Origin of the sequence: Pseudomonas sp. CROZ-RG-20F-R04-15 (genome assembly GCF_022662375.1) — a bacterium.
Taxonomy (GTDB): Bacteria; Pseudomonadota; Gammaproteobacteria; order Pseudomonadales; family Pseudomonadaceae; genus Aquipseudomonas.
Map to the genome: position 1 here is coordinate 1 of NZ_JAKNQL010000012.1, position 57671 is coordinate 57671.

Sequence of the window (57671 nt, forward strand, 5' to 3'; positions counted from 1 at the left end):
GACTCGCTGCCGAAACCTACATAACTCATTGAATCTCAAGGAGTTTTCCGTTTCGACTGCGCCGGAAGTGGGGCGAATTATAGACATCCTGAATCTGCCGTCAACCGTTAATTTCGCTTTTCTATCGAAAACACCCTAAACCCCTTCTTTCTATATAGAAGGCGTCACCGCAGAGAGGGAAAACACCTATGCAGGTAGCCGGAAACCTATAGATGACGTAAGCCCGCCTACACAACGGATTATCAGGCAGCACAAAAGGATAGCGTTATGGAGTAGCTGGAGGACGGCGGAATCTGGCAACAGAAGGGAGTTCAAACAATAGATGGTGTCCCAGGGCAGGTTCGAACTGCCAACCTTCCCCTTAGGAGGGGGATGCTCTATCCAATTGAGCTACTGAGACACAGAATTGTCACGAGCAGACGCTGCGTGACGGGCGGCCTGCATGTTAACGGCCAAGTCCTGATTTGTCATGTCATCCGTAGCCATATTAAGTGTAGGCATGTGCACCGCAATGCTGCGGGAAGTTTTACCGTGCATTTTGCACGCCCGTAAAACGCCGCCAATGCAGATTGCAAGCCCGGCATACCGCCAAAACCTCTCAAATCCTTGTTTTTAAAGGACTAAACAGCGGTTAGACTGTTGGCACGACGGCTGCTTCGCCTGTTCCATAGAAGAACAATCGGAGCGCCGACTCATGAATACGACCCTCTTGCTTGCAAACGCCGCCGCATTGGCGATTGTGGCCAGCTTTCACTTTATCCCTGAAAGCACCACGCCGAAATCGATAGCCCAACGTATGCCGCATTATCTGCAGGTGCAGAGGAAACCCCAATTGGCAGTTCTCAGCGACAAGGAAAGTCTTGCCCCAAGGGTTGTCAGCGCGCAAGAGCAAGCCCTGCCATCCCAAATGATCGATCGTCTGGTTTTTTGAAATATCTTCAGGAGTACAGCATGTCAAAGTCAGCCGCGGGATTTCTGATTCTTGCCGCTATGAGTGGCGTTATGCATTTTTCGCTGTTCGAGGAAACCGTTGTCACCCTGCCACTGATTGCTTGCGGCGTGTTTTCGGTATTGTTTGTCCTGGCACTGATCGCCGGTCGCAAAATCAAGTTCGATCCGGTACTGCGTTAAACCGGATCACATCCAGCAACTGACTCACCGCGTCCGTCAGGTCGCCCGAATTGTCGATTAAATGTACCACCTCATCGCTTGATCTTCTGTCCTTGAACAAGGCATTACGGCTAAGTCGAGCCTCTATCTGTTCAGGTGCCTCTCGACCCCGCCGAAGAAGGCGCTCTCGCAAAACCTCGTCATTTACCGTCAACAGAACAGGCAGAAGCGTCGGGTATCGCTCCAACGCTTGCCGCAGGTTGGCGCGAGAGCCATTTACCAACACATGCCGCCCCACCGCCAAAAAATGGTCCATCTCAATCGGTATTCCATAAGCAAGACCGTTAGCGTGCCAAGCCAGCGAAAATTCGCGAGCGCGCTGACGATTCTCGAATTCTTCGGGCGTCACCCCCACCGCATCCTCGCCCACCGACTCGGCTGATCGAGTAATAACCCGCCGCATGACTTCGCAGTTCATTGCCTGCAGTGGTTCACGCGCAGCCTCGATCAAACTGTCCTTGCCCGAACCGGACGGCCCCATCAAATAAATAAGCTTGCCATCCATCCTGAAAACGCCCTCCGGCAGGTGTCCGCCACTAGTAAATCGGCAATTTGCCACTATCCTGTACAGGTAAGGAACAAGGATGCAGAACCCGCATAGCATGCACGTTCTGATGCCTTCGGACATCAATTGATGTACAGCAGGAAGCGGCAAAGGATGCGGACAGAGGCGAAGATTTCCAACCAGTCCGCATTTCTGATAATTGGTGCTGGCATTACGCCTTTACCCAGCTCAATATTTGTCACAGAATTGACGCCAATGATCTGGCAATTTTGAGGCATGATGCGGGCCTCTTAACAATTCAGGTTGAACCATTTGGCGCGGATGCTTGTCCTACCACACATCCTGCGGCCAATCCCGAGAACCGCTCCCCTGAACTAACCGGTTAAATATATGCGCCCATTGAAACAGGCAATTTATTCCAGCCGTACGGCTGACAAGTTCGTCGTACGTCTGCCAGACGGAATGCGTGAACGCATTGCCGAGGTGGCTCGCAATCATCATCGCAGCATGAACTCCGAGATCATTGCGCGCCTTGAGCAGAGTCTTATTCAGGAAGGTGCACTGGGCGAAGAGCTGAGCATGCGCCTGGACAGCCCGGAACTGTCGCTGCATGAGCGTGAGCTCTTGCAACGTTTCCGTCAGCTTTCTCACCGTCAGCAGAACGCTCTGGTTTCCTTGATCGCCCATGACGCTGAAATGGCAGCAGACGCGTCCTGAGCCACACCGAACACCTCAAGCCAGCTTAACCGCTGGCTTTTTTTTGCGTGGATTTTGAGTTTTCGCAGACAAGAAAAAGCCCGCCATATAGACGGGCTGTTTCGATGCAGCAGATCAGAGCAGGAAGATCGTCGCCAGCCCGAGGAAGATGAAGAAGCCGCCACTGTCGGTCATCGCGGTAATCATCACACTCGCCCCCATGGCCGGATCGCGCCCCATTTTCGCCAGGGTCATCGGGATCAATACACCCATTAATGCCGCCAGCAGCAAATTGAGCGTCATAGCCGCTGTCATTACCACGCCCAACGACCAACTGCCGTAGAGCAGATAAGCAACCACACCAATCACACCACCCCAGACCAGGCCATTGATCAGGCCTACCGCCAGCTCTTTGCGCATCAGGCGCGAAGTATTGCCGGTGCTGACCTGGTCGAGCGCCATGGCGCGAACGATCATGGTGATGGTCTGGTTACCGGAGTTGCCACCAATACCGGCCACGATCGGCATCAGCGCTGCGAGCGCTACCAGTTTCTCGATCGAGCCTTCGAACAGACCGATCACTCGAGAGGCGACAAACGCAGTGATCAAGTTGACCGCCAGCCAGGCCCAACGGTTACGCAAAGACTTCCAGACCGAGGCGAAGATGTCTTCCTCTTCACGCAGACCGGCCATGTTGAGAACTTCGCTCTCACTCTCTTCACGAATCAGGTCAACCATTTCATCAATGGTCAGACGACCAATCAGCTTGCCGTTCTTGTCGACCACCGGAGCCGAGATCAGGTCGTAACGTTCGAACGCCTGAGCAGCGTCGTAGGCATCTTCGTCCGGATGGAAACTTACCGGATCACTGGCCATCACCTCGGCAACTTGCTTGTCCGGATCATTGACCAGCAGGCGTTTGATCGGCAGCACACCCTTGAGCACACCGTCGTAGTCGACAACAAACAGCTTGTCGGTATGGCCCGGCAGCTCTTTGAGGCGGCGCAGATAACGCAGAACCACTTCGAGGCTGACATCCTCACGGATGGTCACCATCTCGAAGTCCATCAACGCACCGACCTGCTCCTCGTCGTAAGACAGGGCCGAGCGAACGCGTTCACGCTGCTGGTTATCCAGACTCTCCATCAGTTCATGGACGACGTCTCGCGGCAGCTCGGAAGCCAGGTCAGCAAGTTCGTCGGCATCCATATCCTTGGCAGCCGCCAGGAGTTCGTGATCGTCCATGTCGGCGATCAGCGTTTCACGAACGGAGTCGGATACTTCGAGAAGAATGTCGCCGTCGCGGTCAGCCTTGACCAATTGCCAGAGCGTCAGACGATCGTCCAGCGGCAAGGCTTCAAGAATGTAGGCGACGTCGGCGGAGTGCAGATCATCGAGTTTGCGCTGCAGCTCGACGAGATTTTGCCGGTGAACCAGATTTTCGACGCGGTCGTGATGCGCGCCTTCCTGACGATGAGTCAGGTCTTCGACGACCCTTTGACGCTGCAGCAGCTCGACGACTTGAGCCAGACGATCCTGCAGGCTTTCTTGTGTTTTCTTTACTTCGATTTCAGACATAGGCGAACTCCACTCCCAGCAGCGGGGCACGCCGGAAGGATCAATCAGTCAATTCATGATTGGTAAAGCGGTTTACTGAGTAACTACTGGGTAAGTCCATGGAGGTTTTCCATAAGCCCCGGCGGGGCTGACGGGCGCAATGATACACCGCCTGACGGTTTAAAACGTTAAAAAATCACGGTCGAAACAAGCGCTTGCGAAACAAACCTGAGCACTGTCCTGATCCCTGCACATGCGACGACTCATCCTGAAAAGAAAACACACCGGCACTCGAAAATGTAGCGACTACCCTTGAGCGTAGATCGTCATGGAGGACATCGAATGCCATTGAAACCATCCCACTTTGTACTCACCAGCCTGCTCTGCCTGCCGCCGACCGGGGCCGCCGTTACCCTCCATCGTTGCGAAGCCGCCGATGGCAGCATCACCTTCACTTCGATGAGCTGTGCGCAAGGTGAACGGCGCTCTGCACAGGAAGTCCACCCCTACTCGCCTGGATCTGTTGTGGCCGTAATGCCAGAGCACAACCATGAAGAAACCTCCGGCATGACAACCACAGGCCGAGAACCGGGCATCGTTGGCCAAACTAAAGACAAATGCGGAAATCTGATCGACGCCAGGCAACGCCGCGCCGCGATCATCAATCGACGCGTGATTGCCGGCATGAGCCAGCAAGACGTCGAAAGCGCGCTAGGCAAACCGGACAAGGTGAATATTCGAACATCGACGACGAGCTATCGATACGACCTCAAGCGAGGCCGTAGTGCTCAAATAGATTTTGACGAGAGGGGATGCGTGAAGGCAAAAGCCAAATCCCGGACAGCAAAAAGCCCGCGATAAACGCGGGCTTTTCGGTATATGGTGCACTCGACAGGATTCGAACCTGTGACCGCTCGGTTCGTAGCCGAGTACTCTATCCAGCTGAGCTACGAGTGCATTTTGTGTTTTTAGCCCAGACCACAACTGGATGAAGCCAAGTTATCTGCATCGCTGCAACTAACTCTTAAATGGTGCACTCGACAGGATTCGAACCTGTGACCGCTCGGTTCGTAGCCGAGTACTCTATCCAGCTGAGCTACGAGTGCATTTGTGTTTTTAGACCAGATCACATCTGGTTGAAGCCAAGTTATTTACATCGCTGTAACTAACTCTTAAATGGTGCACTCGACAGGATTCGAACCTGTGACCGCTCGGTTCGTAGCCGAGTACTCTATCCAGCTGAGCTACGAGTGCATTTGTTGCGCCGCATTATAGCCCGTCTAATCTCTATTCCAACCACTTTTTCTATTAATTTCAACAACTTACAGAAAAAGCCAGATTACGACGTACTAAGCAAATAATGGCGGAGAACGGGGGATTCGAACCCCCGACACCCTTTTGAGGTGTACTCCCTTAGCAGGGGAGCGCCTTCGGCCACTCGGCCAGCTCTCCGCAACACGGGGCGTATCTTAACCAACCTTTTCCCCGTTTGCAAACATAAAAATCGATAAAAATTAATGGCTTGGTTCTTCGTCCTTCTCTTTCTTTATACGCAGGTAAATTTCCTCACGGTGCACGGCAACCTCTTTCGGGGCGTTGACGCCGATACGCACTTGATTTCCTTTAACGCCGAGCACGGTCACGGTGATTTCGCCATCACCGATAATCAGGCTTTCTGCGCACCGACGAGTCAGAATCAGCATACCTTTCTCCTTACGCAATTCAGTTCAGGGACAACAGTCTGCAAAAAAAAGGCACCCGACCTACAACCGGAGCGATCGTAGCCCTACATGCCTGAGTATTGACCAGCGCGAGCAAAAGAACAGTTCAGGGCTCGCGCCATTCAAAAAATAAAGGGCGCGGTCAGACCGCGCCCTTCAAGAATTGGAATTACTCGCCTTGACGGGCAGGAGCATCCAGTTCGAAAGCCGTGTGCAGGGCGCGCACGGCCAGTTCCAGGTACTTCTCTTCGATCACCACGGAAACCTTGATTTCCGAGGTCGAGATCATCTGGATGTTGATGCTTTCTTTGGCCAGGGATTCGAACATGCGGCTGGCGACGCCTGCGTGGGAACGCATGCCGACGCCGACGATCGAGACCTTGGCAATCTTGGTGTCGCCAACCACTTCACGGGCACCGATCTCGCGAGCGGTGTTTTCCAGCACGGTCTGTGCGGCCTGGTAGTCGTTGCGGTGCACGGTGAAGGTGAAGTCGGTGGTGTTATCGTGCGCGACGTTCTGCACGATCATGTCGACTTCGATGTTCGCGGCACTGATCGGGCCGAGAATCTTGAACGCCACGCCCGGGGTGTCTGGCACGCCACGGATGGTCAGCTTGGCTTCATCGCGGTTGAAAGCGATGCCGGAAATGATCGGCTGTTCCATGGTTTCCTCTTCATCAATAGTAATGAGGGTGCCCGGACCCTCCTTGAAGCTGTGCAGTACGCGCAGCGGAACGTTGTACTTGCCGGCGAATTCCACCGCACGGATCTGCAACACCTTGGAACCGAGGCTGGCCATTTCCAGCATCTCTTCGAAGGTGATCTTGTCCAGACGCTGGGCGACTGGCACAACGCGCGGGTCGGTGGTGTAGACACCATCAACGTCGGTGTAGATCTGGCACTCGTCAGCCTTCAACGCAGCAGCCAGTGCCACACCGGTGGTATCTGAACCGCCACGACCGAGGGTGGTGATGTTGCCGTGCTCGTCGACGCCCTGGAAACCGGCGACAACTACCACGCGACCTGCCTTCAGATCACCACGAATCTTCTGGTCATCAATCTGCAAGATACGCGCTTTATTGTGCGCACTGTCGGTGAGGATCCGCACCTGATTACCGGTGTACGACACCGCCGGCACACCGCGCTTGATCAGCGCCATGGCCAACAGGGCAATCGTCACCTGCTCACCGGTGGAAACGATCACGTCCAGCTCGCGCGGAACCGGTTGGCCGTCGCCACTGATTTGCTTGGCCAGATCGATCAGACGGTTGGTTTCGCCGCTCATTGCAGACAGCACAACCACCAGGTCATCGCCGGCATCGCGGAATTTCTTAACCTTGTCGGCGACCTGCTCGATTCTCTCGACAGTACCGACCGAGGTGCCTCCAAATTTCTGTACGATCAAAGCCATTTCAAAGCCGCCTCTGCCCATGAAGGGCGCCCAATAATCACTCGAACAGCCGCCGGGTCCACCACTAGACTGCGAACCCGGCGGACCGTCTTATAAACCCTGCTCGACGAATGGAACGGTCAGCGCCAATGCGCCATCCAGCGCGCCGGCATCAACACCGCCGCCCTGCGCCATGTCCGGACGACCACCGCCCTTCCCGCCCACTGCCGCAGCAGCCTGTTTCATCAAATCACCGGCTTTGAGTTGGCCAGTCAGGTCTTTGGTTACGCCTGCAACCAGAACGACCTTTTCCTCATGGACACTGCCGAGCAGGATCACTGCGCGGCCGAGTTTGTTCTTCAACTGATCAACCAGCGCCAGCAGCGCCTTGGCGTCCTGACCATCCAGACGTGCGGCCAGAACCTTCACGCCTTTGACATCCAGTGCCGAGGACGACAGATCGTCGCCCGCAGCGCTGGCCGCCTTGGCTTGCAACTGCTCGAGCTGCTTCTCCAGTTGGCGATTGCGCTCCAGCACAGCCGACAGCTTGTCGATCAGGTTGTCACGGCTGCCCTTGACCAGGCTGGCCGCTTCCTTGAGTTGTTCCTCTGCGGCATTCAAGTAGGCCAGTGCCGCAGCACCGGTCACTGCTTCGATACGACGTACGCCCGAGGCTACACCGCCTTCGCTGATGATTTTCAGCAGGCCGATGTCGCCGGTACGATTGGCGTGGATACCACCGCACAGTTCGACGGAGAAATCGCCGCCCATGCTCAGCACGCGCACGTTGTCGCCGTATTTCTCGCCGAACAGCGCCATCGCGCCTTTGTTCTTGGCGGTTTCAATGTCGGTTTCTTCGGTTTCAACGGCGGAGTTCTTGCGAATCTCGGCGTTGACGATGTCTTCCAGCGCTTTGATCTGCTCAGGCTTGATCGCTTCAAAGTGACTGAAGTCGAAACGCAGACGCTGACTATCCACCAACGAACCTTTCTGCTGAACGTGCTCGCCGAGTACCTGGCGAAGTGCCGCGTGCAGCAAGTGCGTGGCCGAGTGGTTCAGCGAAGTCGCGTGACGCACTTCGGCATCCACATGGGTTTCCACTGGCGCGCCGATGGTCAGGCTGCCCGAATCCAGCACACCGTGGTGCAGGAATGCGCCGCCGGTCTTGGTGGTGTCACGTACGTCGAAACGTGCGCTGCCCGCCTGAAGGAAGCCGCAGTCGCCGATCTGGCCGCCGGATTCAGCGTAGAACGGCGTCTGATTCAGAACGATCACCGCCTCTTCGCCTTCATTCAAGACGTCGACCGACTGGCCATCTTTATAGATAGCGACGATTTTTGCCGAACCGCTGGTGTCTTTGTAACCGGTGAACTCAGTGGCCACATCAACCTTGACCAAAGTGTTGTAGTCCAGACCGAACGAGCTGGCCGAACGCGCACGCACACGCTGAGCTTCCATCTCACGTTCGAAGCCGACTTCATCGACAGTCAGGCTGCGCTCACGCGCGATGTCGGCGGTCAGGTCCATCGGGAAACCGTAGGTGTCGTAGAGTTTGAACACCACGTCGCCCGGCACCACGGTGCCTTTGAGCTCCAGCAGATCCTGCTCAAGGATCTTCAGGCCGTGCTCCAGAGTCTTGGAGAACTGCTCTTCTTCAGCCTTGAGCACGCGCTCGATGTTGCTCTGCTGCTTCTTCAGTTCCGGGAAGGCTTCACCCATCTCGGCAACCAGTGCAGCAACGATCTTGTAGAAGAAGCTGCCAGTGGCGCCCAGCTTGTTACCGTGACGGCAAGCGCGACGGATGATCCGGCGCAGTACATAACCGCGACCTTCGTTGGACGGCAGCACGCCGTCGGCGATCAGGAAACCGCACGAACGGATGTGGTCGGACACCACTTTGAGCGACGACTGATCGCCATTTTCGCAACCGATGGCTTCAGCCGAGGCCTTCAGCAGGTTCTTGAACAGGTCGATGTCGTAGTTGGAATTGACGTGCTGCATCACCGCACTGATCCGCTCCAGGCCCATACCGGTGTCGACCGACGGCGCTGGCAACGGATGCAACACGCCATCGGCGGTGCGATTGAACTGCATGAACACGTTGTTCCAGATCTCGATGTAACGGTCGCCGTCTTCTTCCGGCGAGCCCGGTGGGCCGCCCCAGATGTGGTCGCCGTGATCGTAGAAAATCTCGGTGCACGGGCCGCACGGGCCGGTATCGCCCATGGTCCAGAAGTTGTCGGAGGCGTATGGCGCGCCTTTGTTGTCGCCGATGCGAATCATGCGCTCGACCGGCACACCGATTTCTTTGGTCCAGATGTCATACGCTTCGTCGTCGGAGGCGTAGACGGTGACCCAGAGTTTTTCCTTCGGCAGTTGCAGAACGCCGGTCAGGAAGGTCCACGCGAAGGTGATCGCGTCCTTCTTGAAATAGTCACCGAAGCTGAAGTTACCGAGCATTTCGAAGAACGTGTGGTGACGAGCGGTATAACCGACGTTTTCCAGGTCGCTGTTCTTGCCACCGGCACGCACGCATTTCTGGCTGCTGGTCGCACGGGTGTACGCACGTTTTTCCTGGCCCAGGAAGCAGTCCTTGAACTGGTTCATCCCCGCGTTAGTGAACAGCAGGGTTGGGTCGTTGCCCGGAATCAAAGAGCTGGAGGCTACACGGGTGTGGCCTTGCTCTTCGAAGAAGCGAAGGAAGGCTTCACGGATTTCTGCGCTTTTCATTAGGTTCTTCCACGGAGGCTGCGGCCAAAGGCCTGTTCGAAACGTCAACAGACGAAGCGACGGCAAAGGGCCGCATTATATCGGCCCTGCGCGCGGGGTACAGCGTGTTTATACGATAGAAACGGTCAATTGGACGGCTAACGCTGTCACTTGCGCGAAAACTCGACGAATGTCGCGATCACTTGCTCGATTTGCGAGCGATTGACGTTCATGTGCGTGACCATGCGCAGACGCGCGGCGGCGCTCAATTTGATCCCGCGTTCGGCGGCAAACGCCTTGATCGCTTCGGCTTTGTCGCCCATTTGCACATAAACCATGTTGGTTTGCACGGGTTCGACGATGAAACCTGCTTCACGCAGACCCTCGGCGAGCAATTGCGCATTGGCGTGATCGTCTGCCAGACGCTCAACGTTGTGATCCAGCGCATACAGCCCCGCCGCCGCCAATACCCCGGCCTGACGCATGCCGCCGCCGACCATTTTGCGCAGACGGCGAGCCTTGCCGATCAGTTGCTCAGAACCACACAACACCGAGCCAACCGGCGCGCCAAGACCTTTGGACAGGCACACCGATACCGAATCAAAGTACTGAGTGATTTCCCGCGCATCGACACCCAGCTTGACCGCCGCGTTGTACAGGCGCGCGCCGTCGAGGTGCAGTTGCAAGCCATTGTCTTGAGTGAAACGGCGCGCCCGGGCCAGATATTCCAGCGGCAGCACTTTGCCCTGCATGGTGTTTTCCAGCGCCAGCAGTCGAGTGCGGGCGAAGTGGAAGTCGTCCGGTTTGATCGCTGCCGCGACCTGATCCAGATCCAGCGAGCCGTCGACCTGCACTTCCAGCGGCTGCGGCTGGATCGAACCGAGCACCGCCGCGCCGCCGCCCTCGTACTTGTAGGTATGCGCCTGCTGACCCACGACGTATTCGTCGCCGCGCTCGCAGTGCGCCATCAAACCCAGCAGATTGCTCATGGTGCCAGTCGGCACGAACAGCGCGGCGGCAAAGCCCAGACGTTTGGCCAGTTCGGCTTCCAGGCGATTGACCGTGGGATCTTCGCCGTACACATCGTCACCGGTGTCCGCAGCGGTCATCGCGTCGAGCATGGCGGGTGTCGGTTGGGTGACGGTGTCGCTGCGAAGATCGATAACGCTCATGAACCTGGCCTCTAATCAGCAGGGGAAATCCCTTTACGAAGTGGGATTACTGCGGGCATCGCGTGGATTAATCAAGCCTTGCGCAAGGAAAAGTCATTTCGAGCCGTCGAAAAATTCGATGGCAATCATCAGAAAGGCGCAATGCACAGACACACAATCTGTGTTAAAAACGCTGCGCCGCCCGAGAAAGGGCGGCAAAAACGTTCTCAGGGCGGGGTGCAACTCCCCACCGGCGGTAATTGCGCGCAATGCGCATAGCCCGCGAGCGCTTGGCGACGGACACGGCTTTGGTTGTGAACGGCGGCAAGGTCAGCAGACCCGGTGTGATCCCGGGGCCGACGGTCATAGTCCGGATGAAGAGAGAACGGGATTAACGCCAAAGGGCCGTCCGCGCGATGTTGTGCGTGTGCGCACCCTTGAATCCCTTTCGATTCATAACGCCCTGTTTTTCACACAAACAGGAGTCAGAACATGCAACCCACCGCTATCGACAGCAAAAGCAAACACCCTCATGGCGAGCGCGTCGCGTTCATCCAGGCCTGCTGGCACAAGGAAATCGTCGACCAGAGCCGTAAAGGCTTCGTCGCTGAAATGATTGCCTTGGGTTATCAGGAATCGGACATCGATATCTTTGAAGTCGGCGGCGCCTTTGAAATGCCCCTGCACGCCAAGTTGCTGGCCAAGACCGGCCGTTATGCCGGCATCGTCGCGGCAGCCCTGGTGGTGGATGGCGGCATCTACCGTCACGAGTTCGTTGCCCAATCGGTGGTCAGCGGCTTGATGCAAGTGCAACTGGAAACCGAAGTGCCGGTGTTCTCGGTGTCGCTGACCCCGCATCACTTCCATGCCGGTGACGAGCATCAGAAGTTCTTCTTCGAGCACTTTGTGCACAAGGGTCAGGAAGCGGCGCGCACTTGCGCGGATACGCTGCGCAAGGTTCGCGCACTGCGCCGCACCGAGCCGCATGCTGTAGCGGTGTAAGCCTCCAACGATCGTTCCCACGCTCTGCGTGGGAATGCCTCAATGGACGCTCTGCGTCCGCTTTGGGACGCGGAGCGTCCCGGGCTGCATTCCCACGCGGAGCGTGGGAACGATCATCACATCAGGCAAGGTTTTCGTCGCTGGTCGGGACGATCAGGATGCCTGCGCGCAGGCCGTTCTTGACTTTGGGATTAGGGAAGATGATCCGTGCGCCCTCTTCCTCGATAATCCAGCGGGTATTGGCCAGATCTTCGGCCAGCACGTAACCCACTTCCAGCTCGGAAAAGTTTTCGATGTCCTGCGGCAGGTTCAGGCGGAACGCGTCGCTGTGCTTGATGATTTCCCGCGCAACACTGAACAACTGCAAACCATCCAGCTTCGCTTCAGCCATTTCTGGTTCAGTGCCTTCAATGATCTGCTGCAGACGGGTTTCCAGCAGCGAGACGTTAACCCCGTCGTTCTGCCCGAACGGCCGCGCCTTGCCCAATTCCAACGTGAAAGCCTCGGCACCGAGCTTGTCGTAAGTATACGAGCTGAAGACGATCGACGGCTTGTTCTGCAGCAGCACCGCTTCCATCCCGGCAGCGCGCAGGCGCGCCAGCTCAAGGCGCGAATGCTGACGACCTTCCTTCCACGGATACAGCGCGAACTGTTCGATCTTCGAACCGCGAATGGCGGTGTGCAGGTCATAGTGCAGTCGCTGGCGATCCGGCAGGCTGAAGAAACTTGCCGCCAGACGCTCCAGCTCACAGGCACGCAGCGCTTCCGAGCCACTGCTTTGTTCATGACGTCCGTTGAACAGCCGATTGACGTCCTGCTCGACGAAACGCTCGCCTTTGCGAATTGCCTCGGGGTTGCCGAACAGGAACAGAATGCGTGCGCGCGGCTTCAGATCGCCGCGTGCGATGTCGTGCAGCAGCCGATCAAGCAACTCGATCGGCGCTGTTTCGTTGCCGTGGATGCCCGCCGATAGCAGCAGGTCCAGGCCATTGTCGCGTGCTTCCGGTGGCCGGACTTCCAGCGCACCTTCGCTCAACCAGCGCATACGCACGCCTTCGACAGTCAGTTGAGTCTTCTCCGCCGGTTCGCGGCCGGCGAGGGTCAGTTCAAGCAGTTTGCCGAGGGCGAGCATAGAGCGATTTCCTTAGTGGTCGTGGTTGCAATCCGGGCCGTGCACGTGGTCTTCGTCGTCACCGACGTCAGCCGGTTCCATTTCCAGTTGCAGACTTACCAGATTAGTCGCCAATGGGCGCAGCAGCAGGTTGGCGTACTCGGCGTCACCTTCTTCAACGTCCACGCCGATCAGCAACTGGCCACGGCCGTCCTGCTGGATCCACAGCTCTTTGCCTTGCCACATGACCGCGACGCGGGTGCAGGAAGTCTCCAGTTGCGTGCCGTCGGTGTCTTCAAGGATCAGCTGCAGGGAATCGCTCATGTTTTTACTCTCTTGGGGAGACAAGCCGCGCGCCGCGATCAGGCGACGCGCCGGCCATCAATTGATCTGGAATGGATAAACCGCGCCCAGTTTAAGGATTTGCGTCAGTTCATCCAGTGCCGTCCGGCATTCAAGCAGCAATTGCGGATCCGCCAGATCGGTTTCGCTCAGGCGGTCGCGGTAGTGCTTTTCAACCCATGCGGTCAACGAACCGTACAACGGTGGCGTCATGATAACCCCTGGGTTGACGGCCGCCAGTTCGGTTTCGTTAAGCGCGACACGAAGACGCAGACACGCTGGGCCACCGCCGTTCTGCATGCTTTGCTTGAGGTCGAAGACTTTCACCTCGCGGATCAGACCGCCGGAGCTGGTCAGGCTTTGCAGGTAAGCCCAGACGCGTTCGTTGGCCTGGCACTCTTGCGGCACGATCAACAGCATCGAACCGTCAGGACGCGACAGCAACTGGCTGTTGAACAGGTAGGAGCGCACCGCGTCATCAACGGTCACCGCCGAACGCGGCACACACACCGACTGGAAGTTGCCGCCCACCTTGGCCAGTTTGCTTTGCAGTTCGGCCAGCATCGACTCGGTGTCGAGGAATGCATCCTCGTGATAGAACAGCACCTCGCCGTTACCTACAGCGATCACGTCGTTGTGGAACACGCCCTGGTCGATCACGTTCGGGTTCTGCTGAGCGTAAACCACGCCTTCATCACGCAGACCGTGCAGACGTGCAACGGCTTGCGAGGCTTCGAGGGTCTGGCGCGCCGGGTATTTCTGCGGCGCCGGGAAACGATTGTCGAAAGCACTGCGACCGAACACAAAGAACTCGACGCCCGCCTCGCCATATTCACGACAGAACCGCGTGTGGTTGGCCGCGCCTTCGTCGCCGAATTGCGCCACGGCCGGCAACGCGGCGTGATGGGCGAAGTGTTGCTGATTAGCGAACATCGCGCCGAGCACGCGACTGGTGGTCGGGTGCTCGATGCTGCGGTGATATTTGCAGTTGAGGTTGGCAGCGGTGAAATGCACGCGACCGTCAGCGGTGTCGGCACTCGGGCTGACCGTGGCGGCGTTGGCCACCCACATGCTCGACGCCGAGCAACTGGCGACCAGCAGCGGCATGGCTTCTTTGGCGGCGCGCTCGATCACCTGAGCGTCGGTGCCACTGAAACCCAGACGGCGCAGAGCGGCCACGTCCGGACGTTCCTGCGGCGCCAGCACACCTTGCTGAAAGCCCATTTCCATCAGCGCTTTCATTTTCGCCAGACCTTGCAGCGCCGCTTCCTTCGGGTTCGAGGATTGCTGGCTGTTGCTCTGGGAGGCAACGTTGCCGTAGGACAGACCACCGTAGTTATGGGTCGGCCCCACTAGACCGTCAAAATTGACTTCATAGGATTTCATCAGCGAGGCTCCACGAGAATCTGTTGTTATAGGCTTCAGTAACTATTCTTTGCGACCGGGGCGCGGCCTTCGCGAGCAGGCTCGCTCCCACAGGGATCTTCATCGTACTTGTGGGAGCGAGCCTGCTCGCGAATGGGCATCACGCCATTTTCACGCCGGGTGTCAGAGAGGCTGGCAACACCAGGCTCGGTGTTTCCAGCGACGCCACCGGGTACGCGCAGTAATCCGCTGCGTAATAGGCACTGGCGCGATGGTTGCCCGAGGCACCCACACCACCAAACGGCGCGCTGCTCGCAGCACCGGTCAGCTGTTTGTTCCAGTTGACGATGCCGGCACGGCTTTCCAGCCAGAACTGCTGATAACGCGCTTCGGAATCCGACAGCAAACCAGCAGCAAGCCCGTAAGCGGTGTTGTTGGCTTCAACGATCGCTGCTTCAAAATCAACGTAGCGGATCACTTGCAGCAACGGGCCGAACAGTTCTTCGTCCGGACGCTCAGCGACCGCAGTGACATCAACGATGCCCGGCGTCAGCAACGCCGCTTGCGCCTGCGGCTGAGTCATCGCCAGTAGCGAAACCGCGCCGTTAGCCAATAGATGTGCTTGAGCGTCCATCAGCGCTTTCGCCGCGCCGAGGGAAATCACCGAGCCCATGAACGGCGCCGGTTGCTGATCGAACGCGCCGACCTCAATAGTCGCGCTGACTTCAACCAGACGCTTCAACAGGCTGTCGCCCCATGCGCCTTGCGGCACCAGCAGACGGCGTGCACAAGTGCAGCGCTGACCGGCCGAGATGAACGCCGACTGAATAATCGTGTAAACCGCTGCATCCAGATCCGCCACCTGATCAACCACCAGCGGATTGTTGCCGCCCATTTCCAGCGCGAGAATCTTGTCCGGACGACCGGCGAACTGCTGGTGCAGGTGATTGCCGGTGCGGCTCGAACCGGTGAAGAACAGACCATCGATGCCCGGGTTCGCTGCCAGTGCGATGCCGGTTTCGCGAGCGCCTTGCAGCAGGTTCAAAACGCCTGCCGGCAGACCGGCTTCGATCCAGCACTTGACCGTCAGCTCGGCGACTTTCGGGGTCAGTTCGCTTGGCTTGAACAGCACACTGTTACCGGCCAGCAACGCCGGCACGATATGGCCGTTCGGCAAGTGGCCGGGGAAGTTGTAAGGGCCGAACACCGCAACCACGCCGTGTGGCTTGTGGCGCAATACGGCGGTGGCGTCGCCCAGCGGGCCGCTCTTCTCGCCGGTACGCTCGCGGTAGCTCTGCACCGAGATCGCGATCTTGTTGACCATGCTGGTCACTTCGGTCGCCGATTCCCACAGCGGCTTGCCGGTCTCTTCACCGATGGTGCGAGCCAGTTCGTCAGCGTGGCTTTTCAGCGCGGTGGCGAACGCTTCAAGCACCGTGATGCGCTCGTCCAGCGTACGACGCGCCCAACCTGGAAACGCCTGACGCGCAGCCTGCACAGCCGACTCGACCTGAGCAGCCGTGGCGCCCTCCCCCGACCACAGCACTTGCTGGGTCACCGGGTTCAGCGATTGAAACGCCTCGCCCTGACCGGCCAGCCACTCACCTGCGATGTATAGCGAATTCATTATTTCGACTCCCGTGCAGCGGACAACGCTACGGCGCGCACTTGGTCGCCAGCGTTGAGTTGAAGACGTTTGGCGGTCTGCGGATCAACCACCAGCGTGCCGGCAGCGAGACGCGCCGGTGCAGCGGTGATGCGGCAGTCTTCGCGCTTGCGGTTATGGATGATGAACGGCGTGGCGTCATCGCCCGGTGTGCCGATGGCCAGCACCAGCGCTTCGCTGTCACGCACCGCGCGGATCTTGCCGGTTTCGCATTCGATCGCAGGGCCGGCGTCGAAGATGTCGACGTAACCCTGATAGCTGAAACCTTCGCCCTTGAGCATCGCCAGAGCCGGCTCGGTGTCCGGGTGAACCTGGCCGATGACCTGGCGCGCGCCTTCGGAGAGGAAGCAGGTGTACAGCGGGAATTTCGGCATCAGTTCAGCGATGAACGCCTTGTTGCCGACACCGGTGAGGTAATCGGCCTGACTGAATTCCATTTTGAAGAAGTGCCGACCGAGGCTTTCCCAGAACGGCGAACGTCCGGCGTCATCGGAGACACCGCGCATCTCGGCAATGATCTTGTTGCCGAACAGTTCAGGGAATTCAGCAATGAACAGCATCCGCGCCTTTGACAGCATGCGACCGTTCAGTCCGCTGCGGTAATCGGCGTGCAGGAACAGCGAGCACAACTCGGAATTACCGGTCAGGTCGTTGGCCAGAAACAGCGTCGGAATCTCGCGATAGATGTTCAGCTCTTGCGAAGCGCTGACAGTCAGGCCGACACGGAAGTTGTACCAAGGCTCACGCATGCCGACGGCGCCAGCAATGGCGGAAATCCCCACCACGCGACCGTCGTCATCTTCGAGCACGAACAGGTAGTCCGCATCGCCACGGCCGGCTTCACCGCGAAAGGTCTTCTCGGCCCAGCCGACCCGGTGGGCCAGACGTTCTTCGTTGGCCGGCAACGTGGTCAGGCCGGTGCCGGTGCTGCGGGCCAGGTCGATCAGAGCGGCTAAATCGCTGCTGCGTACGGGACGAACAATCATGCTATCTCCTCAAACGGGCCGCCTTCGCCACCCGTGAAACTCGCTAAGGCGTTAAACCGCCACCAGGCGCACGCTGGCACCTTCACCGACGCCCAGGGCTTCGGCTGCTTCCAGATCCAGAGTCACCGGTTTGCCCGGCGCGTAATCCAGCTCCAGCAGTACCGCGCGGTAATCCTGCAACTGCGCATTGGCAACCAGATACTGGCGCCCGGCACCTTTCACCGGCTCGCCGATCTTCACCGGCACCACGCGGCTCTGGGCGATCGAACGGATCCCCGAAACGCGCGCATGCAGGGTCGGGCCGCCGTCGAAAATGTCGATGTAATGATCGGTCTCGAAGCCTTCGCGCATCAGGATGTCGAAGGTGATCTGCGCACGCGGGTGCACCTGGCCCATCGCCTCTTGGGCGGAATCCGGCAGCAGCGGCACGTAGATCGGGTAATGCGGCATCAACTCGGCAAGGAACGTGCGGCTTTTCAGCCCGCACAGGCGTTCGGCTTCGGCGTAGTTGAGGTCGAAGAAGTTGCGCCCGATCGCGTCCCAGAATGGCGAGTCGCCGTTCTCGTCGCTGTAACCGACGATCTCGGTGACCACCGAATCAGCGAAGCGCTCCGGGTGGCTGGCAACGAACAACAAACGGCCACGGGAGTTGAGTTCGGACCACGGCGAACCGACCAGCTCGCGTTGCACATAGAAACTGGTCAGCAAGCTGTTGCCGGTCAGGTCGTGGCACTGCGAAAGCACGTGGATCTTGTTGTGAATCTTCAGCTCGCGCGAAGCGTGCACGAAGGTCTCATTGCGGAAGCTGTAGAACGGCTCCGAGTAACCGGCCGAGGCGACAATCGCCGAGCAGCCGACCAGTTTGCCGGTGGTGGAATCTTCGAGGACGAAGAAATAGCTTTCTTCACCGTTGAAGCTCACTTCGGCGGCAAACGAAGCTTCGCTCGCCGCGATCTTGTCGCTCAGACGTTCCACGTCATCCGGCAAGGAGGTGACACCAATCGGGCTGTCCGCAGCCAGACGCTGTACCTCGCCCAGATCAGCCATTTGCGCGGGGCGCATCACCAGCATGGTGTCACTCCTTTCTCTTATCAATTCACAGAAAAAAACACCGGACACTGTGGGAGCGAGCTTGCTCGCGAAAGCGGTGTATCAGTCACCATAGATGGCGACTGAAACTCCCTCTTCGCGAGCAAGCTCGCTCCCACAATGAATCTCACCGGCATCAAAAATTGGGTTCGACGCCTGAAAAACTCCAGGCGCCGAAGGGTCTATCAGGCTTGCGTCAGTGCTGCGGCAGCGCGCTCGAAACGATCCAGACCGGCATCGATATCGGCGTCTTCCACCACCAGGCTCGGGGCGAAGCGGATCACGTCCGGGCCGGCTTGCAGAATCATCAGGCCTTCTTTTTCCGCGGCGTTGAAGATGTCCTTGGCCTTGCCTTTCCAGGCATCGTTCAGTACGCAACCGATCAGCAGACCGAGGCCACGCACCTGAGTGAACAGGCCGTATTTCTCGCCGATCTGCTCGAGGCGCGCCTTGAACTTGTCGTGCTTGGCGTTCACGCCGTTCAACACTTCCGGGGTGTTGATCACATCGATCACCGCTTCCGCGACCGCACACGCCAGCGGGTTACCGCCGTACGTGGTGCCGTGAGTGCCGACGACCAGATGTTTGGCCAGCGCTTCGGTGGTCAGCATCGCCGCGATCGGGAAACCGCCGCCCAGGCTCTTGGCGCTGGTGAGGATGTCCGGGGTCACGCCGTAATGCTGGTAGGCGAACAGCTTGCCGCTGCGGCCCATGCCGGTCTGCACTTCGTCGAACACCAGCAGCGCGTTGTTCGCGTCGCACAGTTCGCGGGCACCTTGCAGGTAAGCCAGCTCGGCCGGCAGTACGCCGCCCTCGCCCTGGATCGGTTCCAGCACGACCGCGCAGGTCTTGTCGGAAACAGCGGCTTTCAGCGCGGCCAGGTCGTTGTAAGGCACGTGGGTGATGCCGGTGATTTTCGGGCCGAAACCGTCGGAGTACTTCGACTGGCCACCGACGTTGACGGTGAACAGGGTTCGGCCGTGGAAGCTGTTCAGCGCGGCAATGATTTCGTACTTCTCGTTGCCGAAACGGTCGAACGCAACGCGACGGGCCAGCTTGAACGCGGCCTCGTTGGCTTCAGCGCCGGAGTTGCAGAAGAACACGCGCTCGGCGAACGTGGCGTCGATCAGCTTGTGCGCCAGGCGCAGAGCCGGTTCGTTGGTGAACACGTTGGACACGTGCCACAGCTTGTTCGCTTGCTCGGTCAGTGCACCGACCAGCGCCGGGTGCGCGTGGCCCAATACGTTAACGGCAATCCCGCCGGCGAAGTCGATCAGCTCGCGGCCGGCCTGATCCCAGACACGGGAACCGGCGCCACGCACCGGTATAAAAGCGGCAGGCGCGTAGTTGGGAACCATTACCTGGTCGAAATCGGCGCGTTGTACCGCAGCGTGCTCAACGGACATCGGAGTCTCCTGATGAGGGCCACCCGCCTGAAACTGGCGAGCGATGGGGGGATTGTAAGGACAGTTTTCTGCCCGGCCTTGTCGCCAAGCGACAACTTCTTATAGCGCAAACCCCGGATTTTCACGGGTTTACGGCAATGCGACAAATAGCGTCGCAAAGGCGCAGTTTAACTGCCGCCGCCGATTTGCGGCAGGCACCAGAGGATATCAACTGAAGCTCGCTGCACAGGTATATATATGTACCGCACCTCGATCGCCCTTTGCTGATTTGCTGGGCATTCCTTTCAACGCCCAAGGAATGGCCAATGAACTTGCCCGAAGGACAACAACCGGCAGCACCGCCCGACACCAACGGTGCCCAACACCCTGACGATCATTACCTGCCACTGAAGAACGCAATCCCCGATTGGCTGGGCAATGCTTCAGTCGCCCGCCGCGAGGCGCTCAAGCGTATTTCGCCGCAGCTCTCGGCCCCCGTGCAATCTGCGCCCGCCACGCAACACGCAGAGATGAAAAACCTCAATGCCGCCCACATGGCCGCACAAAGCGAGGTCGATAAAGGCCTTGAAGACCTGCAAGACGCCAGCGCCTTCGCCGAGCCGCTGCTCCAGGCGGAACTGAAACAATGTTTCGATCTGGATCTGGATGTCAGAAACACTTTTGTCCGCCTGTACATTCCCGTCACCACGCCGGGGTTTGCGATAAGCACAGGCGCGCGCGTCTGGTCCGTTTCGCTGCTGGATGCCGCGCTGCATAACTTCGAGGAAAAGGAAACCTACGCGGCAGCCTTCGAAACCACATCGACCTACACCGCCCGCCCGTCCTCCACAGGCCAGTTCGAAACGCTGCCCTCGATCAAAGCCAAACTGAGCATTCCGGCTTTTGCCCAGTTGTGCCGACGGCTGGATATCGGCGCGCAGTACAAGAAAAAACTCGAAGACACGCTGGGTTTTACCGACTCGACAGTGAAGTCAGCACTGCGAAAAAAAATAGACGCCAGTGCCAAAGCCGCCATGAAAGCCGCTCTACAATGGGCGCGAATGAACCGGGACATATCGGAAAACTACTTTCGTCTGGTTGAAGCGATGCTCGACGGGATGGGCGGCCTCTATGTCCAGGGCGCGCCGATACGCAACCACGACATGACCATGCTCGGCGCGTCGCTCACCGGTATTATCGTGTTTGCCCCGGATCTGTATGTGTCTCGCAGCGCCGCCCGCGTGGTGGCCTACGTTCCGGATGATCCCGAGCACCCTTTCAAGGAATATGCCTCATCGGCCGACATGGTGGTTGAGCTGACACGGCAACTGCGTTCGAAGGATTACCAGCAATTCTTCAGTCGATTCGTCAATCACGATCAACGCGGGGCTTTCTTCAGCACGCTGAACAGTCGACTCACGCGGATCAAGTGGCACCCCCACGAGCCGGGCAACGCGCTGCCCGCATGGCGTGAAGCGCCGGTCGAGCGCCCCGATCTGCAGTCGGGGCTCGAGCCGTTCGCTGACGATCTGTGGCAGCACCTCTACCAGACCCGACTGAACAAGATCATCAATGACGCCCAGGTCATTGCCGTTCCCACCGCGTCGGTGGACCAGAAAGCGCGCTGGGCCTTCTGGGATTCGGTGGTCAACATCATCAGCACGATTGCGCAAACTGCCGCACTGGTCGTCGCGCCATTCGTTCCGGTTCTGGGCGAAGCGATGATGGCGTACATGGCCTATCAGTTTCTCGACGAAGCGTTCGAAGGCATCATCGAATGGGCGCAGGGGCGCAAAACCGAAGCGTTCGAACACCTGATGGGCACCGTCGAATCACTGGTCCAGCTCGGCACGTTCGCCGTCGGCGGGGCGATTGGCGCTGCCGAGTTTCGCAAGCTATTGCCCAAGGAGATTGTCGCGTTCATCGACCGTTTCAAACCCGTGCAACTGGCCAACGAGCAAACCCGCTATTGGGACCCGAACCTCGCCCGTTACCAACACACGAGCCTTCCTGAAACCGGCTCAAAAGCCAATGCACTTGGCCTGCATCAATATCAGGGCAAGCAGCTGTTGCCTCTCGACGATGCACACTTCGCCGTCAACGAAAGCCCGATCCCCGGCCAATACCGTATCGAACACCCGACGCGCGCCGACGCCTATCAACCCGTTGTGCGACACAACGGTGACGGCGCCTGGCACACCGAATTCGAGCAACCACTGGAGTGGGACGGCGCCACCGCACTGCAACGCATCGGGCCTTCCGTAGAGTCGTTTTCCCCCGCCGAGCGCGAGACGATTCTGCAAGTCAGTGGCGTCAACGAAGATGCCTTGCGCAAAATGCATGCGGATCAGCAAACCCTGCCCCCGCTGCTGGCCGACAGCATCCAGCGCTTCAAGATCGATCAGGAACTGCAACGCCTGAGCGACCAACTCGATAGCCGTGAAGCGCAAGAATACCTGCGCGCCGATCCCGTCACGCAGCTGCAACTGCTGACGGATCATGGTCGCTGGCCACGCAGCCAGCGTCTGCGTTTCATCGATCAACAGGGCGAGCTGATCTGGCAGTCCTCCACTGACGAAACCCTGCCGCTGACCGAGCTTCGCCAAGAGCCCGACGGCGATGTGCTGAAGACACTGCTGGGCGCCCTGGACGAGCAGCAAACCAAAAACCTGCTCGCAGAGCCGTTCGGCGGGCCGACGCCTTCGGTGCAACTGCGCAGCCAGACGCTGCGCCAACAATTGGCCCACCTCAGCAGACGCCATCGCAGCACGCTGTTCGAGTCGCGTTATCAGGCACTGCAGCGCATCGACGATCCACTCGCACAACAACTGGCACAACATCAACCCGGCTTGCCGGCCAGCGTCACCCGCGAACTGCTCGACACCGCCACCGGCAGTGAACTGCATCAGATCAATGACGGACAACTGCCAGCGCGCCAGCACGAACTCATGCAACTGGCCAGCCAGGAAGTGCGCGTCAACCGGGCGTACGAAGGGCTGCAACTGAAGGCCATCAACAATCCCGATTCCGATTCCCTGGCGATGCACAGCCTCAAGCTATTGCCTGGCTGGAGCGGCGATGTGCGTATCGAGATCCGCGACGCACGTTACGAAGGAGCGGTGCTCGACCGCATCGGACGCGACGATGCGCCCGCACACAAAGTGCTGGTTCGTCAGCACGACGGCCGCTATCAACCCTACGACGATCGCGGTCAGGAACTGCATTCGGCCACTGACTTCTACTCCAGCCTGTTATATGCATTGCCGGACGGTGAGCGCCAAAGCCTGAACCTGCAGATCGGCGCGGCTGACGCACTGAAAGCGGCGATCCGCGAGCGCACACTGGAGCGCAATGAGCTGCGCACCGTGCTGTTCGATGCACCGATTCGCCAGTCTGGTGTGGACACGTTGCGTCTGGCCGGCTTCGCGGATGAACGACCGACACCGGCACGGCAGCGTGAAAACCCCGACTTTTTTGAAGCGGGCGAACTCAGTGCGATCGGCATCGTAAACCAGGACAACCTGGCCACGATGGGCCACCGAATCATCAGCCCCGAGGAGCGGGTGCAGGCACTCTATCGAGGCCTCTCCAGCGAAGAAGCGCGGAACTTCGTCGCGACCTTTCAAAATGACACGGCGGCACTCAACGCTGATCTGGCCCGGCGCCACATCGAGTACACCAAACTCAGTGACGACCTGCGCCGATGGGAAATCGACGTCCCCGCCAACCATCCGCAAAATGGTCAGCCGCTGACCTACATCGAGCGCCGGGCTGCCCTGCAGAATCGCGCCTTGTTCAGAGATGCGCTGCTGCGTTGCTGGCGCCGACAAAACCGTGGCCCTGCCGGATACATGTTGCAGATTGCGCAACCGATACTGGGCGACTTGCCTGCACTGGAGGCGGATTTCAGCCACGTCGCCATGCTGTCGATCAATGGCAGCGTAGAAACCAGAGCAGTGGATGCGTTCATGCAACGCTTCCCGTCGCTGCTGTACCTGGATGCGCAAAACCTTAGCCTGCCGAGCCTGCCCCAGTCTTTCGCGGCCATGCCGCAATTACGCCAGTTGATCTTGCGCAATTGTGGCATCAACCACTCGGCGGCCAACCAGGCAGTGCTTGCCTCACTGGCAAAACTTTCATTGCTGGATCTGCGGGGCAATGCATTGGGTACGCCTCCCGAGATCAGCGCCTTACCTTCGCTGCGTTACCTCAATCTATCGAAAACGGGTATCGCTAGCGTGCCGGCCAATCTGCTTGATCACCCGCGATTGATCAGTAGCAATTTCGATGGCAACCGGATCACGGAAATACCGGATGCCTTTTTCGACCTGGCCAGCTCGCTCAGCGATGGTTACGGTTTTGCTGACAACCCGCTGTCGGCCGCCACGCGGGAGAAAGTAAAAACGTTCTATAACCACACGGGCAAGCAGTTCGGGGTACGCCCGGAGACTGCGGATGTTTCGCGCGCCACGACGTTGTTTCCTGAACTGAATACCGACCAGGCCAGTGAGATGCTGTATCGACTCCCCGGGAGCTGGGTTGAAGGTCGGGCCCAGCTCGCTCGCTGGGAAACCGAGCTCACCACACTGCAGACTCAACTCGGTGAATGGGTCACTCAAGTTCCTGCGCTCGACCCCGTGTTCAAACGGCCATTGACGCTGGAAGAACAGGTACTGCAGCGCAATGCCAGGGACGCGTTCCGGCAAAAACTGGAACAGTTCTGGCGCTCCAGATCGGTGACCGCCAGAGACAGCGAGCTGACAGCAACGCTGGAGTTCATCGGCGATCTGCCGGTACTCAGCGCCAACTTCGACCACGCCACCCGACTGACACTGGTGGGCAATAAAAACATCACGGCGACACTGCCGTTCATCCAGCGTTTTCAGAATCTGACCACGCTGGAACTGCACGCCTTCGACCTGGAACCGGTCGCGCTTGCACAGATCACGATGCCCAACCTCAGCACATTGGAGCTCAACGATTGCGGCGTGGTATTGACCCCGGAAAATCAGGCAACCCTGGTTTCACTCAATCATTTGCGTACGCTGGATTTAAGCAACAACCCATTGGGCACCTTCCCCAACCTCAACCTCCTGCCGGATCTGACCTACCTCGATCTGTCCAACTGCGGCATCAATGCGGTGCCCGACGGGACGACCAGCCATCTGAATCTGACCACAGCAATTTTCAGCGATAACCGCATTACTGAAATTCCCGATGCATTGTTTGCGTATCCGGCCCATCGAAGTGACGGCTTCGATTTTTCCGACAACCCCCTGTCGCCCGCCACACGCAACAAGGTCAAGAGCTACTACCGACACACGGGCCAAGACTTCAACGTACGAGCCGAGGATGCCGATATTGCCCTGATGCGCCAACTGTTCCCGTCCCTCGACGAGCAAGCGGCCAGTGACGGGATCTACGATTTGCCCGGCACCCTGGCCGACAGCCGCACTAAACTGGTCACATGGCGGACTGAACTCAATCAGTTGAGGTCGGACCTGACTTTGTGGGCGCCACAGGTGCCAAGCGTTCACCCTGTCACAGGACAACCCCTTTCGGCGATCGAGCTGTTCGACCAGTACGCCACCCGATCCGAGTTCGGGCAACGCCTGGAACGGTTCTGGCGCCACAGGTCAGGCGATTCAAACATGCGCGCGGACCTTTTCGAGTCAGACCTGCGATTCTTCGGTGACTTTCCCCAACTGACCGCTGACTTCACTCACGTTTCAAATTTGAAGCTCAAAGGCAACGCCGCCATTGCTGCACCGGACGGGTTCATCAGGTTGTTCGTCAACATCCGCGATCTGGACTTGCAAGCGTTCCCGCTGGGTGAAATCCCCCAGGTCGTAACCCAACTGCCAGAGCTGGCAGAACTCACGCTGAGGGACTGCGGGGTGACACTTACTCCTGCTGATCAGAACATCCTCGACACGTTGAGCGACCTCGAACTTCTTGATCTGAGTGATAACCCGCTAACAGTGATACCCGACCTTGAGAGATTCCCGGCCCTGCATGACATTTTGCTGACCAATACCGGTATCACGGCAGTGCCCAATGGCGTCGCCAATCACCCGAAGCTAAAAAACGCCTTGTTCAACGGCAACCGCATCACCGATCTGCCCGAAGCGTTTTTCAACCTCGACCTGGATCTTGCCGACGGCCTCAACCTGACGGACAACCCACTGTCCATGGCAACCCGCGACGGTATCAAAACCTACTATGTCGAGAATGGGCGCAGCTTTGACGTCATGCCCGACGCCAGCGATCTGGACAGCGCGCAGAGGTTGTTTCCGCAGTTGGACAGGGACGATGCCTGCCACATGATCTATCACCTGCCGGGCACACTGCAGGCGGGCACAGCACAATTGCTGCACTGGGAAACGGAGATCAACCAGATGATCAGCGATTTGAGTGCCTGGTCCGAACGCGCACTGATGCGCAACCCCGCGACCGGCGAATACTGGGACGCCTCTGCGCGAGCGACAGAACAGACAAGGAAGAGACAGTTCAGCCAGCAACTGGAGATATTCTGGCGCAGCAGGAATGTCGACAAGACTGAGTTGAGGCTGAACACGTTTGATATCGACGCACCTTTTGCCGATAACCTGCCAGCGCTAACGGCCGATTTCAGTCACGTTGTGCGCGTGTCCATCCGGGGCGGTCAGGCCTTGAATGCCCCTGACGCTTTTCTCTCGTGCTTCAGCGGCCTGCAGGCGCTGGACATGAGCAATTTCGCGCTGGGCCGCCTGCCTCGTGCACTGACACTCATGCCGACCCTCGAAACACTGACGCTGAGCAGTTGCGCGATTGTATTCGACGCGGCAGGGCAAGCCACACTGACGGCGATCAGCCAACTGAAACAGCTGGATCTTTACAACAACCCTTTGGGCACAACGCCGGACGTCAGCTCATTGCTCGCGTTGACGGAACTGGAACTCAGTCGCACCGGCATCACCGAGGTGCCGGCCGGCGTTGGCCGGTTGCCTCAGCTGCGCGGCGCTTTCCTCAACGAAAACGCCATTGTGGAGTTGCCGCAAGACATGAGCGGGTTTGCCGCAAACGGCGTTGTCCTGAGGGCCAATCCGCTATCCACTGCCGCCAGAGAGCGGATCAAAACCTACTACCAGTCCAGCTATCAGACCCTCGGGGTTGCGCCTGACCGGGCGGACATCGACCTGACACAGGCGCTGTATCCCGACATCAGCGAAACCGATGCCGGTCATCTGATCTATGGTCTGCCGGGCACACTGGTCGAGGGGCGGGTTGAATTGCTGCGGCGCCAGAGCGATCTCACCACGCTGCTCGACACGCTCGACGTGTGGACGAAGGAGGTGCCACGTGACCCGGTGACCGGTGCGAACCTTGAAGGCGAAGCGCTACGCCAGGAACATACCCGGCGCACGGATTTCAGCAATCAACTGGAACAACGCTTGCGCCTGGCGCCGACACGCCTGGCCCCGATTGACGTCACACTGGATATAGCGTTTACCGGCGAGCTGCCGGCATTGAGCGGTCGCTTCGAACAGGTCAGCCAACTGAAATTGACCAGCACCGCCCAGGTGCACCCACGGGTCGAGCGTCTGCTTGAGCTGTTTCCAGACCTGAGCGAACTGGACATCGGCGCCTATCAACTCAACGAAATCCCCCCGCCGGTGTTCAGCATGAACAACCTGACCAGCCTGAAATTGCGCCGTTGCCGTATCGTTCTGACGGAGCAAAGCGCGAATGCGCTGGCTGCCATGACCAACCTTCGCGTGCTGGATTTAAAGCACAACCCGCTGGGGCGTGCGCCGGATCTGCGAAACCTGCAGGCGTGTCATTCACTGCATCTTGGCGACACCGGACTGACTGAACTGCCCACCGGCCTGTTTGATCTGCCGCAGTTGACGTACGCCGATCTTTCCGCAAATGCCATTACCGAGCTGCCCTTCCCGCTGCCCTTTTCCGCAGAGGGCAGAGCCGTCACCTATGACTTCAGTGACAATCCGTTAAGCCCGAACAGTCAGCAGAGCCTGGCCACTTACAATGAGGCCAATGAACTACGACTGCTCAAGGCGCGAGAAGCCCAGAGCGGAATCCACCAGGAACTCGACGACTTCGAGGATTCAAACTTTTCCGATGGCGAAGAACAACCCTAAGCACGTGACCACTGGTTAGCGTCAGCTAACCGGTACTCAGCCGCGCTCGGGCGGCACTGACGACAATTCGAACGGACTGCTGCTGCGCCGCTGGTTGCGATCTTCCCGCGGCGTGGCACCGAAGAAGTTGCGATAGGCGCTGGAGAAATGCGGCCCCGAGGAGAAGCCACACGACAAGCCGATCTGGATGATCGACTTGCTGGTTTGCATCAACATCTGCCGGGCCTTGTTCAGGCGCAGTTCCAGGTAGTACTGGCTCGGCACACGGTTGAGGTATTGCTTGAAGATCCGTTCCAACTGACGACGCGACACGCAGACGTGCTGGGCGATTTCGTCAGTGGTCAGCGGCTCTTCGATGTTGGCTTCCATCAGCAACACCGCTTGGGTGAGCTTCGGATGGCTGGAGCCGAGACGGTTCTGCAACGGGATGCGTTGACGCTCGCCGCCTTCGCGGATGCGTTCGACCACCAGCTCTTCCGAAACTGCACCGGCCAGTTCCGCACCGTGATCGCGAGCCAGTACCGCCAGCAACAGATCAAGAACGGACATGCCGCCACACGCGGTCAAGCGATCGCGATCCCAATCGAACAGATGACTGGTGGCGATGACTTTCGGGAAGCGTTCAGCGAAATCGTCCTGCCAGCGCCAGTGCACCGCCGCGCGATAACCGTCGAGCAAACCGAGTTGCGCCAACGGATAAACACCTGCGGACAAACCGCCGATGACCGTACCGGCACGCACCAGTTGCTTGAGCCCGCTGCTGAGGGCCGGGGCCAACGTGGTCGGCGGCTCGTCAGCGAGCAGGAACAGTTTCTGGAAGTTTTCGAGCTTGCCGGTCCAGGCCTCACCGGGCAATTGCCAGGCGCCTTCGGCCCCGGTTCCTGTAACGGCTTCGGCCTGCAGGAACGACAATTCGTAAACCACGTCCGGGTGCACACGCTGAGCAACACGCAAGGCTTCCTCCGCCAGCGCCAGCGTCAACGCTTTAGTGCTGGGCCAAATCAGGAAACCAATTCGATGGGCAGTCATGGGCGGGCAATCCGAAACGAAGAACAGTGATGAAGGCAAGGGCCAATGCTAGCCCGAAAATGAACACAAATCTTGAAACTGCAAGAGATCCATTGTGGGAGCGAGCCTGCTCGCGAAAGCGGTGTATCAGTCAACATCGTTGCTATCTGAACAACCGCTTTCGCGAGCAGGCTCGCTCCCACAGGGATTTCGGTCAGTCTCTAGGTCGCGAAGCATGACCTAATCTGGTGCATAACGGCAGCGATTACTTGAGGCTGCCCGAGAGGAATTGTTGCAAACGTTCAGATTGCGGATTAACCAGCACTTCACGCGGGTTGCCGCTTTCTTCAACAACGCCTTTGTGCAGGAACACCAACTGGTTCGACACTTCACGGGCGAAACCCATTTCGTGTGTCACCACAACCATGGTGCGACCTTCCTGAGCCAGCGCTTGCATCACCTTCAGCACGTCGCCCACCAGTTCCGGGTCGAGCGCCGACGTCGGTTCGTCGAACAGCATCACTTCAGGCTCCATCGCCAGCGCACGGGCGATCGCCACACGCTGCTGCTCGCCACCGGACATGTGCCCCGGGAACGCATCTTTACGATGGGCCACGCCGACCTTGTTCAGGTAGTGCTCGGCTTTCTCGCGGGCTTCAGCCTTGGACACGCCGAGTACATGCACCGGCGCTTCCATGATGTTTTCCAGCGCAGTCATGTGCGACCACAGGTTGAAATGCTGGAACACCATCGACAGGCGCGAACGCATGCGTTGCAGCTGTTTCGGATCAGCGGCTTTCAGCGCGCCGTCCTTGTTCGCCACCAGTTTCAGCTCTTCGTTGTTGAGCAGAATCTTGCCCGCGTGCGGCTGCTCGAGCAGGTTGATGCAGCGCAGGAAAGTACTTTTGCCGGAGCCACTGGAGCCGATGATGCTGATCACATCGCCGGCTGCCGCTTTCAGGGACACGCCCTTGAGCACTTCGTGACTGCCATAGCGTTTATGCAGGTCTTGGACTTCAAGTTTGTACATGCGGTCGGTTCTCACAAAAACAGTCAGTCAGTCGTTGAGCAAGCGCCCGTGACGCAGCGCTTCGCGCCCCGCCACCTTGGCCAGCCAGAAACCGGGTTGGGCATAACGCAGCCGTTCAATGGCAAACAGCACCCCGGAGGTACCAGCACACACCGTGCTGACCCGATCGGACAGAGGATCAATCACTTCAAAAATCTCGTCGCCCGCCTCGACCCATTCGCCGGGTTTGCGCAGAAAACTCACCACGCCCGGATGCGGCGCGAACAGCAACTCGGTGCCTTCGAACGGCATGCCTTCGCACGCGTCATGCGCCGGGTTCGGCCACTCGCCGGTGAGCAAACCTTGCTCGGCGAGGAACGCGAGAATGCCTTCAGCATACGCTTCAGCTTCAGCGCGACCGGTGTCGGCCTGACCGCCCAATTCGATTGTCGTCGCCAGACACGCCAGCGGAATCTGCGCATCGGGGAACTGCCGCGACAGACGCAACCACGGCAGCGAACAGGCTTCATCAAACGAGCTGCCACCGGAATCTTCCGCCAGCAATCCGACCTTCACATTCAGGTGCGCTGCCAGCGAACGCCACTGCGGCCAGTGCTGCGGCAACGCATACATGTGCAGCGCAGCTTCGGCATCGCAGTGCAGATCGAGCACCACATCAGCGGTGCAGGCGTGGCCGAGCAACACACGCTGCATGCCTTGCAACTGGCTGCTCGCCTCCGGCAATGCCGCCAGGTGATCGGCCATGGCCTGACGGATCAGGCGCACATTGGCGTGCGGATCATCACCGAGACTGTCAGCCAAAGCGGCCGCAACCGGCGCGCTCAGCTCAACGAAATCACGGTTGAAATTCTTGCCGCTGCCCGCCTCGAAACGGCCCTGGTGATTGCCTTGCAGCAATTGCCCGAGGCCCAACGGGTTAGCGACCGGTACCAGCTCGATGACACCGTTGAGCAAACCTTTGGCTTCGAGTTCGCCGAGGCGCTTTTTCAGCTCCCAAGCGGTGCGCATGCCCGGCAATTCATCAGCGTGCAGGCTGGCCTGAATGTAGGCCTTGCGCTCGCCGTGGCCGAAGCGGAACACGGCAATCTTGCGCTCGCTGCCCAGGTGGCTCCACGGCAATACGTGGTCGATGCGTTCCATATCAGTGCTTCCGCGGGGCCAGGTAGCTCAACCAGCGACGCTCGGCCAGTTTGAACAGTTTGACCAGAATGAACGTCAGGCACAGGTAGAACACGCCAGCGGTGATGTACGCCTCGAACGGCAGATAGAACTGCGCGTTGACCGTACGCGCCGCGCCAGTGATATCGATCAAAGTCACGATGGAGGCCAGACTGGTGGTCTGTAGCATCATGATCACTTCGTTGCTGTACTGCGGCAGTGCCCGGCGCAGGGCCGATGGCAGCAGAATGCGTTTGTACAGTTTGAAGCGCGACATGCCCATGGCCTTGGCCGCTTCGATCTCACCGTTCGGCGTGGCCTTGAGGCTGCCGGCGATGATTTCAGCGGTATAGGCGCTGGTGTTGACCGCAAAGGCCAGGCACGCACAGAACGTTGCACTGGACAGCCACGGCCACAAGAAGCTTTCGCGAACCGCTTCGAACTGCGCCAGACCGTAGTAGATCAGGAACAGCTGAACCAGCATCGGCGTGCCACGGATCACGTAGGTGTAAAGCCACGCGGCGCCGTTGACGACCGGGTTCTTCGAAACGCGCATCAGCCCCAGCGGCAGGGCCGCGAGCAGACCGAAAAACAGCGACAGCGCGAGCAGTTTGAGGGTGGTCAGCAGGCCGCCGAGGTACAGCGGCATGGCCTCCCAAATGACGTTGTAGTCGAAGATCATAGATCAGCCGCCCTTACGCCTACCGAGTAGCGCTTCTCAAGTTGACGCAGGATCAGCAACGAAACACTGGTGATGACCAGGTACATCGCCGCCACTGCGAGGAAGAAGGTGAAAGGCTCGCGAGTGGCATCTGCCGCCTGCTTGGCCTTGAACATCATGTCTTGCAGACCGACCACGGAAATCAGTGCGGTCGCCTTGGTGAGTACCAGCCAGTTGTTGGTGAAGCCCGGAATCGCCAGACGAATCATCTGCGGCACCATCACCCGGAAGAACACCTGAAAACTGCTCATGCCGTACGCCATGCCGGCTTCGGCCTGACCTTTTGGGATCGCCATGAACGCGCCACGGAAGGTTTCCGACAGGTACGCACCGAAGATGAAACCGAGGGTGCCGATACCGGCGGCCAATGGATTCAGATCGATGTAGTCGTCATAGCCGAGCATCGGTGCGACGCGGTTGAGCAAGTCCTGACCGCCGTAAAAGATCAGCAGGATCAGCACCAGATCGGGAATCCCGCGGATCACCGTGGAATACAGATCGCCCAGCCAGGCCAGCCAGCGCACCGGCGACAGGCGCAACGCGACACCGATCAGCCCGAGAACGATGGCCAGAGCCATGGACGACAAGGCGAGCTGAAGCGTCAGCCATGCGCCATCGAGGATGACAGCCCCGTAGCCTTTCAACATGATTCAGGTCCTCGAAAGTTGGGATGAAAAAATGGCGCAAACCGCAGAGATCCTGTTGCTTGCGCCATTTCGGACTTGTCGCAGAGACGTGTTACTTGCCGTAGATATCGAAGGCGAAGTACTTGTCCTGGATTGCCTTGTATTTGCCATTTTCGCGGATGGCCGCGATGGCTGCGTTGATCTTGTCTTTCAGGGCATCGCCCTTACGGACTGCGATACCTACGCCGTCGCCGAAGTATTTGACGTCGGTGAACGCCGGGCCTGCGAAGGCGAAGCCCTTGCCTGCGTCGGTGTTGAGGAAGCCATCTTGCAGCAGGGTGGCGTCAGCCACGGTACCGTCGAGACGACCAGCGGCCACGTCGAGGTAGATTTCGTTCTGCGAGCCGTACGGCTTGATCTCGGCACCCAGTGGCGCGAGAACTTCGCGGGCGAAACGCTCGTGGATCGAACCACGTTGTACGCCGATGTTTTTGCCCTTCAGCTCAGCCAGGTTTTCGCTGACCTGAGTGCCGGCCTTCATCACCAGACGGGCCGGGGTGTTGTAGTACTTGTTGGTGAAGTCGACCGACTTCTTGCGATCTTCAGTGATCGACATCGACGACAGGATCGCGTCGATCTTGCGCACTTTCAGTGCCGGGATCAGACCGTCGAACTCTTGCTCGACCCACACGCACTTGACCTGCATCTGCTCGCACAGAGCGTTGCCGATGTCGTAGTCGAAACCAACGATGCTGCCATCCGGCGCTTTCGAAGCGAACGGAGGGTAAGCCGCTTCGATACCGATCTTCAGAGGTTTTTCGTCAGCGAAGGCATTCAGCGACAGCACGGACAGTGCCAGGGCGCCAAGCAGCACAAGTTTCTTCATCTCGGGACTCCATCGGTAAAGGGCAAAAACGGCAGAGTGAGCGACAGCCCAATATGCGAATGGGTGAATCGGGAAATCGGTTGCTACATCGGTAGGAAATTTCCCATTGAAACCGTCAGAGATTTCAACGTCAGCCACGATGAGCGAGTGATCGGCATTCTAACGACAGGCCGGAAGCCGATATTTCCTCAATGCGACAACTAATTACAGATGCACAGAGAAAGCGACTTTGGCACATTGACAGCCCTGCAATTTCATGCAGGAGCGAAAGACAGTGAACCGATCCATGTTGCAAATTGCGGGCCTATTATTCGCAAACCCTTCTAATCCGGCAAGCGCAGCGTTGTGTCTTATTTTTCACCGGGGGTTTCGAGGCTCTAAAACGGGGAGATGCGTTTCTCTTTGCCCCGTCGCGGGGCGGACGGTTACACATTCGGTTACGTGGAAGACGTGAGGTAACAGCGGGAAATGTCTTACGGGGGAGATCGATAATTATTGGTTGAGAGGCTGATCGTTCCCACGCTCCGCGTGGGAATGCCTCCCTCGACGCTCTGCGTCGGCTTCTGGGACGCAGAGCGTCCCTTGCTGCATTCCCACGCAGAGCGTGGGAACGATCAATCTGCATTTTGTCTGAAGGACTCGGTCAAACTGTGGGAGCGAGCCTGCTCGCGAAGAGGCCAGCCTAAACACCACAAAACCTCCAGACACAAAAAAGCCCCGCCCGGCATACACCGGACAGGGCTTCCTTTTCAGACCTGCTACTTAAGCAACATTCATGGTCTTGTGCGTATCAATCAAATGCTGCACCACACCCGGATCTGCCAGCGTCGAGATATCCCCCAACCCGTCATATTCCGCCGTGGCAATCTTGCGCAGAATGCGGCGCATGATCTTGCCCGAACGCGTCTTCGGCAGCCCCGGTGCCCACTGGATCACGTCCGGCGAAGCAATCGGCCCGATCTCTTTACGCACCCAGTTTTTCAGCTCCAGACGCAATTGCTCGGTCGGCTCCTCGCCATTCGTCAACGTGACATAGACATAAATGCCCTGCCCCTTGATGTCATGCGGCACACCCACCACCGCCGCTTCAGCGACTTTCGGATGCGCAACCATCGCGCTCTCGATCTCCGCCGTACCCATACGGTGACCGGACACGTTGAGCACGTCATCGACACGCCCGGTGATCCAGTAGTAACCATCGGCGTCACGGCGCGCGCCGTCACCGGTGAAATACATGCCACGGAAGGTCTTGAAGTAGGTATCAACGAAACGATCGTGATCGCCGTACAGCGTGCGCGCCTGACCTGGCCAGGAATCGAGAATCACCAGATTGCCTTCAGCCTCGCCCTCGATGATGTTACCGAGGTTGTCGACCAGCGCCGGCACCACACCAAAGAACGGACGTGCCGCCGAACCCGGTTTCAGCGCGTGCGCACCCGGCAACGGGCTCATCATGTTGCCGCCAGTCTCGGTCTGCCACCAGGTATCGACGATCGGGCAACGCGACTTGCCGACATTCTTGTAGTACCAGTCCCAGGCTTCCGGGTTGATCGGCTCGCCGACCGAACCGAGCAGACGCAGGCTGCTGCCATCCGCGCCTTCAACGGCGGCCTGACCCGACGCCATCATTGCGCGGATTGCGGTCGGTGCGGTGTAGAGGATGTTGACCTTGTGCTTGTCGACGATTTTCGCCACCCGGGTGATGTCCGGGTAGTTCGGCACGCCTTCGAACAGCAGCGTGGTCGCGCCATTGGCCAGCGGGCCGTAGACGATGTAGCTGTGGCCGGTGACCCAGCCGACGTCGGCGGTGCACCAGTAAACCTCGCCCGGACGGTAGTCGAACACGCGCTCGTGGGTCATCGCCGCGTACAGCAGATACCCGCCAGTGGTGTGCTGCACGCCCTTCGGCTTGCCGGTGGAGCCTGAGGTATAAAGGATGAACAGCGCTTCTTCGGCGCCCATCTCTTTCGGCGCGCAGACGGTGCCCGCCACTTTCATCAGGTCTTCGTACCAGATGTCGCGATGCTGGTTCCACTTGATGTCGCCACCGGTGCGCTTGCAGACGATGACTTTCTGGATGCTGCTGGTTTCCGGGTTGGTCAGTGCGTCGTCGACGTTGGCCTTGAGGGAAATTTTCTTGCCGGCACGAATACCCTCGTCAGCGGTGATCACCACTTTCGATTTGCAGTCGATGATGCGACCGGCCAGGGCTTCCGGCGAGAAACCGCCGAACACCACCGAGTGAATCGCGCCGATCCGGGTGCAGGCCAGCATGGCGACCACGGCTTCGGGAATCATCGGCATATAAATGGTCACCACGTCGCCGCGGTGTACGTCCTGACCACGCAGGGCGTTGGCGAGTTTGCACACTTGCTCGTGCAGTTCGCGGTAAGTGATGTTGCGGCTTTCGGAAGGATCGTCGCCCTCCCAGATGATCGCGACTTGATCGCCGCGCTCGGCCAGATGACGGTCGAGGCAGTTGTAGGAAACGTTGAGGGTGCCGTCGGCAAACCACTTGATGTCGACATGGTGATCGTCGAACGACGTCTGTTTCACCGTGGTGAAAGGTTTGATCCAGTCGAGACGCTGAGCTTGCTCGCGCCAGAAGCCGTCAGGGTTGACGACCGACTGCTGGTACATGGCTTTGTAGGTCGCCTCGTCAGTCAGCGTGTTAGCCAGAACCTCGGGACGAACGGGATACAGAGAAGCCGCACTCATCTTTCCTACCTCGGTGTAATAGTTGTTTTTGTATGACCCTGTTGTAACGGGGCGGGGGCCATAGAACCATTCGACGATGGTAGTAACAAGCCCCTACAAATCCTCCACCTACCCCGTTTACTTGCTAGACACCAACCTCCAAAACACCCCCGAACCCTGTGGGAGCTTGCCTGCAAGCGAATCAGACAACTCGGTCCCACAGACAAAACACCCGGTTATCAATCCCCATCTCAAGGGATTGTTACCAAATCCGCCAAAGGTGTTTATCAAAACCCGCTCTGTTTACCCCCGCCCTACCTCCCTAAAATCCACCTCGCCGACAAGGCAAACGCGATTAACAACGTTACAGCCCCCACGAAGGCCGTTAATCCAGCTCTCAAGTAATAACTGCAAACGATGAAGTTACACACGCAACCCATAAAGGTTGCGTGACCCCACTCGACCTCAAAAAGGTAAATTTGAAATGAAAGCTTTATTGGTTCTGGCCCTCAGCAGTCTGTGCGCAGCCGCCATGGCAGACGAGGTCCCGACTGATGTCGCACAGCAACAACCGGTGATCGAGGAATACACTTACTCCACTCACCTGGACATCGCCAACGTTGTATCGATGAGTGAAATTCCCAACGTCTGCGAAGTAGTACCGGCAAAAATGGAGTACGACGACTCCAAAGGTCAGCGCCACATCCTGCGTTACAGCGTGATGGGCAACGGCTGCACTAATTGATGATTCGAGACTGCACCGAATTGGATCTCTCAGCGCTTCATTGAGGGTCGATTCCAGCCCGACTTCGGTCGGGCTCAGTTGTGTTTGAAACCGTCAGAAATGCTTGCAAAACACTAGATGTAGTGAAAAACCCATTTTTTTGTTCGTTTTTTGAGCAAATTCACAATGGCGAGATTTTTACGAAAAAAAATCTATCCCCGGCAAAGCCCTGTAAACCCTCACTCTCGTCGAAAAACCACCCTCCCCGACCGCTCCATGCGCGGATTCGCCTCAGCACAGCCGTGTTTTTTTCCCTATAATGCCGCCCCATACGGGTCAGCAATATTCCCTTACAGGGAGCAAAAGCCATTCTGAAGCCCCGCAGCAGCGTTCAACGCTGATTGCGCCCATCAGAGGCTCTCGGAACCCGTCAAAATTTCTGTTTATTTGCCTGCGTGCATCGCTGCAAAAAACGACATCCAACGCGGTCTGTACGACCGTGTGAAAAACCAACCAATCAGGTTTCACACGGGCACAGGCCCTCACGCAGGAGACGACACGTCATGCTGAGCTGGGACGAATTCGACAAAGAAGACAGTGAAGTAGCAACCGTGAAAGGCGCCAACGCCGGCCACGCTACTGAAGCCAACATGGACCGCCTCGACAACGCTGGCGGTGCCGCCGCGATCGAAGCCCGCGCCGTGACCGCCGACGATTCGGCCGCTGTCGCCCGCGCCAAGGCTGCACTGAACTCCCTCGACGTCGCCGAAGGCCTCGCCGAACTCGAAGGCGCCTCCGCCCGTGTCGCCGTTGACGAAAAGCGCATGATCAACTGCCGCGCCGACCTCAACCAACTCGTGCCATTCAAGTACGACTGGGCCTGGCAGAAGTATCTGGACGGTTGCGCAAACCACTGGATGCCGCAAGAAGTCAACATGACCGCCGACATCGCCCTCTGGAAAGACCCGGAAGGCCTGACCGACGACGAGCGCCGCATCGTCATGCGCAACCTCGGCTTCTTCTCCACCGCCGACTCCCTGGTTGCCAACAACCTGGTCCTGGCCGTGTACCGCCTGATCACCAACCCGGAATGCCGCCAGTACATCCTGCGTCAGGCTTTCGAAGAAGCGATCCACACCCACGCCTACCAGTACTGCATCGAATCGCTGGCAATGGATGAAGGCGAGATCTTCAACATGTACCACGAGATCCCATCGGTCGCTAAAAAAGCCGCCTGGGGCCTGAAGTACACCCGCTCGATCTCCGATCCGAAGTTCGAAACCGGCACCCCGGACACCGACAAAGAGTTGCTGCGCAACCTGATCGCCTACTACTGCGTTCTGGAAGGCATCTTCTTCTACTGCGGCTTCACCCAAATCCTCTCCATGGGCCGCCGCAACAAAATGACCGGCGTCGCCGAGCAGTTCCAATACATCCTGCGCGACGAATCCATGCACCTGAACTTCGGCATCGACGTGATCAACCAGATCAAAATCGAAAACCCACACCTGTGGGATGCCGAGATGAAAGAAGAAGCGACCCAGATGATTCTGCAGGGTACGCAGTTGGAGATCGAATACGCGCGTGACACCATGCCTCGTGGGGTGTTGGGTATGAACGCGGCGATGATGGAGGATTATCTGAAGTTCATCGCTAACCGTCGTTTGAGCCAGATTGGTTTGAAGGAAGAGTATCCGGGGACTACGAATCCGTTCCCTTGGATGAGCGAGATTATGGACTTGAAGAAAGAGAAGAATTTCTTTGAGACTCGCGTGATTGAATACCAAACTGGTGGTGCGTTGAGCTGGGACTAATAGTCTCGCTCGGCACGATTTGACGATTGCTGCCTGAGTCGGCGAGTCGAGAAAGCAAAAAGCCCCGATCTGATCGGGGCTTTTTTATGGGCGATTGGTGAGCCCTTTTACGCCTACGTCACAGCGTTCAATCTCCTACAGCACTTACAGTCGCTTCCCATTGAAGCGTGCTGCGAGCACTACTAAGCTCTATCGCAGGTGCCTAAGAAACGCCCAACGTAGAAAGCTTGGTCAGTGACACAGACGTGTAATTCGTCGGTGGCAACTGCTCTGCTCGTTGGGATTTCTTAAGTCCGCTCTACGTTGGGGTCAGGCCCTCCCAAAATCCATAACGTAGAGGTCATAGATATGTCTCATCCATGCTCGGCAACTGTTTTCTCTCGCCACAACCTTTCTCTACATGCCCTTCTACTAGAAAACCAGCCCTGGTTCTCCGCCCGGGATGTTGGCCGTTTGATGGGCTTCCACCTCAATGATCGGGTGGTCAACAAGCTAGATAGCGATCAACGCCGGGTCATGTGGATTAAGTACTTTCGAGAACCAGAACAGCATCTGATGCTCAGTGAGTCTGGGGTGTACGCGCTGTTGGTCTATCACTACGTTCCGGGGAATCGGTTGTTGCGTGAGTGGTTGACCAACGAGGTCGTGCCAACCTTGCGCGATGCGCAGGATTCAGGAGATTCAAATCGGCCAATGTTGAGTTTGTTGGATTGGCCGGAGATGTCTTTGAGTTTGCTGCATTGGCAAGATGAGGGCTGGATTCGGCTGCGGGATATGCCTCACCTGTTAAATGATCAGCCGCAGCGGAGAGCAACTACGATTCGACCTTGGTGGCGACGAGTTGCTCAGGCACTCCAATCTTCGAGGCGCTATATGGCTAGGTGACGTGTTAATAGGAGCACTTGCAAGCCCCCACGACTCTTCACAAGAAGTTCATGACAGCCATCCAATATCGACCGAGGGATTGCACCCTCGGCGATCGTATGGGTGCGAAAAAGAACAACCGTGAATGGAATACTCAACCTTCAATTGCTTCCAACCGAAGCTTCAATCTCTGATTCACCAATGCGCCATGCACCCCAGAGTGAATTTCCCGATGACAACTTGGACATACAGCTGCCACATACCGTGGGTGGTCTAAACCACCATCGGAGAGCCTATTCACATGATGCGGTTCTAAATAAGGGGTGCCATCTTTCTTCAAGAACGGAGCTGGCATCTCACAGCTTTCACATATTCCCTGAGCACGCATCAATACGTAAAACGAGACCTTCCGGCTACGCTGATAAATCTTACGCGGGGCGGATTGCCCGACTCCATCACTGGCAAGCTTACACGCAGCCAGCGCGATCAGCCGCGCAGCAGCCAGAGACTCGGGAAGGTCAGCCTTATCCTCGTCCTCGTCACCAACTTCAATCGTTCCGCCAGAAATACCGACCGGGACTAGTCGAAAAACAATAGCCGCACGATCCCGGCCAGTTACATCCGGTTGAGTTCGCGTGAACATATCAGCACAAGAAAACTCACCCACATAAGCGCAGCCTTTACCTTTGCCGAGTGACTTGAACAAATGCAGTGCTCGGCCATCCACGGCATGTTCAGCAATGGCGCGGTTGCCACGAGTCAAAGTCATCGCACCTCGCTGTCCTTCACCCGTGTAAAGGTAGGCGCCGTCGTCCCAACGATCTGCATAACCGTATTGTTCACCGCTATCGCCAGTGAACAAAAAAATCACTGGATAGATAGCTGACGCTGCAATGCCACTTTGCCGACTACCGCCGAACGCACCATTAATTTCAGTTTTTCGATCGTAAACAGCCCCCGGCGTGAACTGCAACACAAGCTCACCTTCTTCACGAGGTAACTCCACAATAGTGAAGCCTCGCTTCTTAAGGTAACTGTTGGTCGGATGCCCACCCGAAAAATCGCCTGCCGCAATGCCAGTCGCCAAAGAGACAATTTTCTTCGCTGGATACAGGACCCCGCCCGCGTTAATGGCATAACGATGCGATTGGTTTTTTTCCCAGCCTTTCCACTCAGGCCTACTCCGAAATTTGTGATCAAACTCCAGCATCGCGCTGCCTATTCGTTCCTTCGAGACCGCTTTGATCACCACGAGTGCCGCCCTTTGTAGTCAATGGCTGTAGGAAAATTCCTATAGTCGCCAAACTCCAAAAGGGTTTCAATACATGACAGAGCAAAGAGCCACTATTTCTATGCGTTGCCTTTAATATCGGCGTGCTCCCCCTAACTCGTTTACTCGTCTTAACACGCCATCTTCTCCTCAAGGATCCGAGCCCCACCATGAAATTCGATCTCGCCTACTGCCTCAGCCTCGACGACAAGTTGTCGATCTATGATGTTCGCGATCTCAATTTCGATGAGACGGTGGCGTTCGACTCTGCGAAGGAACACTTCCAGTGCCCCAACGATGCCTGTCGTTCGGCGTTCGAGGCTTCCAACGAGTTGGGTACGTTCAACGCCAAGAACGTGAATTACGTGCGCACGCCGCATTTCAAGAATCTGCCCACTACGCAGCATGTGGCGGGTTGTCCGTATGTGAGTTTGAAGGCTTCAGCGTCTGGCGTTGAGACGGCGGATGGCGAGGTGGATGACGGGCGTGAGGAGCACTTCCCATCAGAGTTGTTGCTGACCCGGCGTGAGTATGTGCGCAAGCCTGTCGCGCCAGCGGGGGCGGCGGATGTGTTGCGCGATGAACCGGTGCGGGCGGCGGCGGATAGTGGTAAAGAGTCGGCGGGGCGTGAGTCGGCGCCGGACAAGACCAGTGTGTTTGCGCATCCGGTGGAGTGTTTTGTTTCCAACTTCGCGGACAAGGAGTTGCTCAAGCGCATGCCGTTGAAGGTCGGCGAGCATTCGGCGCCGTACAGTTCGTTCTTCAAGAAGATCGAGTATCTGACGGACAACAAGGGGCTGATTTACTGGGGGCGGATCAAGAAGATCGAGGACTTCCACAGCGGCGCCAGTTTTCGCATCGATTTCGAGGACAAGGTCTGGTTCAAGAAGCCCGAGGACAGCAAGAAGAAGCCGTATCCGGTCAGTGTTTATCTGAACAAGAAGCTGATCGACAACTACCGCAAGCGCAAGGCGTTTCTGGAGGAGATCAAGCACGCGGTGGACAGCGACAAGGCGTTGTTCTGTTTCTTCTATGGGGTGACGCCGGAGTTGAAGCAGGTGCCTGGCAAGAAGAACCCCGAAAAGCCTTTCGAGGTCTTCAATGCCAATATCGAGAATCTGGATCACTTCATTATTCGCGAAGCGCCGGGGCTGGAGTGATGGTTAGCCCTGGGGTAGTTGCAGGTTGACGGCGCCGGGGTGTTGTTTGACGAGGGAGTACGGCAGGATCGACCAGTCAGGACTGTCGCAAGAGCGCTGCACGCGGGCGAAGTAGGCGCCGAGGTACAAGCCCTTCTCGGTGAAGTACCAAGGTGAAGTGCCCCAGATGCTCTCATCCTGGAAATTGCAGTCGTCATCTCCCGTCGGTGTCTTCATTTCTGTGGGGTACAGGGCGGTGAATTGCTTGATCACCCAAGGCACCAACTCTTTGCTTACGTATTGATAGCGCGCGTTACTTTCGGCCTCGCTCAGCGGTTTGTCGCCCAGGCTGTCGCGCTCGGCATGCAAAATCGGCGTGCCCTTACCTACCCAAAAGACATCTTCGAGTGACAACGGGTGGCCGGTTTTTACATCGATGTTGAGGGGTGAGTCGCCGAAGTCGGGATGCGCGCCGCCGCAGTAATAGCTGGTCGAGATGTTCAGGCTGACCACGGCTGGCGAGATCATTTTCGGTTCTGCCTGTTGCATGAATTCGACGTTTTCGCCGCCCTGCAACTGGCAGCTGTGGTAACTGATGACTTCATTCCAGAGGCGCCCGAGCAACTGCTGGTTAACCCGTTGCTGATCATCTTTCGACAATCCGGACTCCACGCTGAACAGCGAAATCTTTGTCTCGGGCTCGGTCCACCATTGCAGGTCATAGCCCATGAAGTTTTCTTTTTTCGCCGGTTTGAGCTTGAGTCCCTGCAGGCGCAGATACTCGTAGGGCTCGCCATTGGGCAGTGCGGCAATGAACGGCAAAGTTGCTGAGGTGGGCGCGGGAAGTTTGGCCTCGGTGAACTTCACCGGCAGTTTCTTGCCCTGCGGACTTTGCCATTCGCCCTGCCAGCCGCTGCCGGTTTCTTCCAGCTTCAAGGTCGGCAGCGGCTTGTCGTCACCGTAGCGGTTATTGCCTTCGACGAGGCTCAGCGTGCTGTCCTGTAGCGAACCGCTGAGTGCCAGGTCGCGATGATATTTCTCGTAGAAATACCGCCCAGTCACTTCATCCGGCTGCGTGGTGTTGAGCTCCACGACAATCGGTGTTTTACCCAGCGTACCGGTAAACACGCGCCGGCCATCTTCGGCATGGGCAGTGGAAATCAGTGTGAGCAGCGCCGCGGCATATGGCGCCAGGCGCATCAGTCCCTTGAGCATGAATCAATCCTTGAAGGAGTCGGAGGTCGCGTCGGCACACAGGCGCCGACGCTGAAAAATACGCTGCGGATTATGGCGGGGGCGGATTAACTATTCGAGTTTTCTTGCTCGTACTTTTCAAGCCAGGCTTTGCGCTCGAGGGCCGCAATTTCCCGAACCATTTGTTGACGACGCTCCTTGGCAGCATGAAGCTGGACGTCATCAAGAAAACAGTAATGACGCAGCCAGTGAAGCGCCATTTCCTCATTCGGAAAATAGTAAGACTTGGCGCCCTTGCTGTTCCTCGGCGTGTCATTCATTTGCTCGTCAAATACCATCGCTGTGATTTCATCCGGTGGCAAAGACCCCGTATGGGCGACCTTGTCCTGAAAAATCCACGCAACCTCATCAATATGTTTTTGCGCGCTGCGATGGCTACGCCGATAGAACCGTTGATGCTCACAAGTCTGTTTCAGCCGCGCCAACATCAACTCAGGGTTAAGCCACTGCCCGAGGTCATGATGATGTGCGTTGATCACTATCCCCTTGACCCAACGATCCACAAATCGATCAACAAAGTCTTCTGTGTCAGCCTTTTTCGCATCAGCGAAAATCAGGCAATAGCGGGTTTTTATGTGAATGGCCAGCAGCACGTGCTTGCGTTGTACCGTTATCGCGTGCACCAGCCACTGCTCATCAGCGCCGTTCGACTCATCATCTTCAATGATGGAGGACGGCGGATTAGTGTCCACCGGCGTGATCTTTTTGCCTTTGTGAACACGGCTGAAAAACTTGCTGGCGGCTTCGGTGCAGTTAAAGATCAGCATGTAGGCCCCATGTGATTTCTAGAGAAAAGAAACATATTCTTGCGAACACGCTGACTGATTCCAACCCCCTTCGACGCGCGAATCAAGGCAATTGCAATGGAACGCCGCCGGGGTGCTGTTTGATCAGGTCATAAGGCAGCATGCCCCACTCGACGTATCCGCACACGGCGGCGACATGAGGATACGACGGCGTGAAGGTGATGCCGTTTGCGCTGAAGTACCACGATGGGAATGCCCAAGGTTCTTGCTCGTCATACCCGCATTCGTTTTCGCCTTCCGCGACGACGGTCATTTCCCTGGAATAAAGCTTTAGCAACTGCGCGACGAGCCAGGGTGCGAATTCTTTGGAGCGGTAGTTGTAATAGTCAGCGGAGGATACTGTAGAGGCACCTTCCAATCCCTCCACATAATGAAAGGGCTTGCCCTGCCCCACCCACAAAACATCCTCAAGGGTCAGCAACTTCCCTGTTTGCGTATCAAAGTTGAGCGATTCATTGTTTTGATCCGGATAGGCACCGCCACAATAATATTCGGTAGCAATGCGCGCACTCATCACCGAAGGCGACAACCATAGCGGCTGACTGGATTGCGAGTAACTCCCCGCACAGCTGAAGTGTGCGTCCACCTCGCCCCACAAGCGTGCCATTAAATATTGATTGATGCGCTCCCGCGCTTGTGGCGAATAACCCGATACCACTTCAAACAGCGAAGCCCCCGACTTCGCCTCGCTCCACCATTGCAGCGTGTAGCCCATGAAGGTTTCGGTTTTGCCTTTTACAAGTCGCAGACCCTGCAACCGTAGGTACTCGTACGGGTTCTTGTCATGCAGTTCGGCGAAATACGGCAAGGCACCGGCGGGAACATCGGGGAGCTTGGCGGGCTGTAATTCGACCTTCAGGACCTTCCCGTCCGGGTTGCTCCATTCGCCGTTCCAGCCGTTGAATTTCGGTTGCAAGCGCAGAGTCGGGCGCGAATCGCTATCCATCGCCGCGCCTTCGACCATCACCAGTGCGTCGTCCTCTCTACTGATGTCCAGCGCCAGGTCTTTGCGGTACTTTTTGTAGAAGTAACGCCCCTCGCTGTAACGGGTGTCGATTTCCACAACGATCGCGGCTTTGCCCAGGGTGCCGGTATACACCTGCTTGCTCTCGTCGGCCCATGTCCGGGTTGAGAGCACTAAACCGACGAGCAGCAAAATGCCGGAAATTCGCAACAGTCCGCGATACATCTTTCATCCTTGAGTGACTGGGTGTTTGCCCGGAAGAGAACGTTGCGAATGATGGCGAGAGCAACCCGGGCATGCGAGGACCGCAGTGCCTTTCAGGCTATTGCAGTTCACTCTGAAACGCCTTGATCTCCCGCTCTGCCTGTTTGCGTCGCTCCAGCGCAGTCTGGATACCAGCCTCGTCGACAGCGCAATATTGACGCAGCCAGTGGGCGATCATTTCTTCATCTGGTCTGAAGTAATCCTTGCGCCCTTTACTGTTTCTGAGTCGACTGTTCATCTGCGCATCGAACCCGATGGCCGCACGTTCGCCCTGTGGCAAACAACCCCACTCGGCGGCACAGTCCTGGAAAAACCAGGCGATTTGCTCAATGTGCTGTTGTGCACCGCGATGGCTGCGACGATAGAACCGATGTTCTGCGCAGGCTTCTTCAAAACGATCCGACAGGATTCCCGCGTCAGCCCATTGCATGAAGTCATGGTTGATCGCGTCGCGTAGCAGGCCTTCGCGCCAGCGTTCGACAAATCCTGCGAAAAACCCTTCAGCATCGGCCTTTTTGGCATCGGCGAGGATCATGCAATAACGGGTTTGCACATGGATGACGAGCAACACGTGTTTGCGTTGCACGGTGATTGCGTGCACGAGCCACTGCTCGTTGGAGCTGCCCGGTTCATCATCTTCGATCACTGCGGTCGGGGGTTTAGCGTCCACCGGAGTGATCACTTTGCCTTTGTGAACACGGCTGAAAAACTTACTGGCGGCTTCGGTGCAATTGAAGATCAACATCCTGGTTCTCTGGTCATTGCTGGTGGACAGCGTTCGGTTATCAATTTTGATTTCTTCCGCTGTAACCTGGCAATGGTTCATTTGAGCGAAATGCACAGCAGCACAATAATCAGCAAACCAATATAGACCCTGGCATGCACCCGATCCGGGATCCGCCCAATCCATGGCGCGGCCAATCGAATCCCGATGAGCGAACCCACCGTCAGCACCGCAAACGCGAGCAGATCCACATACCCGACAAACCACGCGCCCAATTCAGCTTGACTGAACCCGGCCAGCACCATGTACGTCAGCGTCCCTGCTAATGCCACTGGCACGCTCAACGGATTGGCCATGGACGTCGCTTGCGACATGCTCAGCCCGCAACGGCGCAACAGCGGCACGGTCATGACGCTGCCTCCTACACCGAGAAACGTCGCGATGGCGCCGATGCCTACACCACCTGCGGAAGTTTCCGTAGCGCCAAGTCGGCGTGGGATGACGTCTGCGTTTTGAGTGAGAAAGCCGCGTCGCAGCAGGCAGTCGACGATGGTCACGCCGAGGTAGCCGATGAACGCGTAACGAATCACTTCGCCGCTGACCCACACCGCCGCTATTGCGCCAACGACTGCACCCACGCCGATGAATCCACCCAACGGCCACAGGTAATGGCGGATGAGATTGCCGGCGCGACGATGTTTGTCGGTGGCGATCAGGGCGTTGACGATCATCACGCAGGTCGAGGTGGCGACGGCGATGTGCATTGCCGACTGGCTGATCGGGTCGTCGGCGCCGTGGCTCGCGGTGAGCAGGCGATACAGCAGCGGCACGATAACGAAGCCGCCGCCGAAGCCGAACAGGACGGCGGTGATGCCGGTCAGGCAACCGAAGAAAGTCAGCAGTAGATAGAACATGTCGAGGCGTCCGTGTAGGGAGAGCGGTCGACGATAGAGCGGCATCGCTTGGCCTGCTTCAGCAAGTCAGCCAATAATGTTTGCGTTTACGCCAACCACTGGGAAACGCCTGATGCGCAATGTTTCGATCAATCTGCTGGATGACACGCCGCGCGCGGTGGTGGCGATCGGTACGGATTATTCCCACGGTCACCTACTGCCTTTTCATACGCATCGGCGGGCGCAATTGTTGTACGGCGCGACCGGTGTGATGCAGGTCAGCACGCATGACGGTAACTGGGTGGTGCCGCCGCAACGGGCGGTGTGGATTCCGCCGGGGGTGGCGCATGAGGTGTTGATGCTCGGGGTCAGTACTCGCAGTGTGTATATCGAACCGGGCGCGGTGGATTTGGGGGAGCGCTGCCAAGTGATCAGCGTGTCGCCGCTGATGCGGCATTTGCTGATGGAAGCCGTGGAGTTACCGCTGACCTATGACTTGATCGGACGCGATGGTGTGTTGATTGATCTGTTGCTGCATGAATTGACGCGCAGTGCGCCGCTGCCGTTGCACATCCCGCTACCGACTGACGGAAAGCTCCTGTCTCTGTGTCAGACCTTTCTGCATCAGCCGTACGCCCACCAATCACCACAGCAGTGGGCCGACCATTTACACATAAGCTTGCGCACCTTCAACAGACTTTTCCGTCAGCAGACCGGGCTGAGTTTCAGGCAATGGCGGCAACAGGCGTGCGTGGTCCTGGCGCTGGCACGACTGGCCGCAGGTGAAGCGGTGACGCGCATCGCACTGAATTTCGGTTATGAAAGCCCGGCGGCGTTCTCGACGATGTTCCGGCGGATCCTTGGTCAGGCACCGTCCGTCTGGTTGGAGGCGGCAAATTAGCGCAAATCAAAAAATGCGTTTGATCCCGGCCGAAAACAACTGTACAAAAACACAGTACATTTTCAATCAGCACTCTTGAGCCCGGAGCACACCATGGCCTCTCTTGCGATGAACCACATCCTCGAACGCATTGCCCTTTTCCAGTTCACCCCGACGCACAGCGTCCAGGCCCGAGCGATGTTGGGCTGGAGCGTGGAACAGCTATCGCGGGAGGCTGAGGTTTCGGTGGAAGACATTCAACGGTTTGAAGCGCAGCAGGATGTCGCGGATGCGGCGCGACTGGCGTTGGCTTATCGGTTCGAGGCGCAGGGGCTGGTGTTCTTTCCCGGGTTTGCGCCGGGGCGTAGTGCGAGTGTACAGGGCGTGTCGTCGGAAGCGATGGGGCGTGGGGATTTTGCGATGGCTGAGTAAGGATAGAAACATGAGCGAGATCGAAGAAAGCAGAGGCAATGTTTATCAAGATTTAGGGCTTGAGGATGCAGGCGAGATGCAGATCAAGTCCGAGTACGCGACAAAATTGATCTCGCTCATCGAGTCCACCGACGTGAGCGAATCTGAGGCTGCACAAAGACTGGGAATACCTCTGGAGAGCCTGCAGCAATTACTTCGTGGAAAATTTCGAGAAGTGTCGGTTACTACTATGGCCGATTACAGCCGTAAGATTTCAGGGCTCGTTTCTGGAGCAACCGGTTCGCCCCCTCAGGCGCGAACCGTAGCCACCTGATCAGGCGCTCTGCACCACCGCCTCATTCTCTCCTTCAACCGCCAACCACCACGCCTCCCCGCGTTGCGGTTGAGCGATGTTAAACGCCTCACCCATCTGCGGCGTGGTAATGGAAATACTGCGTTCCCACGCCAGTGCCAGAATCCGGTCGAACGGTTCGTGCCAGGCGTGCATCGCCAGATCGAAGGTGCCGTTGTGGATCGGGAAGAGCCAGCGGCCCTTGAGGTCGATGTGCGCTTGCAGGGTTTCTTCGGGCTGCATGTGCACATGCGGCCATTCAACGTTGTAGGCGCCGGTTTCCATCAGGGTCAGGTCGAACGGGCCGTACTGCTCGCCGATGCGTTTGAAGCCGTCGAAGTAGCCGCTGTCGCCGCTGAAGAAGATCCGCGTGTCGCCGTCGATCATTACCCATGACGCCCACAGGGTGCTGTTGCCGTCGAACAGGCCACGGCCGGAGAAGTGCTGTGACGGTGTGGCGACGAAACGGATGCCGGCAATCTCGGCGCCCTGCCACCAATCGTACTGGCGGACTTTGCTGGCATCGATACCCCATTTGATCAGGGTATCGCCGACGCCGAGCGGGGTCAGAAACAGGTTGGTTTTGGCGGCCAGTCGGAGCACAGCCTGGTAATCGAGGTGGTCGTAATGGTTGTGCGACAGGATCACCGCTTCGATCGGCGGCAACTGGTCGATGCTGATCGGTGGCTGGTGGAAGCGTTTCGGGCCGGCCCACTGCACCGGCGATGCACGCTCGGCGAAGACCGGGTCGGTGATGAAGAATTTGTCGCGCAGCTTCAGCAGCAGGGTCGAGTGGCCGAGGCGAAAGACGCTGTGGTTTGGCGCCGCCAATAACGCTTCCCGGGTCAACGCTTGCACCGGGATCGGCGCGGCGGGCCGGGTGTTGCGCGGTTTGTGGAAAATCATATTCCACATGATCCGCAGCATTTTGCGTACGCCTTCGCGTTGCACCGGCGCGTGGTTGCGAAACAGCCCCTGATTCTGCCGCGAGGCTTCAGGCGTGGATGTGTTATCCGGGATCGAAACTGGATTGGCCATGACTGAATGACTCCAGAAAAACCGCGCAATTCACGGTTTTTCGCGGTGGGACGATAAATGGCCAAAGCTGCACGCAATCGGCCGAACTGTCTGTTTTTAGGCTGCGAGGATTAACGCAACATTACACTGACCGGTGTAGTTTCTAGGTTGCATCAAAGCGGATGACAAGTAAACTGCCAAGTGTAATTTCATCCTTTCTCTGCCGAAGCGTATTTATGACAGCTCCACAGCGCCTCACCGACCGTAAACGCGAAGCCATTATTCAGGCGGCAATTGCCGAATTCCGGGCCAACGGTTTCGAAGTCACCAGCATGGACAAGATCGCCGCCACGGCCGGTGTGTCGAAGCGCACGGTGTACAACCATTTCCCCAGTAAAGAAGAGCTGTTCGCCGAAATTCTCAACCAGTTATGGACTCGAATCAGCGCTGAGCAATCGGTGACCTACAACCGCGATCAGCCGTTGCGTGAGCAGTTACTGAAGATGCTGCAGGCCAAGGTGCAGTTGATGGCCGACGAGAATTTCCTCACCCTGGCACGCGTGGCGATTGCCGCCACTATCCATTCGCCGGAGCGCGCGCAGAACATGGTCGAGCGTATGGGTGAACGCGAGGAAGGTCTGACTGTATGGATTCGTGCCGCGCAGGCTGACGGCCGCTTGAAACAGGTCGATCCGGAGTTCGCCGCTCACCAGGTGCAAGGCTTGCTCAAGACCTTTGCCTTCTGGCCGCAGATGTCGATGGGCCGCGCCGCCCTTGATATCGATATGCAAAACACCGTCGCCGAATCGGCGCTGGAAATGTTTCTGGCCCACTATCAGCTCTAAATCGCCCCTCTCCTGCGCGTGCTACCGATTAAATGGCTCGGAAGGACACTGATTATTCCCGTTGGAATAAATGACAATGTCCGACAATCGACCGACGAACGGTTAGCCTGAGAAAATACTGCAAAGTATTTCAGGATGAATTTCGCGCAGGGCATCATGGAAAACCAACGCGGCAAAGGCTTGTCATTCGCCAGACGTATTTACCTGCCCAGGGCCATCGGTCTGGGAATCGGTTTCTTCAGCGTCGGTGCTGCGTTGTATCCGTTGAACATGCCCGGCTGGATCTGGGCACTGTTGATATTCAATGGCTTTGTCTGGCCGCATCTGGCTTATCAGATCTCCACGCGCTCGGCGTTCCCGTATCAGGCTGAACGGCGCAATTTACTCTACGACTCGCTGTGCGGCGGTTTCTGGGCGGCGTGTTTTCAGTTCAATCCGCTGACCACCGTAACCATCCTGTCGATGATGACCATGAACAACGTCGCCGCCGGTGGCTATCGGTTGTTCGTATTCGGCGCCCTCGCCCAACTCGCCGGCGTTTTGCTCGGCTGGACGATCTTCGGTTTCAAATTCAGCCTGATGATGACGCAGGCGCAAGTCTGGGCTTGCTTGCCGATGCTCACCTTGTACCCGCTGGCGCTGGGCATGGTCTGTTATCGCCTGGCGATCAAACTCTCGCAACACAAACGCACGCTGACCGCCCTCAGCCGTACCGACAGCCTGACCGGACTGCTCAACCACGGCGCGTGGAAAGACTTGCTGCACTTGAAGTTTCAGCAATGCCGCCAGCACAACACCCAGGCCACGCTGGCGTTGATCGATATCGATCACTTCAAGCAGATCAACGACAGCTTCGGGCACATTGTCGGCGATGAGGTGCTTCGGCAATTGAGTCAGGAACTCAAACGCCTGCTCGATCAGTACGAATTGGCCGGGCGCTACGGTGGTGACGAGTTCTGCGTGGTCCTGTCGACACTGCCATTGCACAAGGCCGAAGCCGTGATGGAGCAACTGCGCGAGGCATTGCTGCAGTATCGTCATCCGCAGGTACCAGCGTTGCGAGTGGGCCTTAGTATCGGTTTGGCGCGCTACCAATCCTTGTACAAGGATGCACTGGACTGGCTGGACGATGCCGACAAAGCGCTCTACACCGCTAAACACACGGGCCGCAACACCATCAGCGTTGCCTTGATCGGGGTAGCGACGGACAGCGCAGACGCCTAAAAAGTTATACAAACTTACAAATAATTACTTTCTTGTACAACTTTATGAAGTTTTGTATAAGTAGCCATCTGCCAGTTAAGGAATGCTGGCATTGAGCAGTCACCGCCGAATGCCGTCCGCGCATTCGGTCTGCCAGCGCGGGAATAGGGACTGAATCCTCGATCTTCCCTCCTTCCAGAGTACTGCGAGCATGTTCTTCAATCGCCACAAAGCCGCCGTCGCCGATCTTCAACGTTCCCTTACCGAACAAGCCGGGTTGCTCGACGCGATCAATCGCTCGATGGCAGTGATCGAGTTCGATCTGAATGGCGTGGTATTGCGCGCCAATGACAACTTTCTCAAGACCATGGGTTACACCGCCGAACAAGCGATCGGCCAGCCCCATCGACGCTTTTGCACCCAAGAGTTCGGGCGCAGCGCTCAATACACTGATTTGTGGTCACGCCTGAAAAACGGCCATTTCCAGTCCGGTACATTCGAACGGGTCAACAGTAAGGGGCAGCCGATCTGGCTCGAAGCCAGTTACAACCCGATCAAGGATGCTGCGGGCCGCGTGGTGAAAGTGGTCAAGTACGCCATGGACGTGACCGCCAAGGTGCAGCAGGAAAGCGAGGCCAATGCCAAGTTGCAGGCGATTGACCGGGCGATGGCGGTCATCGAATTCAATCTCGACGGCAGTATTCTCACGGCCAACCAGAATTTTCTGACGCGCATGGGTTACACCCTCGCCGAACTCAAAGGTAAACATCACCGTTTGTTCTGCACGCCGGAACTGGTCAATAGCAGTGCCTACGAAGATTTCTGGCGCCGCTTGAATCAGGGTGAGTTTTTCCATGGTCTGTTCGAGCGCGTGGACAAGCGCGGGCAGACCGTGTGGCTCGAGGCCAATTACAACCCGGTCTACGACGCCGCCGGGCGCTTGTGCAAAGTCGTGAAGTTCGCCTCCGATGTCACCGCCCGCGTCGAACAACACGAGCAGGATGCGCGCAGTGCCAGCGCGGCGTATCACATCTCGGTGGCCACACGAAAAGTCGCCGAGCAAGGCACTCAGGTGATCCAGCAGGCTGCCAGCGAAATGCGCGAAATCGCCGAGGACATTGCCCAGTCTTCCACGTTGATTGCGCAACTGGGTGAGCGCTCCGAACAGATCACCGCCATCGTCAACACCATCCGCGCGATTGCCGACCAGACCAATCTTCTGGCGCTCAATGCTGCCATTGAAGCTGCACGCGCCGGTGAACAGGGACGCGGATTTGCTGTGGTTGCCGATGAAGTTCGACAACTGGCGGCACGTACCAGCGGCTCGACGGCGGAAATTTCCAACATGATCGGTTTGATCCAGAACGAGACCCGGCAGGCCATCAAGAGCATGGAGGGCACCCGGGGTCGCGCGGCTGAAGGGGTCGAATTGGCGAATCAGGCGGGCACGGTGATCTTGCAGATTCGTGATGGCGCCAGCGAGGCGGTGGATGCGGTGAGCATGTTTGCCAATGAGCGGGTGCCGGGTTAAAGGCAGGTAGACCGCGTCGTTGCCTTCGCGAGCAAGCTCGCTCGCACAGGGGTTAGGTTGATCACAATATGTGTGAACATCCCGGCTACCTGTGGGAGCGAGCTTGCTCGCGAAGAGGCCGGCTGCCACAGCGCAGGGCTATAGTAACTACACGCCCCACGCCCTGCCGAGTGCATCATGACCACTGAAAAACCCGCAACACCTGAAGCAGTCCCCGTCGATTACCTGCGCTTCCACCGTCCCCACGCCCATCTCAGCACCACTTTCGGCAACGACAAGTTCGCTCTGCGCGCCGAGGCGTTTGCGCGGTTCTTCGGTACGCCGATGTTTCTCGGCGCACAAACCCTGATTGTGCTGTTGTGGGTGTGTCTGAACGTGTTTGGCGTGACCACCTTCGACGTTTACCCGTTCATCCTGTTGAACCTCGCCTTCAGCCTGCAATCGGCCTACGCCGCACCGCTGATTCTGCTCGCACAAACCCGTCAGGCCGCCCGTGACAAGGCGCAAGCCGATGCCGATGCGCAACACCGTGAAGCCCTGGCACAGGCCAATACCGAGCGTCAGGCCCAAGCCGCGAAGAACACCGCGCAACTGCTTGAACTGCTGGAGCAGAACACCCGTCTCACCGAGATGACCAAAAACCTCACCGAACGCATCGCCAGCCTGACCAGCGAGTTGCACGATCACATGCGCCAGAACCCGCAGCGCTGATCACGGCAACCGCAACACCCGCCCTAGCTCATCGAACAGTGTCACCACAGAGCGCAACGCCCGGCAATCCGGGCGAGTCAGCAGCCATAGCGCGGTGTCATAGCCGTGCAGCGGTTCGCCCAACGCCTGCAACTCATCGCCAATCAGAAAGTCCGGTAATGCCGCGACGCCGAGGCCCGCGCGGACCAGTTCGGTGACAGACAACATGCTGTTGCAGCGATAGCCCGGTGTAATGCCGGGAAGCTGCTGACGGCGCCAGGCGATGGTCGGGTGATCGGGTAGAAAGTCGTCCGGGGCGATCCACGTCAGTGTCGTCAGATCCGAAGCATCGACGTTCTGCAGATAGCGCGAACTGGCGCAGACCCGGTAGGAAATCTTCGCCAGTTGCCGTCCGACCAGATGCTCCGGCGGTGTACGCGTCAGGCGCAGGGCGATGTCGGCGTCGCGGCGGCTGAGGTTGGCGAAATCGTTGGAGGTGCTCAGTTCGATAGTCAGCGCTGGGTATTGGGGCATGAATTGTGCCAGCGCTGGCAGCAATAAACCCTGCAACACCGAATCGGTGCAGGTCAGTCGCACCGTGCCGCTGACCACTTCGCCGCCCTGCTCGACGCCAATGCGCGCGGCTTCCAGTGCCCGTTCGGCGCGTTCGGCTTGCTCGGCCAGCGTCTGCGCGAGGGTGGTCGGCAAGTAGCCTGCGCGGCTTTTTTCGAACAGTTGCTGACCGAGTGCAGCTTCGAGACGGCGCACGGCGCGGAACACCGTCGACACATCGACCTTCAATAACTGCGAGGCCCGAGCCAGAGAGCCGCCGCGCACCAAGGCCAGAATCAGGGCCAGATCGGGGTAGTCGAGCTGATAGTGCGTCGCTGCATTGATCACTTGGGGAAACGCCCATATTGAGTGCGTGAACGCCAATCTATAGTGAGGACCATCAATCAACAAGCGCAGGGAACCCCCATGGAAAACAGCGCCCTCCGTATCGCCCTGATTGGCGATTACGACCCGCAAGTCACCGCCCACCAAGCCATTCCCGTCGCCCTCGGGCTGGTCGCCGAACACCTCAGCCAGAGCGTGCAATTCGAATGGCTGGCCACCGAGCAGATCCACGCCGACACACAACTCGAGCACTTCGCCGGTTTCTGGTGTGTGCCGGCCAGCCCTTACAAAAGTGAATCAGGCGCACTGCGGGCGATCCGTTTTGCCCGCGAACAGCAGCGCCCTTTCCTCGGAACCTGCGGCGGTTTTCAACATGCGGTGCTGGAGTTTTCCCGCCACGTGCTGGGCTGGACCGATGCCGAGCATGGCGAGACATCGCCCGATTCCGAGCGCGCGGTGCTCACGCCGTTGACTTGCTCGCTGGTCGAAGCGGTGGACAGCATTCACTTGGTGCCCGGCTCGTTGATCGCCAAGGCGTACGAAACGTCGCAGACTCGTGAAGGCTATCGCTGCCGCTTCGGTGTGAATCCACAGTTTGAACAGCAACTGTTGGGCGATCGGCTACAAGCCGTAGGCCATGATTCGTCGGGGGATTTACGCGCGATTGAACTCAAGGATCACCGCTTCTTTGTCGCGACGTTGTTCCAGCCGGAACGTGCCGCGCTAAAAGGGCAGATGCCACCGCTGGTACGCGCGTTTGTTGAAGCGTGTGCGGAGCGACGTTGATGACTGCCTGCTTTGCGGTGATTTTTACCTCGACTCGAACCGAGGGTGACAACGGCTATGCCGAGGCGGCTGAGCGCATGGCCGCGTTGGTCAGTGAGCAGCCGGGGTTTCTGGGTGTCGAGTCGGTTCGTGGGGCAGATGGCGTGGGGATTACGGTGTCGTATTGGCAGAGCGAAGCGGCGATTCTGGCGTGGCGGCAGCATCCTGAGCATCGCTTGATTCAGCAGCGTGGGCGGGAACAGTGGTATTCGGCATTTCATACGCGGGTGTGCAAGGTTGAACGCGAGTATCGATTTGGGCCATAAAATGGCGGCGCATTGGCGGCCGCCTTCGCGAGCAGGCTCGCTCCCACAGGGGATTTGTGATCGACGCAGATCCAATGTGGGAGCGAGCCTGCTCGCGAAGAGGCCCGCACTGTCACAGCAAAACTTCAGCCGCGCACCAGGCTGCGCACCGCCTCAATCTCCGGCACTTCAACCTTGCTCATATAAACGCGCAACGGCTCGGTGATGTTGATGCGGTCATCGATGTTCTGATCCAGCAACAACTGAATCAACTCGCGTTTAAGCGTCATGGTCTGCGCTGTCGCCGGCGCCCAGACAAATTCACTCACAGGAATAATGCCGTCATCCGCCACGTCCATGCCGAACGAATCTTCGCTGAAGCGCACGATGTACTGACCGGTTTTACGGTTGAGGCCGACAAATCCCTTGAGATCGTCGGCGGCCTGGCAGATGAGTTGGGAGGTGATGCGCATGGTAAACCTCACGAAAGGTGATCGATGGTTTACACGCAGGGCAACTGAGCGGCGCGCCCTCTGCCGGGACGTCTGCCGAGGGCAAGCGTACTGCAAACGGCGCCACAAAAGTGCAGGAAAAATCGCTTTTAATACGTTTATGTCGGTCTGGCGATAGCACGCAATCGATTCAGTTGTTAAAAGATACGTCTTTGAAAATGCCCTGCGAAAGGAACTCGAACATGCCCGCCACTTTCACCAAAAGCGCTCTGGTCCTGAGCCTGCTGCTCGGCCTCGGTCAGGCGCACGCCGCCAGCCAGACGGATCCTGCCGCCGTTGCCGCGGCCCACGGCATCCCGCACCCGGCGGTGATTGCTCACCGTGGTGCGTCCTTCGATGCACCGGAATCCACGGCCGCGTCCTACAAACTGGCCCGTGATCTGGGCGCCGATTACCTGGAAATGGACTTGCAGCGCAGCAAGGACGGCGTGCTGTTCGCCCTGCACGACAACAACCTGCAACGCACCACCGACGTCGCCAGCAAGTTCCCGGAGCGCAAGGACAGCCCGGCCAACGCATTCACCATGGCCGAGCTGAAAACCCTCGACGCCGGCAGCTGGTACAACAAGGCCTACCCGGATCGCGCGCGCCCGACCTACGCCGGGCTGAAGATTCTGACCCTCGATGAAATCATCGACATCGCCCAGGCCAATCCGCAACACAAGCCGGGCCTGTACATCGAGACCAAAGAACCGCAGCTGTTTCCTGGGATCGAGAAAGACCTCAAGGAAAAACTGCAGGACCGCGGCTGGCTAAGCCCGGCCGGCTCGAAACTGGCGAAAAGTGCGCTGGGTGTCGGTCAGGGCAAAGGCAAAGTGATCCTGCAAACCTTCGAGAAAAACAGCCTCGAACTGCTGGAAAAAGAAATGCCGCAGGTGCCGAAGATCCTCTTGCTGTGGGTGGGTGAAGGCAGCATCGAGCCGAAATCCAAGGTGTCTTTTGCTGAGTCCGGCGAGAAAGACAAAAACGTTTTCTACGGCAAACAGGAGCCGAAGTCTGAAGCCGAGTTCAAGCAATGGGTGGACTACGCCAAGGCCCAAGGTGCCATCGGCACCGGCCCTTCGGCGAAGCTGACCAAGGGCGGCGATCAGAGCTATTCGGATCTGGTGCAACCGTGGATGAATAAATACACCCACGATCAAGGCCTGCTGGTGCACGTCTATACCGTCGACGAGCCGGTGGACTTCGAGAAAGTCATGGCCGCTGGTGTCGACGGCATCTTCACTAACCGTGCCAGCGAACTATTGAAGTTCTATAAACGCCCGGCTGCCGCCAGTGTTGACCAAGTGTTGAAGAACAACGGTTTCTGATCTGAAATCGAGGCGCCTTCATCGCGGGCAAACCACGCTCCCACAGGTTCTGTGCGGGTGTATGGCTTGCCCGGTTTGTTTGGGTGAAGGGTTTTAAGGGTGAGTTAAGTTGCGCTGGTTAACCT

General features: G+C 57.9%; 49 protein-coding genes, 5 tRNA genes and 1 riboswitch. Of the genes, 20 read left to right on the plus strand and 34 right to left on the minus strand.

The window, feature by feature from the left end; genetic code table 11:
- Nucleotides 1-323: 323 nt before the first annotated feature.
- Nucleotides 324-400, minus strand: a tRNA-Arg gene (locus L8H52_RS18265).
- 294 nt (nucleotides 401-694) lie between these two features.
- On the opposite strand from L8H52_RS18265, the gene L8H52_RS18270 reads away from it, so the two are divergent.
- Together L8H52_RS18270 and L8H52_RS18275 are read left to right on the plus strand one after the other, a co-directional pair.
- Nucleotides 695-931: a hypothetical protein gene (locus L8H52_RS18270; protein ID WP_242208271.1), complete on the plus strand. Its 237-nt coding sequence runs from the start codon at nucleotides 695-697 to the stop codon at nucleotides 929-931.
- 20 nt (nucleotides 932-951) lie between these two features.
- On the plus strand, nucleotides 952-1131 hold the full coding sequence (locus L8H52_RS18275) for a PA3371 family protein (RefSeq protein ID WP_242208270.1): 180 nt from the start codon (nucleotides 952-954) through the stop codon (nucleotides 1129-1131).
- On the opposite strand, the gene phnN is transcribed toward L8H52_RS18275, so the two are convergent.
- Entirely contained in the window at nucleotides 1106-1675 is a 570-nt protein-coding gene (gene phnN / locus L8H52_RS18280) for a phosphonate metabolism protein/1,5-bisphosphokinase (PRPP-forming) PhnN (RefSeq protein WP_242208269.1), read from the minus strand. The genes L8H52_RS18275 and phnN overlap by 26 nt on opposite strands.
- Nucleotides 1676-2065: 390 nt before the next feature.
- Here phnN and L8H52_RS18285 point away from each other — a divergent pair, with 390 nt between their 5' ends.
- Nucleotides 2066-2392, plus strand: coding sequence for an Arc family DNA-binding protein (locus tag L8H52_RS18285; RefSeq protein WP_003178899.1), 327 nt, complete (start codon nucleotides 2066-2068; stop codon nucleotides 2390-2392).
- A 114-nt stretch (nucleotides 2393-2506) separates the two neighbouring features.
- Here the strand turns inward: L8H52_RS18285 and mgtE are convergent, their stop codons facing one another.
- A complete protein-coding gene (gene mgtE / locus L8H52_RS18290) occupies nucleotides 2507-3949 on the minus strand; it encodes a magnesium transporter (protein WP_034153320.1) in 1443 nt (480 codons plus the stop codon).
- A gap of 321 nt (nucleotides 3950-4270) precedes the next feature.
- Between mgtE and L8H52_RS18295 the strand changes: the two genes are divergently transcribed.
- Entirely contained in the window at nucleotides 4271-4789 is a 519-nt protein-coding gene (locus L8H52_RS18295; protein ID WP_242208268.1) for a cell envelope protein SmpA, read from the plus strand.
- 19 nt (nucleotides 4790-4808) lie between these two features.
- Here L8H52_RS18295 and L8H52_RS18300 read toward each other — a convergent pair.
- From L8H52_RS18300 to ltaE, 8 genes are all read right to left on the minus strand, one after another.
- Nucleotides 4809-4885 (minus strand) — tRNA-Arg (locus L8H52_RS18300).
- 72 nt (nucleotides 4886-4957) lie between these two features.
- Nucleotides 4958-5034, minus strand: a tRNA-Arg gene (locus L8H52_RS18305).
- Between the two features lie 71 nt (nucleotides 5035-5105).
- Nucleotides 5106-5182 (minus strand) — tRNA-Arg (locus L8H52_RS18310).
- A gap of 107 nt (nucleotides 5183-5289) precedes the next feature.
- Nucleotides 5290-5380 (minus strand) — tRNA-Ser (locus L8H52_RS18315).
- A gap of 62 nt (nucleotides 5381-5442) precedes the next feature.
- Entirely contained in the window at nucleotides 5443-5631 is a 189-nt protein-coding gene (csrA, locus tag L8H52_RS18320) for a carbon storage regulator CsrA (protein ID WP_002554426.1), read from the minus strand.
- Between the two features lie 187 nt (nucleotides 5632-5818).
- Nucleotides 5819-7060 (minus strand): aspartate kinase, encoded by a 1242-nt coding sequence (locus L8H52_RS18325; protein WP_008086083.1) that lies wholly within the window; start codon nucleotides 7058-7060, stop codon nucleotides 5819-5821.
- 90 nt (nucleotides 7061-7150) lie between these two features.
- Nucleotides 7151-9769: an alanine--tRNA ligase gene (gene alaS, locus L8H52_RS18330; RefSeq protein WP_242208267.1), complete on the minus strand. Its 2619-nt coding sequence runs from the start codon at nucleotides 9767-9769 to the stop codon at nucleotides 7151-7153.
- 146 nt (nucleotides 9770-9915) lie between these two features.
- The gene (gene ltaE, locus L8H52_RS18335) at nucleotides 9916-10920 is read right to left on the minus strand and encodes a low-specificity L-threonine aldolase (RefSeq protein WP_242208266.1); all 1005 of its coding nucleotides are present in this window, start codon (nucleotides 10918-10920) and stop codon (nucleotides 9916-9918) included.
- A 198-nt stretch (nucleotides 10921-11118) separates the two neighbouring features.
- Nucleotides 11119-11290: riboswitch (FMN riboswitch) on the plus strand.
- Between the two features lie 101 nt (nucleotides 11291-11391).
- Here ltaE and L8H52_RS18340 point away from each other — a divergent pair.
- Complete coding sequence (locus L8H52_RS18340; protein ID WP_007919335.1) at nucleotides 11392-11901, plus strand: 6,7-dimethyl-8-ribityllumazine synthase; 510 nt, start codon at nucleotides 11392-11394, stop codon at nucleotides 11899-11901.
- Nucleotides 11902-12022: 121 nt separating this feature from the next.
- Here L8H52_RS18340 and astE read toward each other — a convergent pair whose 3' ends face one another.
- From astE to L8H52_RS18375, 7 genes are all read right to left on the minus strand, one after another.
- Nucleotides 12023-13033, minus strand: a complete 1011-nt coding sequence (astE, locus tag L8H52_RS18345; RefSeq protein WP_242208265.1) for a succinylglutamate desuccinylase — start codon at nucleotides 13031-13033, stop codon at nucleotides 12023-12025.
- A 12-nt stretch (nucleotides 13034-13045) separates the two neighbouring features.
- Nucleotides 13046-13336 (minus strand): hypothetical protein, encoded by a 291-nt coding sequence (locus L8H52_RS18350; RefSeq protein WP_007919345.1) that lies wholly within the window; start codon nucleotides 13334-13336, stop codon nucleotides 13046-13048.
- Nucleotides 13337-13393: 57 nt separating this feature from the next.
- Entirely contained in the window at nucleotides 13394-14740 is a 1347-nt protein-coding gene (astB, locus tag L8H52_RS18355) for an N-succinylarginine dihydrolase (RefSeq protein WP_016983957.1), read from the minus strand.
- A gap of 139 nt (nucleotides 14741-14879) precedes the next feature.
- Nucleotides 14880-16349: a succinylglutamate-semialdehyde dehydrogenase gene (gene astD, locus L8H52_RS18360; RefSeq protein ID WP_242208275.1), complete on the minus strand. Its 1470-nt coding sequence runs from the start codon at nucleotides 16347-16349 to the stop codon at nucleotides 14880-14882.
- Nucleotides 16346-17371: an arginine N-succinyltransferase gene (astA, locus tag L8H52_RS18365; protein ID WP_242208264.1), complete on the minus strand. Its 1026-nt coding sequence runs from the start codon at nucleotides 17369-17371 to the stop codon at nucleotides 16346-16348. The genes astD and astA overlap by 4 nt, the downstream gene beginning before the upstream one ends.
- A gap of 51 nt (nucleotides 17372-17422) precedes the next feature.
- A complete protein-coding gene (aruF, locus tag L8H52_RS18370; RefSeq protein ID WP_007919353.1) occupies nucleotides 17423-18442 on the minus strand; it encodes an arginine/ornithine succinyltransferase subunit alpha in 1020 nt (339 codons plus the stop codon).
- A 203-nt stretch (nucleotides 18443-18645) separates the two neighbouring features.
- Entirely contained in the window at nucleotides 18646-19866 is a 1221-nt protein-coding gene (locus L8H52_RS18375) for an aspartate aminotransferase family protein (RefSeq protein ID WP_242208263.1), read from the minus strand.
- A gap of 305 nt (nucleotides 19867-20171) precedes the next feature.
- On the opposite strand from L8H52_RS18375, the gene L8H52_RS18380 reads away from it, so the two are divergent.
- The gene (locus tag L8H52_RS18380) at nucleotides 20172-27986 is read left to right on the plus strand and encodes a DUF6543 domain-containing protein (protein ID WP_242208262.1); all 7815 of its coding nucleotides are present in this window, start codon (nucleotides 20172-20174) and stop codon (nucleotides 27984-27986) included.
- 36 nt (nucleotides 27987-28022) lie between these two features.
- Here the strand turns inward: L8H52_RS18380 and L8H52_RS18385 are convergent, their stop codons facing one another.
- The 7 genes from L8H52_RS18385 to acs all read right to left on the minus strand — a co-directional run bounded on the left by L8H52_RS18385 (nucleotide 28023) and on the right by acs (nucleotide 36133).
- Nucleotides 28023-29015 carry a GlxA family transcriptional regulator gene (locus L8H52_RS18385; protein WP_242208261.1) on the minus strand — a complete coding sequence of 331 codons (993 nt, stop codon included), beginning with the start codon at nucleotides 29013-29015 and terminating at the stop codon, nucleotides 28023-28025.
- Between the two features lie 244 nt (nucleotides 29016-29259).
- The gene (locus L8H52_RS18390) at nucleotides 29260-30024 is read right to left on the minus strand and encodes an ATP-binding cassette domain-containing protein (protein WP_003227281.1); all 765 of its coding nucleotides are present in this window, start codon (nucleotides 30022-30024) and stop codon (nucleotides 29260-29262) included.
- A gap of 27 nt (nucleotides 30025-30051) precedes the next feature.
- Complete coding sequence (locus L8H52_RS18395) at nucleotides 30052-31164, minus strand: M14 family metallopeptidase (protein ID WP_242208260.1); 1113 nt, start codon at nucleotides 31162-31164, stop codon at nucleotides 30052-30054.
- Between the two features lies 1 nt (nucleotide 31165).
- A complete protein-coding gene (locus L8H52_RS18400; protein ID WP_007912703.1) occupies nucleotides 31166-31864 on the minus strand; it encodes an ABC transporter permease in 699 nt (232 codons plus the stop codon).
- A complete protein-coding gene (locus tag L8H52_RS18405; protein ID WP_007912702.1) occupies nucleotides 31861-32550 on the minus strand; it encodes an ABC transporter permease in 690 nt (229 codons plus the stop codon). The genes L8H52_RS18400 and L8H52_RS18405 overlap by 4 nt, the downstream gene beginning before the upstream one ends.
- Nucleotides 32551-32641: 91 nt before the next feature.
- On the minus strand, nucleotides 32642-33415 hold the full coding sequence (locus L8H52_RS18410; RefSeq protein ID WP_242208259.1) for an ABC transporter substrate-binding protein: 774 nt from the start codon (nucleotides 33413-33415) through the stop codon (nucleotides 32642-32644).
- A gap of 762 nt (nucleotides 33416-34177) precedes the next feature.
- On the minus strand, nucleotides 34178-36133 hold the full coding sequence (acs, locus tag L8H52_RS18415; protein ID WP_242208258.1) for an acetate--CoA ligase: 1956 nt from the start codon (nucleotides 36131-36133) through the stop codon (nucleotides 34178-34180).
- Between the two features lie 463 nt (nucleotides 36134-36596).
- Here acs and L8H52_RS18420 point away from each other — a divergent pair, with 463 nt between their 5' ends.
- The 3 genes from L8H52_RS18420 (at nucleotide 36597) to L8H52_RS18430 (ending at nucleotide 39535) form a co-directional block, all read left to right on the plus strand.
- Nucleotides 36597-36857 (plus strand): DUF2790 domain-containing protein, encoded by a 261-nt coding sequence (locus tag L8H52_RS18420; protein WP_242208257.1) that lies wholly within the window; start codon nucleotides 36597-36599, stop codon nucleotides 36855-36857.
- Between the two features lie 542 nt (nucleotides 36858-37399).
- Entirely contained in the window at nucleotides 37400-38650 is a 1251-nt protein-coding gene (locus L8H52_RS18425) for a ribonucleotide-diphosphate reductase subunit beta (RefSeq protein ID WP_008084848.1), read from the plus strand.
- Nucleotides 38651-38998: 348 nt separating this feature from the next.
- On the plus strand, nucleotides 38999-39535 hold the full coding sequence (locus L8H52_RS18430) for a Bro-N domain-containing protein (RefSeq protein ID WP_242208256.1): 537 nt from the start codon (nucleotides 38999-39001) through the stop codon (nucleotides 39533-39535).
- Nucleotides 39536-39668: 133 nt separating this feature from the next.
- Here L8H52_RS18430 and L8H52_RS18435 read toward each other — a convergent pair whose 3' ends face one another.
- Entirely contained in the window at nucleotides 39669-40763 is a 1095-nt protein-coding gene (locus L8H52_RS18435) for an HNH endonuclease signature motif containing protein (RefSeq protein WP_242208255.1), read from the minus strand.
- 191 nt (nucleotides 40764-40954) lie between these two features.
- Here L8H52_RS18435 and L8H52_RS18440 point away from each other — a divergent pair, with 191 nt between their 5' ends.
- Nucleotides 40955-41944: a hypothetical protein gene (locus L8H52_RS18440; RefSeq protein WP_242208254.1), complete on the plus strand. Its 990-nt coding sequence runs from the start codon at nucleotides 40955-40957 to the stop codon at nucleotides 41942-41944.
- Nucleotides 41945-41947: 3 nt separating this feature from the next.
- Here the strand turns inward: L8H52_RS18440 and L8H52_RS18445 are convergent, their stop codons facing one another.
- The 5 genes from L8H52_RS18445 to L8H52_RS18465 all read right to left on the minus strand — a co-directional run bounded on the left by L8H52_RS18445 (nucleotide 41948) and on the right by L8H52_RS18465 (nucleotide 46849).
- Nucleotides 41948-43138: a hypothetical protein gene (locus L8H52_RS18445; RefSeq protein ID WP_242208253.1), complete on the minus strand. Its 1191-nt coding sequence runs from the start codon at nucleotides 43136-43138 to the stop codon at nucleotides 41948-41950.
- Between the two features lie 86 nt (nucleotides 43139-43224).
- Nucleotides 43225-43944 carry a hypothetical protein gene (locus L8H52_RS18450; RefSeq protein ID WP_242208252.1) on the minus strand — a complete coding sequence of 240 codons (720 nt, stop codon included), beginning with the start codon at nucleotides 43942-43944 and terminating at the stop codon, nucleotides 43225-43227.
- A gap of 82 nt (nucleotides 43945-44026) precedes the next feature.
- Nucleotides 44027-45172: a hypothetical protein gene (locus tag L8H52_RS18455; RefSeq protein ID WP_242208251.1), complete on the minus strand. Its 1146-nt coding sequence runs from the start codon at nucleotides 45170-45172 to the stop codon at nucleotides 44027-44029.
- 97 nt (nucleotides 45173-45269) lie between these two features.
- Nucleotides 45270-45956 carry a hypothetical protein gene (locus tag L8H52_RS18460; RefSeq protein ID WP_242208274.1) on the minus strand — a complete coding sequence of 229 codons (687 nt, stop codon included), beginning with the start codon at nucleotides 45954-45956 and terminating at the stop codon, nucleotides 45270-45272.
- Nucleotides 45957-46033: 77 nt separating this feature from the next.
- A complete protein-coding gene (locus L8H52_RS18465; protein ID WP_242208250.1) occupies nucleotides 46034-46849 on the minus strand; it encodes a sulfite exporter TauE/SafE family protein in 816 nt (271 codons plus the stop codon).
- Between the two features lie 112 nt (nucleotides 46850-46961).
- Here L8H52_RS18465 and L8H52_RS18470 point away from each other — a divergent pair, with 112 nt between their 5' ends.
- The 3 genes from L8H52_RS18470 (at nucleotide 46962) to L8H52_RS18480 (ending at nucleotide 48453) form a co-directional block, all read left to right on the plus strand.
- A complete protein-coding gene (locus L8H52_RS18470; RefSeq protein ID WP_242208249.1) occupies nucleotides 46962-47729 on the plus strand; it encodes a helix-turn-helix transcriptional regulator in 768 nt (255 codons plus the stop codon).
- Nucleotides 47730-47822: 93 nt separating this feature from the next.
- On the plus strand, nucleotides 47823-48140 hold the full coding sequence (locus L8H52_RS18475; RefSeq protein WP_242208248.1) for an XRE family transcriptional regulator: 318 nt from the start codon (nucleotides 47823-47825) through the stop codon (nucleotides 48138-48140).
- Nucleotides 48141-48150: 10 nt separating this feature from the next.
- Complete coding sequence (locus L8H52_RS18480; RefSeq protein ID WP_242208247.1) at nucleotides 48151-48453, plus strand: XRE family transcriptional regulator; 303 nt, start codon at nucleotides 48151-48153, stop codon at nucleotides 48451-48453.
- On the opposite strand, the gene L8H52_RS18485 is transcribed toward L8H52_RS18480, so the two are convergent.
- Nucleotides 48454-49509 carry an MBL fold metallo-hydrolase gene (locus L8H52_RS18485; protein WP_242208246.1) on the minus strand — a complete coding sequence of 352 codons (1056 nt, stop codon included), beginning with the start codon at nucleotides 49507-49509 and terminating at the stop codon, nucleotides 48454-48456. It lies immediately after the preceding gene.
- Nucleotides 49510-49724: 215 nt separating this feature from the next.
- On the opposite strand from L8H52_RS18485, the gene L8H52_RS18490 reads away from it, so the two are divergent.
- The 4 genes from L8H52_RS18490 (at nucleotide 49725) to L8H52_RS18505 (ending at nucleotide 53778) form a co-directional block, all read left to right on the plus strand.
- The gene (locus L8H52_RS18490) at nucleotides 49725-50333 is read left to right on the plus strand and encodes a TetR/AcrR family transcriptional regulator (protein WP_242208245.1); all 609 of its coding nucleotides are present in this window, start codon (nucleotides 49725-49727) and stop codon (nucleotides 50331-50333) included.
- A gap of 156 nt (nucleotides 50334-50489) precedes the next feature.
- Complete coding sequence (locus tag L8H52_RS18495; RefSeq protein WP_242208273.1) at nucleotides 50490-51557, plus strand: diguanylate cyclase; 1068 nt, start codon at nucleotides 50490-50492, stop codon at nucleotides 51555-51557.
- Nucleotides 51558-51747: 190 nt separating this feature from the next.
- On the plus strand, nucleotides 51748-53067 hold the full coding sequence (locus L8H52_RS18500; RefSeq protein ID WP_242208244.1) for a PAS domain-containing methyl-accepting chemotaxis protein: 1320 nt from the start codon (nucleotides 51748-51750) through the stop codon (nucleotides 53065-53067).
- A 177-nt stretch (nucleotides 53068-53244) separates the two neighbouring features.
- Nucleotides 53245-53778: a DUF1003 domain-containing protein gene (locus L8H52_RS18505; RefSeq protein ID WP_242208243.1), complete on the plus strand. Its 534-nt coding sequence runs from the start codon at nucleotides 53245-53247 to the stop codon at nucleotides 53776-53778.
- Here the strand turns inward: L8H52_RS18505 and L8H52_RS18510 are convergent, their stop codons facing one another.
- Nucleotides 53779-54720 carry a LysR family transcriptional regulator gene (locus L8H52_RS18510; RefSeq protein ID WP_242208242.1) on the minus strand — a complete coding sequence of 314 codons (942 nt, stop codon included), beginning with the start codon at nucleotides 54718-54720 and terminating at the stop codon, nucleotides 53779-53781.
- A gap of 15 nt (nucleotides 54721-54735) precedes the next feature.
- On the opposite strand from L8H52_RS18510, the gene L8H52_RS18515 reads away from it, so the two are divergent.
- Nucleotides 54736-55440, plus strand: coding sequence for a CTP synthase (locus L8H52_RS18515; RefSeq protein ID WP_242208241.1), 705 nt, complete (start codon nucleotides 54736-54738; stop codon nucleotides 55438-55440).
- Nucleotides 55440-55745 carry an antibiotic biosynthesis monooxygenase gene (locus tag L8H52_RS18520; RefSeq protein WP_242208240.1) on the plus strand — a complete coding sequence of 102 codons (306 nt, stop codon included), beginning with the start codon at nucleotides 55440-55442 and terminating at the stop codon, nucleotides 55743-55745. The genes L8H52_RS18515 and L8H52_RS18520 overlap by 1 nt, the downstream gene beginning before the upstream one ends.
- Nucleotides 55746-55870: 125 nt before the next feature.
- Here L8H52_RS18520 and L8H52_RS18525 read toward each other — a convergent pair whose 3' ends face one another.
- Entirely contained in the window at nucleotides 55871-56197 is a 327-nt protein-coding gene (locus tag L8H52_RS18525; RefSeq protein ID WP_242208239.1) for a DUF2025 family protein, read from the minus strand.
- A 221-nt stretch (nucleotides 56198-56418) separates the two neighbouring features.
- Between L8H52_RS18525 and L8H52_RS18530 the strand changes: the two genes are divergently transcribed.
- Nucleotides 56419-57546 carry a glycerophosphodiester phosphodiesterase gene (locus L8H52_RS18530; RefSeq protein ID WP_242208238.1) on the plus strand — a complete coding sequence of 376 codons (1128 nt, stop codon included), beginning with the start codon at nucleotides 56419-56421 and terminating at the stop codon, nucleotides 57544-57546.
- Nucleotides 57547-57671: the final 125 nt, after the last annotated feature.

Bases quoted from the DNA above. Each gene is read 5' to 3' on its own strand.
- L8H52_RS18270 (WP_242208271.1), top strand. From the start codon at position 695: ATGAATACGACCCTCTTGCTTGCAAACGCCGCCGCATTGGCGATTGTG.
- L8H52_RS18275 (WP_242208270.1), top strand. From the start codon at position 952: ATGTCAAAGTCAGCCGCGGGATTTCTGATTCTTGCCGCTATGAGTGGC.
- phnN (WP_242208269.1), bottom strand. From the start codon at position 1,675: ATGGATGGCAAGCTTATTTATTTGATGGGGCCGTCCGGTTCGGGCAAG.
- L8H52_RS18285 (WP_003178899.1), top strand. From the start codon at position 2,066: ATGCGCCCATTGAAACAGGCAATTTATTCCAGCCGTACGGCTGACAAG.
- mgtE (WP_034153320.1), bottom strand. From the start codon at position 3,949: ATGTCTGAAATCGAAGTAAAGAAAACACAAGAAAGCCTGCAGGATCGT.
- L8H52_RS18295 (WP_242208268.1), top strand. From the start codon at position 4,271: ATGCCATTGAAACCATCCCACTTTGTACTCACCAGCCTGCTCTGCCTG.
- csrA (WP_002554426.1), bottom strand. From the start codon at position 5,631: ATGCTGATTCTGACTCGTCGGTGCGCAGAAAGCCTGATTATCGGTGAT.
- L8H52_RS18325 (WP_008086083.1), bottom strand. From the start codon at position 7,060: ATGGCTTTGATCGTACAGAAATTTGGAGGCACCTCGGTCGGTACTGTC.
- alaS (WP_242208267.1), bottom strand. From the start codon at position 9,769: ATGAAAAGCGCAGAAATCCGTGAAGCCTTCCTTCGCTTCTTCGAAGAG.
- ltaE (WP_242208266.1), bottom strand. From the start codon at position 10,920: ATGAGCGTTATCGATCTTCGCAGCGACACCGTCACCCAACCGACACCC.
- L8H52_RS18340 (WP_007919335.1), top strand. From the start codon at position 11,392: ATGCAACCCACCGCTATCGACAGCAAAAGCAAACACCCTCATGGCGAG.
- astE (WP_242208265.1), bottom strand. From the start codon at position 13,033: ATGCTCGCCCTCGGCAAACTGCTTGAACTGACCCTCGCCGGCCGCGAA.
- L8H52_RS18350 (WP_007919345.1), bottom strand. From the start codon at position 13,336: ATGAGCGATTCCCTGCAGCTGATCCTTGAAGACACCGACGGCACGCAA.
- astB (WP_016983957.1), bottom strand. From the start codon at position 14,740: ATGAAATCCTATGAAGTCAATTTTGACGGTCTAGTGGGGCCGACCCAT.
- astA (WP_242208264.1), bottom strand. From the start codon at position 17,371: ATGATTGTTCGTCCCGTACGCAGCAGCGATTTAGCCGCTCTGATCGAC.
- aruF (WP_007919353.1), bottom strand. From the start codon at position 18,442: ATGCTGGTGATGCGCCCCGCGCAAATGGCTGATCTGGGCGAGGTACAG.
- L8H52_RS18375 (WP_242208263.1), bottom strand. From the start codon at position 19,866: ATGTCCGTTGAGCACGCTGCGGTACAACGCGCCGATTTCGACCAGGTA.
- L8H52_RS18380 (WP_242208262.1), top strand. From the start codon at position 20,172: ATGAACTTGCCCGAAGGACAACAACCGGCAGCACCGCCCGACACCAAC.
- L8H52_RS18385 (WP_242208261.1), bottom strand. From the start codon at position 29,015: ATGACTGCCCATCGAATTGGTTTCCTGATTTGGCCCAGCACTAAAGCG.
- L8H52_RS18390 (WP_003227281.1), bottom strand. From the start codon at position 30,024: ATGTACAAACTTGAAGTCCAAGACCTGCATAAACGCTATGGCAGTCAC.
- L8H52_RS18395 (WP_242208260.1), bottom strand. From the start codon at position 31,164: ATGGAACGCATCGACCACGTATTGCCGTGGAGCCACCTGGGCAGCGAG.
- L8H52_RS18400 (WP_007912703.1), bottom strand. From the start codon at position 31,864: ATGATCTTCGACTACAACGTCATTTGGGAGGCCATGCCGCTGTACCTC.
- L8H52_RS18405 (WP_007912702.1), bottom strand. From the start codon at position 32,550: ATGTTGAAAGGCTACGGGGCTGTCATCCTCGATGGCGCATGGCTGACG.
- L8H52_RS18410 (WP_242208259.1), bottom strand. From the start codon at position 33,415: ATGAAGAAACTTGTGCTGCTTGGCGCCCTGGCACTGTCCGTGCTGTCG.
- acs (WP_242208258.1), bottom strand. From the start codon at position 36,133: ATGAGTGCGGCTTCTCTGTATCCCGTTCGTCCCGAGGTTCTGGCTAAC.
- L8H52_RS18420 (WP_242208257.1), top strand. From the start codon at position 36,597: ATGAAAGCTTTATTGGTTCTGGCCCTCAGCAGTCTGTGCGCAGCCGCC.
- L8H52_RS18425 (WP_008084848.1), top strand. From the start codon at position 37,400: ATGCTGAGCTGGGACGAATTCGACAAAGAAGACAGTGAAGTAGCAACC.
- L8H52_RS18430 (WP_242208256.1), top strand. From the start codon at position 38,999: ATGTCTCATCCATGCTCGGCAACTGTTTTCTCTCGCCACAACCTTTCT.
- L8H52_RS18440 (WP_242208254.1), top strand. From the start codon at position 40,955: ATGAAATTCGATCTCGCCTACTGCCTCAGCCTCGACGACAAGTTGTCG.
- L8H52_RS18445 (WP_242208253.1), bottom strand. From the start codon at position 43,138: ATGCTCAAGGGACTGATGCGCCTGGCGCCATATGCCGCGGCGCTGCTC.
- L8H52_RS18450 (WP_242208252.1), bottom strand. From the start codon at position 43,944: ATGCTGATCTTTAACTGCACCGAAGCCGCCAGCAAGTTTTTCAGCCGT.
- L8H52_RS18455 (WP_242208251.1), bottom strand. From the start codon at position 45,172: ATGTATCGCGGACTGTTGCGAATTTCCGGCATTTTGCTGCTCGTCGGT.
- L8H52_RS18460 (WP_242208274.1), bottom strand. From the start codon at position 45,956: ATGTTGATCTTCAATTGCACCGAAGCCGCCAGTAAGTTTTTCAGCCGT.
- L8H52_RS18465 (WP_242208250.1), bottom strand. From the start codon at position 46,849: ATGTTCTATCTACTGCTGACTTTCTTCGGTTGCCTGACCGGCATCACC.
- L8H52_RS18470 (WP_242208249.1), top strand. From the start codon at position 46,962: ATGCGCAATGTTTCGATCAATCTGCTGGATGACACGCCGCGCGCGGTG.
- L8H52_RS18475 (WP_242208248.1), top strand. From the start codon at position 47,823: ATGGCCTCTCTTGCGATGAACCACATCCTCGAACGCATTGCCCTTTTC.
- L8H52_RS18480 (WP_242208247.1), top strand. From the start codon at position 48,151: ATGAGCGAGATCGAAGAAAGCAGAGGCAATGTTTATCAAGATTTAGGG.
- L8H52_RS18485 (WP_242208246.1), bottom strand. From the start codon at position 49,509: ATGGCCAATCCAGTTTCGATCCCGGATAACACATCCACGCCTGAAGCC.
- L8H52_RS18490 (WP_242208245.1), top strand. From the start codon at position 49,725: ATGACAGCTCCACAGCGCCTCACCGACCGTAAACGCGAAGCCATTATT.
- L8H52_RS18495 (WP_242208273.1), top strand. From the start codon at position 50,490: ATGGAAAACCAACGCGGCAAAGGCTTGTCATTCGCCAGACGTATTTAC.
- L8H52_RS18500 (WP_242208244.1), top strand. From the start codon at position 51,748: ATGTTCTTCAATCGCCACAAAGCCGCCGTCGCCGATCTTCAACGTTCC.
- L8H52_RS18505 (WP_242208243.1), top strand. From the start codon at position 53,245: ATGACCACTGAAAAACCCGCAACACCTGAAGCAGTCCCCGTCGATTAC.
- L8H52_RS18515 (WP_242208241.1), top strand. From the start codon at position 54,736: ATGGAAAACAGCGCCCTCCGTATCGCCCTGATTGGCGATTACGACCCG.
- L8H52_RS18520 (WP_242208240.1), top strand. From the start codon at position 55,440: ATGACTGCCTGCTTTGCGGTGATTTTTACCTCGACTCGAACCGAGGGT.
- L8H52_RS18525 (WP_242208239.1), bottom strand. From the start codon at position 56,197: ATGCGCATCACCTCCCAACTCATCTGCCAGGCCGCCGACGATCTCAAG.
- L8H52_RS18530 (WP_242208238.1), top strand. From the start codon at position 56,419: ATGCCCGCCACTTTCACCAAAAGCGCTCTGGTCCTGAGCCTGCTGCTC.